Here is a 57671-nt window from a genome sequence, read left to right as displayed (position 1 = left end):
GATGGCGGTTTGGGCAAGTGCGGGAACAACTACGGCACTGGTGATGACGGCAGACAGCAGCACGGCGGTATGACGGTGCATCATCGGTAGGACCCCTAGCTTGGAACCCCCTGCACCCGTGTTTCTACCGCAGCGACGTTGCCGACGGGTGAAGAGCGGCATCAATCAGTGATCGCTGTCATGCCCTTGGTGGACGTGCGTCGCAACCGCGCAGCACGTTATGCGCGTGCAGTGCAGGTAGAAATCAAGCGGACGCAGATTGAACCGTGCGTCGGCGCTCGAACCACCACAACGCGGCGGCGACGATCACGAAACCCAACAACCACGGCCAGCGTGGGCCGGGGATGGGCAGCGGCGCGGTACGCGTCACACCACCGCTCAACGCCAGGGTGGCTTCGCGCATCTGCTGTGCGTGCATGGCCGCAGCCTTGGCCGGGTCCAGTAGCAGCAGGCTTTCCTGTTGCCCGGCCGCGTCGATGCGGTGCCAACCGGCATGCTGTGGCCAGGCGGCTACACAGCCACCGGCTGCGGGATCGGGCAGCAGCGCAGTGCGGCTTTCATCTTCGGCAATCACGCTCACCGGGGCCTTCAAGCCACACAGGCTGATGCGCTCGCCACGCCATGCCCAGGCCGGCAGCGCAGGTGGGGGCACGCTGGTGCTTGGCCTTGCCACGGCTGACAACACCGCGTTCCACAGCTCGGCATGCGCCCCTGCATGCCCGGCCAGTACCAAGGCATAGCTGTCGGTGATCGGCAGCAGGCCTACGCGGCCCAGGCCTAGGGCACGCCAGCCACCGATCGCGCTGCCATCTGCCGCGACCAGCAAGGGCACGACGTCGGGGCTGCTGATGTCGATGTTGAAGCGCTCGACGCTGAGCGTGGTGGCGTCCTGTCCTTCATTGGTGGAACCTTGCAGGGCTATCGGTCTGATCTGGTCGCCACCGCGTACCTGCAGGCCCCACTCGCGCAGGGCGCGGCGTGCATTGCCATCCAGCGCGCCGCTGGTGCGCACCAGTACGCCCAGACCAGCACGGACTGCCGCGCTGATTGCGTTGCGCTGCGTGGTAGACAGCGCCGCAAGCCGACGCTCGTCGAGCACCAGCAGATCAAGGCGTACCAGCGTGGCTGCATCCAGCGCCGCCGGTGCATCGCCCAGTTGAAGACCACCACCTACCAGCATGCTGGTTTGTACGTTGGCGCCAATATCGGTGGCCCAGCGCTGCAGGTACTTCAGCTCCGGCCCGGGCGCGCCGGCCAGCAGGCGCAGGGTGGGCGCGGTGATGGCGCGCACGCGCGCCGGCACCGGCAGTTGGTCCAGCACCTGGCCGCGCTCATCGAGCACACGCAGGGCAAACAGCACGTCGCCCGCATCGCGCGCACTGGCGCCGAGCGTGACGCGGCCAGCCTTGTCCGGCGCGGCGATGGCGACGCGATGGCCGGCCGGATCCAGCAGTTCCACGCGTGCGCTGGGCAGGCCTTGCACACGGGCATGCACGTTGAAGCTGGCACCCGGTGCGAGCAAGGGCGGCGCCTGCAGTTCCACCAGACCACGCGGCGCGGCGTTCGGCAGGAAGCGCACCGCCGGCAAGGCCGCATCGCGATCGCGTGCGGGCAAGCCCTGGCCGACGATCACCACGTCGCGTGTGCCCGGGTGCTGGCGCAACGCGGTTGCCAGGTCCGGCACCGGCGTTGCGTCGCGCAGTGCCGGTGCCTCAGGCAGACGCACAACGGCTGCGGCAGGCACGGATGCCAGCGCTGCGGCATCCGTGCCGGCGCTGGCTACCAGCAGGGTGCCGGCATGGCCGGGGCGCGCAGGTGGTTGCAGGGTGAAATACAGCAGCAAGGCGGCGAGCAGCTGCAGCACCAGCAGGGTAGCCAATCGGGGCGCGGACGGGCGTGGTGCCAGCGCAAAGCGCAGGCTGCCAAGCAGTACGGCAAGCACGATCAGCAGCAAGGGCAGCCAGGACATCATCGGGCGGGATCCGTTGGCGTGCCGAGTGCTTCAAGGTAGCGGCGTCCGCCGGCATCGGCGGCGTTGCGACGTGCTGGCGGACCTTCGGCGCGCCGCAATGCCGGCCACAGCTGGTCGCGCAGCTGCTGCCGGCAACGCTGGCAATCGGGCTGCTGGCGCAATGCATCGACGGCGGCTACGACATCCAGCGAATCGGGCACGGCATCGGGATGGGCATCCAGCCAACGCGTGAGTGCATCCAGATCCACGGCCTGGGTGGGCGCGGCCAGTGCCTGCCAGGCGCTGGCAACCACGCCGTCGGCGGTGGGCCTTGCCGCCAGTTGCACGCCTCGATTGCCCAAGCCATCGCGTTTGCCGGTCATGCGCCGGGCCATGTCGATGGGCGGCAGCTCGCTGCCCACGCGCGCCAGGTAGATGCGTTCGGCCTGCTGCACCTGCTTGATGAAGCCCAGCGCCTTGTAGGCGTAGGGCAGCGCCTGGTCTGGATGGCCCTGACGCAGATGGCCCTCGGACTGCCACATCTGGTCGAGCGCGGACTTCAGGATGGCGCGGGTCTGCGGGTCCAGCAGGGTGGCGGCTTCGGCGTGGTCGTGGGTGTGGCCGTACTCGGACAGCACGTCGGTGGCGCTGCCAAATACCGGCGCGCTGCCGTTGCTGCCGCCATGGTCGTGGCCGTCATCGTCGGCGTGATCGGCATGGCTGTCGGCGGTGGGCGCATCACCGGTCGGCAGGTCGCCGGTCGGCGGTGGCTTGGCACCGCCTTCGGCTTCCTCGCCGAGGAACTGGCCGTAGCGCAGGCGCAGGATACGCTGGTCCACGCCGATTGCATCGGCGCGCTTGGTGTAGGTGTCGGCGTCCAGGCTGCCGCGTTGTTTCAGCAGGGCTTCGGCGTCGATGATGATCTGCCGCTGGCTGCGGAAGTAGGCCGGCATCACCTTCTTGATTGCGCCTTCCAGATCGCTGGCCTGCACCTGCTGCTCGCTGGGCAGGCGCAGGATCAGGCTGGCGCTGCGCGCCTCCTGTGGCTGCGGGCTGCGGTTGTCACGCACGGTGAGGCGTGCGACGACTTCGTCGCCCGGCTCCAGCCCAAGCGCGGCCAGATCGGCGCTATAGGCAAAGCGTCGCGCCGTGGCTGGTCCGCTGCCGCTCAGGTTGAGCTGGCGCTGCTGGAAGCTGATGTTCTCGCCCGTGCCTTTGGCGGTGGTGACATCCAGCGTTGCGGTGTTGTTGACGCCAAAGTCGTCGCTGGCCTCGAAGCGCAGCTGCCAGCTGCGTTGCCGCGGTGCGGCCTGGTTGAGTGTCTGCGCGGGCTCGATCACCTTCACCTGCGGTGGGCGGTCCACCACCACCTCCAGCCGATAGGCGCGGCCGGCCTCGGCCATGGCCGGGCTGGTATGGATGCGGTACAGGCCTGCGCGCTGCACTACGTCGCTGCCGCGCCAATCGTCACCATCGCGCTGCAGGGCCACGCGGCGGCCATCGTGGAACTGCAGCCATGCCTGTTGTGGGTGTGGCGAAAACTGCAGGCGCCATTGCAGCTGGCTGCCTTGCAGGGCACGCGCATCGAGTTTTTCGCCCGCGCTTGCGGCCTGGCCGCTATAGGCGGGCGGTGTGACCTGCAGCCAAGTGCCCCGCAGTACCGGTGCGGTGCCGCGTGCCGCGCGCTCGGTCGTTGCGGGGCCGGCATCGGTGCCGGTCACGCCCGCTGCGCGTGGCCATAGCAGCGCGGCGCTGACCAGCAGCATGGCAAGCAACCACCACAGCACCACCGCGCGCCACGGCCAGCGTGGGCGCAGGTCCGGTGGATCGCGCTGCAGTTGGTGCTCGACATGGCGACGCTGGCGTTGTTGCAGCGGATTGAGCTTATCGCTGGCGGCGAACAGCAGGTCGGCGCTGTCCTGCAGCTGCGGATGCTCGTTCAGGCGTTTGATCAGCCAGCGTGTATCCAGGCGGCGGGCGCGCCACATCGCAACTGCGGCTACCAGCAGCGCTGCGCCGGTGCCGACGATGTAGGCCGCGTCCAGCCCAAGCATGCGCGCCACCAGCGCGGCCACCGCAAGCGCCGCCGGCAGGCCGGCTACCAGGGTGATCAGCAGGCGGCGTCTTCGTGCCGCCTGCAGCAGCTCGCGCGCCTTCATGGCGGACCCCGGCGGCGCGGTGCGCTGGCGAGCCAACGCTCAAGCAGGAACAGCAGGGCGATGGCCAGCAGCAGCCAGTGGCTCAGTTCGGTTGCCGCCTGCGGGTAGGCGGCAGCGCCGGCCTGCGGCTGCATGCCCGCCGCCAGCGCACGTCGCGGGATGCTTGGTGGCTGCACGATGGCGCGCAGCTGTGCGGGAAAGTCGGCCTCCAGCAGCACCGGCAGGGTGGAGGCCTGCAGCGGTGCGGCCCAGCGCAGCCAATGTCCCTGCGCGCTGCTGATCTGTTCCAGTACCAGCGTGCCTGCAGCATCGCGCCACAGTGGCGTGCGTTGTGCATCTGCAGGCACCGGCGTGCGTGCGTCCACCAGCAGCGGACTGCCGGCCTGCAGCTCGGCGAGCACGCTTGCCGGCAATGGCTTGGCCGATAGCCAGAGGTGCAGTGCCTGTGTGTCGGTGAACGCGGTATCGTCGCCCGCCGTATCGGGCTTGGCACTGTTCCAGGCACTGGCCAGCGCGTTGAGGTAGCGCAGCCCTTGCGTGCCGATCGCGTCATGGCGGATCTGCAAGCGCGGTGCTGGCGGTACGGTCGCCGCGTTCGTTGCCGGGGCCTGTTCGATTACCTGCCAGTGCACCGCACGTGAGAGCTGCACGCGTTGTGCATCCAGTCCATCCAGCACCGTCGGCACCACCACGGTAAGCGTGGCGTCGGCTGGCAGGCTGGCATCCAGCTCACGCAACAGGCTGGCGATAGGCTGCTTCGGCGTTGGTGCGTTGTTCTGATCGATGCGCGGGAAGCCCGGCGCCAACCACAGCCACTGCGCATCGTTTGCAGCCACGGCCGCTTGCGCGGTGGCGACGTCCAGGCCGGGCAGCACCGCGACGCGGGCCTGCGTGTCGGCCACGCCGGTCAGTGCCGGCCGTGCCAGCAGCACGGCGAGCAGGGCCAGCAACAGCAGGCGCAGGAGCAGCAGCGGCCATTCGTCAAAGCGGATGCGGCGGCGCGGCCGTGGTTTGGCCGACAACCAGCGCAGTGCAGCGAAATCGATGATGCGCTGTTCGCTGCGCCGGGCAAGATGGATCAGCAATGGCAGCAGCAAGGCGGCCAAGGCGATGAAGCCTGCCGGGAACAGCCACAGCAGGCTCATGCGCCGTTCCCTGCGCGGCGGCCAAACAGGCGCTGCAGGGGCGCGTCGATGGCCTCATCCAGATAGCCGGTGTCATGGCGGATACCGGCCGCCTGCAGGCGCGCATCCAGTACGCGCTGTGCTTCCTTGAAGCGGGCAAGGTAGTCGGTGCGCACAGCGGCGCCATCGCTGAGCAGCTCATCGCCGGTTTCCGGATCGCGGAAACGGTGACCATCGCGGAACGGGAAATCCCGTTCCTCCACGGTCAGCAACTGCAGGTGCACCACATCGCGACCGGCCTTGGCCAGGCGCTCGGCCAGTTCGACCTCCGCCGCATCGAAGCCATCGCCGATCATCACCACCAGATCATTGCTGGCGATGCGTTCCCACAAGGGCGACAGCTTCTGCTGTGGCGGCCATTGCCCTGCAGCACGCAGTGCATGCAACTGCAGATGCAGGCGGTCGCGCTGGCGCAGGCCGTCGCCGGCCGGCAGCAACTGCACACTGTCACCGCCCAGGGCGATCAGGCCGAAGGCATCGCCTTGCTGCAGGGCCAGCTCGGCCACGCAGGCCAGCACTGCCTTGGCCGCATCCAGCCGCTGCCACTCCGGCCGTGTGCGGTCGGCCTGGCCCATCGAGGCGCTGCAGTCGAGCAGCAGCCAGACGGTGACCGGGCTTTCGCGCTCGGATTCGCGCACGAAGAAACGGTCCGAGCGCGCATAGAGTTTCCAGTCGATCTGGCGCAGTTCGTCGCCGGGCTCGTAGGCGCGGTACTGCGCGAACTCCAGCCCGGCGCCACGGCTGCGGCTGGCATGCGTACCGATGCCGCGGCTGCCACTGGCCCGCTGCGGCCACAGCCGCAGGCTGCGCAGGCGACTGCGCACATCGGCGGGGATCAGCGGTGGCGTGGCGGCAGCCATGCGTCAGCGTTCGTATCAGGCGGGGATTGGCACCGCGCGCAGCAGCGCGGCAATCACGTCATCGGCGCTCTTGTGCTCGGCCTCGGCGGCGAAGGACAGCAGCAGGCGATGGCGCATCACCGGTGCAGCCAAGGCCTGCACATCTTCGCGGGTGGCGGCAAAGCGGCCCTGCAGCAGGGCGCGCGCCTTGGCGGCCAGCACCAGCGATTGGCCGGCGCGCGGGCCGGCGCCCCATTTGATCCAGTTGTTCACTTCGGCCGGTGCGCCATCGCCGGGGCGGCTGGCGCGCACCAGACGGGTGATCCAGCTGAGCAGGTCGGGGCTGATGTGCACATCGCGCACGGCGGTCTGCAAGGCCTTCACCGCCTCGGCGTCCATCACCTTGGGTACGGCGCCGCTGTGGCTGCCGGTGGTCTGGGCGAGGATGTCGCGTTCTTCTGCTTCCGTCGGGTAGTCGACGCGGACGTGCAGCAGGAAGCGATCGAGCTGGGCTTCGGGCAGCGGATAGGTGCCGGCCTGTTCGATCGGGTTCTGCGTGGCCAGCACGAAGAACGGCGAGGGCAGGGCGTAGGTGGTGCCGGCGTAGCTGACGGTGCGTTCCTGCATCGCCTCCAGCAGCGCGGCCTGGGTCTTGGGCGGGGTGCGGTTGAGTTCGTCGGCCAGCAGCAGGTTGGTGAAGATCGGGCCCTGCTGGAAGCGGAACGCGCGCTTGCCGGTGCCATGGTCTTCTTCCAGCAGTTCGGTACCGAGGATGTCGCTGGGCATCAGGTCGGGGGTGAACTGCACGCGCCGGAACTGCAGCTCAAGCGCCTGGCCAAGCGAGCGCACCAGCAGGGTCTTGCCCAGCCCGGGTGCGCCTTCCAGCAGGCAGTGGCCGCCGGCCAGCAGGCCGATCAGCAGTTGTTCGACAACGGCGTGCTGGCCGACCACGGCCTGTGCGAGCGCGCTGCGCAGCTCGCTCAGGCGCGGCAGCAGGGAGTCGACATCGTGGCTGGGATCGGGGGCAGTCATGCGGTCACCTATGGGGTCAATGCGTCAGTGCGTACATCACGATGTTCACGCCGAACTTGGTGTTGTCTTCGGCCAGGAAGCGTTTGTTGCGCCAGTCGTAATCCCATTCGCAACCGTAGTCCTTGTTGCTGTAGAGCACGCCCAGCCGGCCATCGATCTCGATGCCCTTGAGGTAGTCGTGGACCAGGTCATCACCCCAGCCATTGAGTTCGAAACCGGTGGCCGGTGGGCCTTCGGGGAACTTGAAGAAGCTGTTGTAGATGGCGTGGGTATTGGGCAGCTTCTTCATTGCGTTGGCGCCGAAGATGCTGCGCATCTGTGCTTCGAAGGAGGTGGCGAACAGACCGTCGATGTCGTGGTTGCAGTCATCGACGAAGACGAAGCCGCCGTTGCGCACATAGCGCTCGAAGTTGCGCCGCTCTTCCGGGTTGAACTCGACCAGCTTGTGGCCGGCCAGGTAGCAGAACGGTGCGGCCAGCATCTTCGGGTCGGACAGTGCGATGACGTGTTCCTTGGGGTCCACGCGCAGGGTGGTGTAATCGACCAGCGAGGTGATCAGGTTGGACGGCATGCGCGCGTCCACGTCCCAGTCACCGGAGTCGTAGCGCAGGCGGGTAAACCAGAAGTCGTAGCGGCTGGCCTGCGCGCGCACGATGCCCGGCAACGCAGCGCTCACCGCGCCGCCCAGCAGCAGGTGAAGGAATTGCGCTCGCGTCAGACAGGGTGGGGACAAGGGCCACAATCTCAAAGTGCTGAAAGCCCCTCTCCCGCTTGCGGGAGAGGGGTTGGGGTGAGGGCGCTTTTGAAGCCCTTGAAGCAAGAGCTTTAAAAGCTTCCCCTCATCCGCCCCTTCGGGGCACCTTCTCCCGCAGGCGGGAGAAGGGATGAAGCAACTGCAACTGCAACTGCAACTTCAAATGCAAAAGGCAAAAGCCGAAGCTAGAAGCCAAAGCTAGAAGCCAAAGCTAGAAGCCAAAGCTAAAAGCAGAAGCTAAATGCCGAATTTAATAGCCGAAGTTAAAAGCCAAGGCCAAAGCGAAAACCAAAGCGAAAACCAAAGCGAAAACCAAAGCCAAGAGCAGAGCCCTTACACCGCATCCGACAACGACGTGAAGGTAAAGTCACGCAGCTTCATCGGCGGGATCATCATCACGAAGCTGGACTCATCACCGGCCACACGCACCGGCTTGCCCAGTTCATCGATGTTGTTGAGCATGATCACCGGCGATTCGTTGAAGCGGAAATTCTTCACCGGGTGCTTGATCTGGCCGTTCTCGATGTAGAACGTGCCGTCGCGGGTCAGGCCGGTCAGCAGCACGGTCTGCGGGTCGACCATGCGGATGTACCAGGTGCGGGTGACCAGGATGCCCTTCTCGGTGCCACGCACCAGCTCGGCAATCGACTTGGTGCCGCCGCTCATCAGCAGGTTGCCGGCGTTGGCGCTGGCGGTCTTGCCCTGCTTCTGCGCCCAGTAGCGCGAGTAGTCCAGGTTGGCGACCTTGCCGTTCTCGATGATGGCCATGCGCTCGCGTGCCATGCCCTCGCCATCCCACGGCAGTACCGGGGCTTCCGGGTGCCACGGGTCGGCGTACAGGTTCACCTTGGGGTCGTAGACCTGTTCGCCCAGCTTGTTGCCACCGCCCTTCTTGGACAGGAAGCTGCGGCCTTCATCGGCCGAGCGGGCGTCGAAGAAATTCATCATGAAGCTGATCAGGCCTGCAGCAGCAGCCGGCTCCAGGATGACCGTGTACTTGCCCGGCTCCAGGGCCTTGGCCTCGGCCGATTCGGTGGCCTTGCGCTTGGCGATCTCGATGTCCTGGTCGGCCTTGAAGTCGGACGCGTCCTTCAGGTTGCGACCCACCCAGCCCGAACCACGGCCGTCTTCGGTGCGCACCGTGCAGGTGTAATCGAAGCTGGTCGACTTCTGGTAGCCGAAGTTGCCGTTGCTGTTGGCGATGGCGACAAAGCCATTGCCGTCTTCCAGGAAGCCGGCGGCGATCAGGCCGTGTCCGCGGCAGGGAGCGATCGAATCGGCCGCGACCTTGGCGCGGAAATCCGGGTCGATCGCGGCGGTGGAGGCGCTGAAGGTGGGGCTGGGCTTATAGTCCTGCTTGCCGATGGCCGGCATGAACTCCGGGTTCTCCGGTGCCAGCTTGGCCAGGTCCTCGGCGCGCCGGACCACGCGCTCCAGTGAGGCGTCGTCGAACTCGTTGATCGAGGCCGTGCCCACGCGCTTGCCAAAGGCCACCTGCACGGCCAGTTCGGCGTTGCTGACGATGCCGCTGGTGGAGACGTTGTTCAGCGCGAAACGGATGTTGCCGCTGACCGAGCCGGCCAGCGTGGCGGTGCATTCATCGGCCTTGGACAGCGCGATGACCTTGTCCAGGATGGCCTTGGCTTCCTGTTCGGTGAAGATGCTCATGGTTCAGAAGCTCCTTGACGATCAGCCGAGGCTGCGCGCGGTATTGATGACGTTGATGCCGTCGAAACGGGCGGTGGACGAGCCGTGCGACACGGCCGAGACCTGGCCAGGCTGGCCCTTGCCGTCGAAGAACGAGCCGCCCAGGCGGTAGTCGCGTTCGTCGGCCACGGCACTGCAGGCGTTCCAGAACTCCGGGGTGCGGATCTGGTAGGCCACGTCTTCCAGCATGCGGGTGATCTGGCCGTTCTTGATCTCGTAGAACAGCTGGCCACCGAACTGCGCGTTGTAGCGCTGCTGGTCGATGGAGAACGAACCGTCACCGATGATGTAGATGCCGTTCTCGACGTTCTTGATCATGTCGGCCACCGACAACGGGGTCTTGCCCGGCGCCAGCGACACATTGGCCATGCGCTGGAACTGCACGCTGGACCAGGAGTCGGCATAGCAGCAGCCGTCCGACTCGGTCTTGCCCAGGATATGTGCCTGGTCACGGATGGTCTGGTAGTCGACCAGCTTGCCGTCGGTGATCAGCGGCCAGCGCTTGGTCTTGACGCCTTCGTCGTCGTAGGCCACCGCGCCCAGCGAGCCGGGCTGGGTCTTGTCGGCGAAGATGTTGACCTTGTCGCTGCCGTACTGGAAGTGCTGCTCGCGCTTGTCCAGGGTGGCGAAGCTGGTACCGGCGTAGTTGGCTTCGTAGCCGAGCACGCGGTCCAGTTCCAGCGGATGGCCAACAGCCTCGTGGATGGTCAGCCAGGTGTGCGAGGGGTCCAGCACCAGGTCGTACTTGCCCGGCTTGACCGACGGCGCCTTGAGCTTTTCCTGCGCCTGCTTGGCGGCGGCAATGGCGTCTTCGCGCATGTCGTAGGACTGGCCGTAGACGATGACGCCGTTCGGCAGCACGGTCTTGCCCGAGGCCTCGCCATCCAGGTATTCGAAGCCCAGGCCCATCGGCGAGGACAGGCCGTCGCGGGTGCGGAACTTGCCGCTGGCCTTGTCGATGGCGGTGACCGTCATCGGCGCCCAGATGCGGTGCACGTCCTGGTCGATGTAGGAACCATCGGTGGAGGCGAAGTACTTCTGCTCGTTGACCAGGAACAGCATGGAGTTGACGAAGCTGGCGCCGGCGCCGATGGCTGCGGCGTTCACGCCCAGCAGCAGGTCGGCCTTGTCCTTGATCGGCACTTCCATCGCGTTCTTCCTGATCGGCGTGCGCCAGCTGACCTCACCGTAGCCGGGCGCCTTGGCGAACTGCACCGGCGCGGTCTGCACCTTGGCATTGGCCTTGGCGATGGCAGCCGCCTGCTGCGTGGCCTTGACCACGCCGGCTGGGCTCAGGTCGTTGGTGGCGGCAAAGCCCCAGGCGCCGTTGACGATGACGCGGATGCCGGTGCCGGTGGACTCGGTGTTCACCACGTTCTGGACCTTGTCCTCGCGGGTGATCACGAACTGACGCAGGTAGCGGCCGATGCGCACGTCGCAATAGGTGGCGCCGGCGGCCTTGGCCGCATTCAGCGCGTCGTCGGCCAGGCGCTTCTTCAGGGCCGGGTCTAGCGCGGTCAGCAGTTGTTCGGCGGCGATGGCCTTGCCGAAGAAGGACGGCACCATCAGGCCGCCAGCGGTAAGCCCGGTCAGGGCAAGGAAGTCACGTCTCTGCAAGGCTGCTCTCCACGGGGCAAGGCCCGCAAGGCGGGCGCTACGGCAACAAACGACGATGGCTTCGCGGTGGTCTGCGAACCATTCGATTCTTGCGGGCCGGTGTTTGCAGCGGTAGTGACTTTAGGCATGGAAGCGCAGGGTTATTTGTACTTCTGCGAACGCCTCATCCCTCCCCAAGCTCCCCTTTCACCTGTTGCCAGAAGGACGCGGGCTTACTCCCTCCCTTTCGCATAGCGAAGGGGAGGGTGGGGGAGGGGTAGGCTTCTGCTCTGCTTGCTGGCAGGCAAGCAGGCAAAGCATCCAGTCACCCAACCACCTGCCCCAACACCTGCTGCAGCCACTCCACGAACACCCGCAACCGCTGCGACGGATGGCGGCGATGCGGGAACAGCAGATGCATCGGCATGGGGTCGGCGCGGTAGCCGGGCAGCACCTCCAGCAGCTTGCCGGCCGCCAATTCGGTGCCCACGTCGTAGGCGGGAATCTGGATCAGGCCCAGGCCGGCAAGGCAGCAGGCGATATAGGCCTCGGCACTGTTGACGGTGACGCGCCCGGCCAGGGGCTGGCTGCGAAGAATGCCGTTCTCGCGCCATTCCCAGGCCTCGACCCGGCCATTGCCGGGCGAGGCGTAGAGCACACCCCAATGCATGCCGAGCTGCGAGGGATGCATGGGCATGCCGTGCCGCTCCACATAGGCGGGGCTGGCCACATTGATCAGCGGCAATTGGCCAATGCCGCGTGCGACCAGGCGCGAGTCCTGCAGCGGCCCAACCCGCAGCGCGCAATCCACGCCGTCTTCGACCAGATCGATGCTGCGGTCGGTCATGCCCAACTCGACATCGATCTGCGGGTGCGCCTGCAGGAAGCCGGGCAAAGCAGGGGCGATGATCAGGCGGCCGATGCGGCCGGGCACATCCACCTTGAGCCGCCCGCTCAAACGCTGTGGCGATTGCCGGAACAACTGCTCGGCCTCGTCCGCATCGGCGATCAGCTGCTGGCAGCGCGCGTGGAACAGCAGCCCATCCTGGGTTGGCGTGACCTGGCGGGTGGTGCGATGGAGCAGGCGGGTGCCCAAGCGTTGTTCCAGCGTGCGCACCGCCTCCGACACGGTGGAGCGCGGCAGCTTGAGCTGATCGGCCGCGCGGGTGAAGCCAGCGCAGTCCACTACCCGCACAAAAACGCGATACAGCTCGATACGATCCATGGCGATTGTACGGATAGGCCGACAAGTGAAGTCAGAATGACCGTCTTTATCCGCAAATCCAAGTCGATAGGCTCTGTTGGCATTCCCCAAGCCACAGGAGTTCGCAATGACCGACCATCGCATCCACGGCAAGACCGTCCTCATTGCCGGCGGCGGCAAGAACCTGGGCGGCTTGTTGGCCCGCGACTTCGCCAAGCAGGGGGCCAGCAGCGTGGCCATCCACTACAACAGCGAGGCTGCGCGCGCCGAAGCCGAGGCCACGGCCGAGGCGGTGCGTGCGGCCGGCGCCAATGCGCATCTGTTCCAGGCCGACCTGACCTCGGCTGCGGCGATGGAGCAGTTGTTCGATGACGCCAAGCAGGCCATGGGCCGCATCGATATCGCCATCAACACGGTCGGCAAGGTGCTGAAGAAGCAGATGACACAGATCAGCGAGGCCGAGTTCGACGCCATGGATGCGGTGAACAACAAGACCGCGTTCTTCTTCCTCAAGGAAGCCGGCCGCAACCTCGCCGACAACGGCAAGGCATGCACGCTGGTGACGTCCTTGCTGGGTGCATTCACCCCGTTCTATTCCAGCTATGCCGGCACCAAGGCGCCGGTGGAGCATTACACCCGTGCGGCGGCGAAGGAATTTGGCGAACGTGGGATATCGGTGACGGCGATTGGCCCGGGACCGATGGATACCCCGTTCTTCTATCCTGCCGAAGGTGCCGATGCGGTCGCGTACCACAAGACTGCAGCGGCGCTGTCGCCGTTCTCCAAAACCGGATTGACCGACATTGAGGACATCGTGCCGTGGGTGCGCTTCCTGGTATCCGAGGGCTGGTGGATGACCGGGCAGACGATTCTGGTCAATGGTGGGTATACGACGCGCTGAAGCTGCTGATCTTCTCCCTTCGGGAGAAGGTGCCCCGAAGGGGCGGATGAGGGTAGGGACGAAGTCCGGTGGTGGGGATCAAAGACGACAACCGGGTCAAGTCGTGCTTGAGCATTCGCCGGTGCCCCCATCGCTATTGCTAGCAACCCCCTGCAGCGCGGCTTCGCCCGTACCCTCACCCCAACCCCTCTCCCGATGGGAGAGGGGCTTTGTATGCCACCCAAGTTTGCGATCTGATGGCCCCTCTCCCGCCTGCGGGAGAGGGGTTGGGGTGAGGGCAGCTTTACGCCTTACCCCAACGACCGCGCCGTATTGATGATGTTCACCCCATCAAAGCGCGTCGTCGCCGAACCATGCGACACCGCCGACACCTGCCCAGGCTGGCCCTTGCCGTCAAAGAACGAGCCGCCCATGCGGAAGTCACGCTCATCGCAGATCGCGCTGCAGGCATTCCAGAACTCCGGCGTGCGGATCTGGTAGGCCGCATCCTCGACCATGCCGGCAATCTCGCCATTCTTGATCTGGTAGCAGAGCTGACCACCAAACTGCGCGTTGTAGCGCTGCTGGTCGATGGAGTACGAACCACGGCCGTGGATATAGATGCCGTTCTCCACGTCCTTGACCATCTGCGCCGGGGTCAGCGACGTCTTGCCCGGCGCCAGTGACACGTTGGCCATGCGCTGGAACTGCACGCTCTTCCACGAATCGGCATAGCTGCAGCCGTGCGAGGCGTTCTCGCCGAGGATATGCACCTCGTCGCGGGTGGCCTGGTAATTGACCAGGATGCCGTCCTTGACCAGGTCCCACTTGCGCGTCTTCACGCCTTCATCGTCGTAGCCCACCGCACCCAGGCTATAGGGCGCGGTCTTGTCGGCGGTGAAGTTGACGATGTCGCTGCCCCAGCGGAAACCGGCATCGCGCTTGTCCAGCGTGGCGAAGCTGGTGCCGGCGTAGTTGGCTTCGTAGCCAAGCACGCGGTCCAGCTCCAGCGGGTGGCCGACGTTTTCGTGGATGGTCAGGAACAGGTTGGACGGGTCCAGCACCAGGTCGTATTTGCCCGGCTTCACCGACGGGGCGGTGAGCTTGGCGCGTGCCTGCCTGGCCGCGGCGATGGCGTCTTCAACCGGGTCGTAGGTATGGCCGTAGCCGATCACGCCACCAGGCAGCTGATGCTTGTCGGCGGCGTTGCCGTCCAGGAATTCCCAACCCATGCCGGCAGGCGCCGACAGTCCGGCGCGGGTGCGGAACTTGCCGCTGGCCTTGTCGATGGCGGTGGCGGTGAACGGCAGCCAGATGCGGTGCACGTCCTGGTCGATCCAGGAGCCGTCGCTGGAGGCGAAGTACTTCTGCTCGTTGACCAGGAACAGCTGCGAATTGATGAAGTTGGCACCGGCATTGATCGCCGCCGCATTGATCGACAGCAGCAGCTCGACCTTGTCCTTGACCGGTACCGCCATCGCGTTCTGGCGGATGGGCGTCTTCCATTGCACCTCGCCCACGCCCGGCGTGGGTGCCAGCTGCACCGGCTTGGTCTGGATCTTCGCGTTGGCCCTGGCAATGGCAATCGCCTGCGCCACGGCGGCGGCCACGCCCTGCGGGGTGGACTGGTTGCTGGCGGCAAAGCCCCAGGCGCCGTTGACGATCACGCGGATGCCGACCCCGGCCGACTCGCTGTTGGTGACGTTCTGCACCTTGTCTTCGCGGGTGACGATGGCCTGGTTGAGGTAGCGGCCGATGCGCACGTCGCAGTAACTGGCACCGCCCTGCTTGGCCAGCGCCAGCACGGTGTCGGCCAGCAGTTTCTTCTTGGCCACATCGGCCGGTGCCAGCAACTCCTCGGCCGCGATCAGCTGGGCATTGGGCAGCATGAACCCGGCGAGGCCGAGGCCGGAAAGCGAAAGAAACTGACGGCGTTGCATGAGCGGTAGAACTCCAGGGCCAGCGATGCCTTGCACCGCACAGGACCTTGGAATCTCGGCGCGGCAGGGGTTCACACACAAGTGACCATGGTCATGCATGGCGGTAAACAGCCACTGCGGCACAATCTGCCACGCATCCCCAAGGCCCCAAAACGATGACCAGCAAGCCCTACTCCGAATCCTGCGAGCGCAACAGCGCGCCCATCCTGCAGGTGCTGCAACAGCACCTGGGCCAGGCCCGCGCTGTATTGGAGATCGGCAGCGGCACCGGCCAGCATGCCGTGCACTTCGCCGGCGCGATGCCCTGGCTGCGCTGGCAGGCCAGTGATCACCGCGACTACCTGCCCGGGATACACCAGTGGCTGGACGAGGCGGTGCTGCCCAACACGCCCGCGCCGCTGGAACTTCAGGCCGTGATTGGCGAAGGCCTGCAGCCCTTGCCGCCGCTGCCGGTGCATGACGGCGTTGCCGGCTTCGATGCGGTGTTCAGTGCCAACACCCTGCACATCATGGGCTGGGAAGAAGTACAGGCGCTGTTCGCCGGGCTGCCGTCGCTGATGGCGCCAGATGGGTTGTTCATCGCCTACGGGCCGTTCAACTACAACGGTGCCTTCACCAGCGACAGCAACCGCAACTTCGATGGCTGGCTGAAGGCGCGTGATCCGCGCTCTGGTATTCGCGACTTCGAGTCGGTTGATGCCTTGGCTCGCGCGCAACAGCTGGAGCTGCGCGACGACGTGGCGATGCCGGCCAACAACCGCTGCCTGGTATGGCGACGGGTGCGTGTTTGAAGCCGGGCGGGCTAGGATGCAGTGACTTCAGGCAAGGGGCGGGGCGTGATGCAGGGACGTAAGTGGTTGGTGGCGATGGTGCTGGGCCTTGCCCCGCTGGCATGTGCGCAGGCGCAGCCGCTGGATGCACGGGCGGCGGCGATGCAGGTACAGGCAAGCTATCCGGGCGTCATCGAGCTGGAGGTGGATGCCAGCGATATCCAGCGCCGCATCCAGCGGGTGCATCAACGTATCCCGGTATCGGCCGGCGCGCTGACGCTTTGGTACCCGCAGTGGATTCCAGGCAATCACGCGCCAACCGGCCCGATCAACCAGATGGCCGGGCTGGTCATCCGCGGCAACGGCCAGGTGCTGCAATGGACGCGTGACTCCGGCGACATGTATGCCTTCAAGCTGCAGGTGCCCGAAGGTGTCAGCGTGCTGGATATCGAATTCCAGTACCTCTCGCCAACCGCCAGCGACCAGGGCCGGGTGGCGATGACACCGAACATGCTCGACCTGCAATGGCATCGCGTGCTGTTGTACCCGGCCGGCTATGACGCACGCGGGATCCAGGTAAAGCCCAGCCTGCGCCTGCCCGACGGTTGGCAGAGTGGCACCGCGCTGGACGTTGCACAGCGCAGCGGCGGCAACGAGCAGTACGCACCGGTGTCGCTGATGACCTTGATCGACTCACCGGTATTCGCCGGCCAGTACTTCAAGCGCTTCGCACTGGATGATGCGTCGAAGCAACCGGTGTGGCTGGACGTGGTGGGCGAGAACCCGCAGGGCCTGCAGGCCGATGCCAAGGTGCTTGATGCGCACCGCGCGCTGGTGCGCGAGGCCGACGCGGTATTCGGTTCGCGCCCGTACACACGCTACAACTTCCTGCTGGCGGTATCGAACGTGTTCAGCGGCATCGGCCTTGAGCATGCGCAGAGCAGCGAGAACGGCATGCACGACGGCTACCTGCGTGGTGAGCGGCCGTTCCTCGACAACGACCTGCTGCCGCACGAGTATGCGCATGCATGGGTAGGCAAGGCCTGGCGTCCACGCCCGACCTGGGTGCCGCATTACAACGCACCGATGCACAACGACGAGTTGTGGATGTACGAGGGCCAGACCCAGTACTGGGCGGTGGTATTGGCCGCCCGCTCCGGGCTGTGGAAGCCGGACTACGCGATGGCGATGCTGGCCCAGCTGCAGGCCAACTACGCAACCCAGCCGGGCCGGCAATGGCGCGACCTGCACGACACCGTGCACCAGGGCATCCTCGATTTCAATTCCAAGCCGCAGGCATGGGCCGACTGGCAGCGTGCATTCGAGTTCTACAACGAGAGCACCCTGCTATGGCTGGGCGTGGATGCACGCCTGCGCAGTCTTTCCAAAGGCAAGGTGACGCTGGATGATTTCGCCAAGCGCTTCCATCAGGGCGGCAAGCAGGGCGATATCCGCCTGTATGACCGCGCCGATGTGATGCAGGGCTTGGAATCAGTACAGCCCGGCAACTGGGATGCCTTCATCGGCAGCCGATTGGACGCACGCGATGGCAAGGCGCCGGATGGCTTGGCAGCAGCCGGTTGGGAACTGTACTTCGACGACCAGCCCAACCTGGTGGTGGCCGACGGCGAGACCGATGGCGTGACCGATCTGCAGTACTCGCTGGGCCTGAAGATTGGCAGCGATGGCGTGCTGCAGGCCGTGGGCTGGGACAGCCCAGCGTTCAAGGCGGGCTTGGCCAAGGACGTGACGATTGTTGCGGTGAATGGCCTGGCGTACAGCGGCGGCCGGATCAAGCAGGCGCTGATTGACGGCAAGCAGAACGGCACGCCGATCGAATTGATCGTGCGCCAGGCGGACAGCTTCCGCACCGTGCATATCGATTACCGCGACGGGCTGCGATATCCGCATCTGCGGCGGATTGCGGGGACGGCGGATTTGTTGACGCGGATTTTGGCGGCGAAGCGGTAACGAACCACCAGCGCCGCTAGCTATCCCTTCTCCCGCTTGCGGGGTTAAGAACAGGCGCTTACGAGCCAACGGCTCGTGACTGTTCGTACGCCTCGCGTGCTACGCGGGGCCGGGGCGCGGAGCGAGGTGCCCCGAAGGGGCGGATGAGGGGAAGCTTTTAAAGCGTTGGGTCTGCTCGCTAGAAGCTTCCCCTCACCCCAACCCCTCTCCCGTAAACGGGAGAGGGGCTACCAGCGTCCCTGGTGCTCGTAGGCGTCAGTACTCGATCCGATACCCAACCCCAAACGTACGCCCCTGAGCCGGCACGCTCGACAACTTGCCGTAGGTCGCTTCCGCCTGCTGGCCATAGACCGTCTTGTAGTCGCGATCAGCCAGGTTGTAGACGCCCACGCTGAAACGCCCACCGGCCAGCGGCAGCTCACCAATCAGATCAAACACCGCATAACCGCGGATCTTCGCCGCCGGTGTCGCGCGGATGGTCGGGCTGACCGAGGCCAGCTGCGCATCACGCCACGCATCATCGGTGCCACCGACGGCCTGCCCCTGCAAACGCAGCAGACTGTCATTGGCAAACCGCCACTCCCCATGCACGCCTGCTTTCAACGGCGATACACGGAATGCATTGAGTTCGCGCCACTGGCCGGCCGCATCACGGTACTGGCCGCGGGTGCTGGCGACGCTGGCACCCAGCTCCAGCTGCGCGGTCGGCGTATAGCGCAGGTTGGCTTCCACGCCGTACACGCGCTCGTCGGTATCGGCCACTGACACGCTGTAGTTGCGGTTGAACTGCACGGTCTTGTCCGAGCGGTTGTAGAACGCGGTCACCGCACTCTGCAGCTGCGCATTGTTCAAGCGCCAGCCCAGTTCGTAGTTGTCGACCTTGATCGGGCCGATGTTGCGGCTGTCGATGACGAAGTTGGCTGGCACGTCGCGCAGCATGCGCTGCGTATCGGGCAGGCTGAAACCCTGCGAGAAGTTGGCGAACAACTGCTGCGCATCGCTGAACTTGTAGACCACGCCGGCATTGAACAGCGTCTGCGAATGGCGCACGCGGCCACCGGCCAGCAACTGCGGCTGATAGCCAGCCACTGCGTCGGCGGTGATCGCCTCGGTGTAGGGCAGCGAATCGTCCACGTTGTTGCGCAGGATCTGGTGGCGCACGCCGGCCTGCACACTGAAGCGCTCGCTCAGCGCGTGATCGGCCTGCAGGAACAGGCCGGTGGTATCAACCCGTACATCCGGGCCCATCGCGTACTGCGCGGTCGGCACGTAGTTCAGGCCATTGCTGGCGATGAAGGTGTTGATGTCGTACATCTGCCCGCGCTGGCTGTCCTCTTCGCGCTCATGGTCAACGCCGTAGGACAGCTGCAGGCTGCGTCCGCCGATATCAAAACCCTTGTGCAGGGCGCTGCGCAGGCCCCAGACGTCGATGTCGGTATTGGACTGCATGGCCACATAGGCATAGCCACCGGGCAACGCCGGATGCACCAGTGTCGACACCGACGGGAACCAGCGGCCCTGCTCATTGCGGTAATAAGCTTCCACGCTCAGCTCCTGGCCGCCGAGCACATCGCGGTTGCGGTACTGCGCATTGATGCCCTGGTGGCGGGTACGCGGCTGGGCGTTCAACTGCAGGCCACCGACGGCATTGTGGCTGGGCTGGAAAGCGGGGTTGAACAGCACTGCCAGGCGCGGGCCGTAGTCAGGGCCGTAGTCGCTGTCCTGCTGGTCGTCATACCAACGCAGGCCCACGCTGAGCTGCTGGGCGGAGGTAAGCGCCCATTCAAGGCGCGCGTTGAGTTCCTTGGTCTCGGTGTCCTGGCGGTCGGTCTGGGCGATCTCCGGGCCGATGCGGCGGCCATGCGCATCCAGCGATGCGCCCTGGCGGCCATAGGCGATACCGAAGGCGCCGCTGAAGCTGTCACCGCGCACGGTCATGGTCTGCGCGGCGTTCCAGGCCAGGTTGTCGCTGGATACATCCGAGGGCGTGCGCAGGCCGAGCTGGCTGGCCAGCTGCACCGGCGCATCGCCCGGCTGCAGGGTGATGATGTTGATGATGCCGCCGCTGGCGCCGGCGCCGTACAACGCGGTGGCACCGGAGATCACCTCGATGCGCTCGATCATCGTCGGCGAGATGCTGTTGAGCTGGCGTGAGCCATCGCGTGCGCCAGTCAGCGGCACGCCATCGATCATCACCTGCACGCTGCGGCCACGCATGGTCATGCCGTAGTTGCTGGTGGTGCCACTGGCCGGTGCCAGTGACGGCACCAGCTGGCCAAGTATGTCGGCAGTGCTGCGGCCGGCAGCGGTCTGCTGGGCGATCTGCTCGCGCTCGATGGCGTACACGGTGCCGGCGATCTCGGCCACGCTGCGTGCGCCGCGCACGGCGGTGACGCTGACGGCATCCAGCTGGCGGGTGCCGCTGGTGGTGTTGGCCTGTGCTGCCAGCTGGCCGCTGATGGCCAGGCTCAGCAGGGCGAGCGGAAGCGTTGCTGCGGTATGCCGCATGGTGTCCTCGGAACGTATCAGGGAGAAGAAGGGGAGGGCGCGAAGCGGCGCAGCAGCGGCCGGCACAACAGCAACCCAAGCGCGGAGACGATCGCCAGCGCCACGTAATAAGCGGGGTAACCCAGGCCCTTGGCGAGGAAGCCGGACAAGGCACCACCGATGAAGAAGATCAGCAGTTCGAAGCACACCAGCAGGGTGAAGTCGGTGCCGGCCTGCTCGCGCGAGCTGATCTGCATGAACAGGGCATACAGGCTGGTCATGGCGACATAGCGCAGGGCCAGCAGGGCGATCACCAGTGCGCCCAGCCCAAACTGCGAGGAGGCAAGCACACCGCTGTACAGCAGGCCCGCCAGCAGCACATACAGCAGCGTGCGCCACCAGCCGGCGTGCATCAGCAGCTGTTCGGCGCTGCGCTGCTTGAGCAGCCAGGCCGCGCCCACCGCAGCCAACATGCCAACGCCGGCACCGCCCACCGAGATCAGCAGGCCGATCTCGGTCAGGCTCCACTTCTGGTCGACCAGCAGCGGATTGACCATCGCCATCGCCGGTGCTTCCACCATGCGATACAGCACGATCAGCAGCAGCGCCCAGCGCAGCTCGGGCCGGCGCAGCGCACGCAGCACGCTCGGCCGCTGGCTGGCGGCCGGTCGCGGCACTTCGTTGATCTGCTGCACGGCGAACAGGGTCAGGGCACTCATCGCCGCCAGACTCAGCAGGGCCACGTTCCAGCCGCGCGTTTCATACAGCCACAGCACGCCGGCACCGCCGACCATGCTGCCCAGCGCCACGCCTACGCTCTGCGCCATGCTGCCGAGGCGGTGCTCGGCCGGTGCCAATGCTTCCACCGTATAGCCATCGATGGCGATGTCCTGGGTGGCGGCAATGGTGGAGATCCACATGCCGACCAGCACGAACACGGTCAGGCCATGGTCCAGCCCGGTGAAGGCCAATACCAGAATGCCGACCAGCAACAACAACTGGGTCAGCCACAACCAACTGCGCCGACGTCCAAGGGCTGGCAGATGCCAGCGGTCCACCAGCGGCGCCCACAGGAACTTGAACGCCCACGGCAGGTAGAGCAGCGACAACATGCCGATCCAGCGCAGGTCCACGCCCTGGCTGCGCAGGATGGCCGGCACTGCCACGTTGTAGAAATACAGCGGCAGCGCGTGGGCCATGTACAGCACCACGATCACGCCCAGACCGAAACCGGAGGCGGCAGCGCGCTCAGTGCGCATCGGCCTGCTCCAGCTGCTGGCCGACCCAGCGCATGCCATCGGCATCATCGGTGGTGACGTAATAGGGCACGCCCCAGGCCGCATGCAGGGCCGGCGTATCCAGCCGCTGCTGCTCGGCCGCGCTGCTGGCAATGCGCACCAACCCCTTGCAGTAAACGCGGAAGGCGGGTTTGTGCTGCTTGTACCAGACCGCCTGGATGGCGCGGTAATCGTCACTGAAGCTGGCGCCGGGCACGGTGCTGGCGATGAAGTAGAACGGCGTGGCGGCCGCGATCAAATCCTCCACACGCTGCAGCCAATGGCGGATCTCGTCCGCGCTGACTTCATCGTGGAAGACGGCGCGGACCACGGCCGCCTGCTTGATCGTCAAACCCATTGCCACTTGCCTTCACTGAATACGGGGCAGGGCCGTCCATACGCGGCCCCTCAAATAAGAATAGTTATCAATACCATTGAAAGTTTAGGCGCAGCGAAGGAAAATTTAGGCAGGACCACATTCCGGGATGCCCTGCATGCAGGTTTTCACCTGCGCCGAACTGATGACCGCAGCCCACGCGCTGGGCGGGCAGGTTGATTTCAATGCCGGCATGGCCGACGCCACGCCGGTGCTGGCCGGCTGGCAGCAGGTGCACGCGCTGGACGATGGCGTGTCGCTCTACCTGAGCCGCAGCCGCGACATGGTGGGCGGCTGCAGCCACAACCGCCTGGCAGCGGGCATCACTGCCGGTTTTCTGGTGGATGGCGAGGCCGACCTTGCCATCGGCAAGCATCGCTTGCGGCTGGAAGGCAGCCATCGGCGCATGCCGACCATGTTGGTCCACCTGCGTGAGGAAGACAGCTTCCAGCGGCATTGGCAGGCTGGGCGACAGGAAGGCAAGGTCAGCCTGCACCTCAGCGATGACTGGTTGCAGCGGCAGCTACAGGCCGACTCCCGTGGCAGTGCCCGATTGGCGCGCGTTTGTAATGGCCACGCCGACAACCATGCATGGCGGCCACCGGCGCCGTTGCTGCGGCGTGCAGCGCAACTGCTGGAGAACAAGACCGGTTCGCTGCCATTGCTGCGCCGCCTGCAGCAGGAAAGCTTTGCCCTGGAGCTGGCGGCGGATGTGCTGCAGACACTGGCAAGCGAAGGCAACGAAAAACCCTTGGGCTCACACCTGCAGCGCTGCGTCACCCGCCTGCACCAGTGGTTGCAAAGTGGAGAGGCCGACACACTGAGCATCACGCAGATGGCTCGCCAGCTCGGCACCAATGCAGTTGACCTGCAGCGTGGATTCCAGCGTTGCCATGGCCAAAGCATCGCCAACTACCAGCGCGAGCTGCGGCTGGAACGCGCCCGACAGGCGCTGTTGCGCCAGCGCGTTCCCGTGGATGTGGCCGCCACCATCGCCGGCTACGCGCACACCAGCAGCTTCAGCGCCGCGTTCAAGCGCCAGTACGGCACATCACCCTCACAGCTGAAGTAGCCAACACAGTGCTGTAGACGCTGCAGCGGTTGTGGGAATTGTGGGGATTGTGGGAGCGGCGTAAGCCGCGAAGCCACCAAACCCAAACGCCTGCACGGTGCGTGCATCCAATGATGCCTGCTGGCAGCGAACGAACTGATCAACAAACGCGCAGAACGTGATCATCGCGCCGAACGTTCCGATAGACAGCTCGTGGCATAAAGCCACCCCACCGCGCGACGCAGCAGCTGCATGTTGCATACAGAGCTCACACCGACTTCGTGCACTTCTTGTAGCCGACCACGATGCCAATTCATACCGATGAATTGGCAATTCGAAGACCCCATTGCATGACCATCACCGCAGAAGCGAACGCCTGTTCACCCGCATATTTTCACCTCGCATCTGCATAGATGACTGCGCACGTCACGCGTTGGTCCATCAAATTCAACGGCGTTCATTGAGCTTGCTGAATTCAAGTCACTGCGGTGCTCATTCAAGCACCTTCACAGTTCATTTATCTGTGCAAACGTCAGCTGAAAGCGCATAACGCTGCTCTGCAGAAACGTAGCTATATTCGAGATCCCCCAAGCGAAGGAGGAAGTGGAATGTTCATGACCAAACAAAAAATGGTGATGGCGCGTACGCTCGGCGTGGCAGTCGTCGTCATGAGCCTGGCATCCTGTGCAACCTATAAAGAAGAGTTTGCAGGGATCAACTCACGCCTCGACCAACTCGACACGAGGGTACAGGGCGCGGCACAAAGCGCCGAGTCCGCCAATCAGTCCGCACAGCAGGCCAACCAACGACTGGATCAAATTGAAGGTCGCGTCCAGCAACTCGAAAGGGCACCACGCCGCACACCGCGCGGCTGATCGCTCCGTTCGACTCACGATGAATACCTGAATTCAGGATCCGGTGGCCTTTACCGGCCACTGGTTTCCTCCCCTCGATCAGTCTTCATTGCAAGGAACCGTCCCATCCGCACGTACACATACCCTGCAATCCTCGCCGCCTTTGGCGTGCTGGCGTTCGCGAGCATCGACGCGGCCAGCGCCAAGGATGCGACCGTGCAGCAAACGGCAACTGCCGTCGATCAGCTTCCGCCGGACCAGAAGGTGTCCGACACGGTGATTGAACTCGCCGGCTGGGTTGTCGCAAGCAAGGACAACCAGGGCTATCCCTTCGCGATCATGGACAAGGCCGCTGCACAGATCCTGGTGTTCAGTGGTGACGGCCGACTGCGCGGTGCCACGCCCGGACTGTTTGGCTCGGCAACCGGCGATCACGTAGCCCCAGGCGTTGCCGGCCTCGCGCTGCGCGAGATTCCGGGCCGCGACCGCACCACACCTGCGGGTCGTTTCATCGGCGGCTTCGGCCCCTCGCTCGATGCGGGCCGCGTGCTGTGGGTGGACTACGATTCCGCAGTCTCCATCCATCCCACCGCTACCGGCGTACCTGCCGAGCGCCGCGCAGAGCGCCTCGCATCGCCAACGCCGGACGATAACCGCGTCACCCACGGCTGCATCAACATCGCGCCGGACTTCTACGAGCAGATCGTCAGCCCGACATTCGAGCGCGGCGGCCTGTTCTACATCCTGCCGGACAAGGACAGCCTGGAAGCGACCTTCCCGGAATTCGCAAAGAGTCGCGCAGCCGGGAAAGACAGCGAAGGAAAACATGCAGGGCGCTGAAGAAGGTGCCCTGCGTGCACATCCGCATCAGCAGCGAGAGGCTCCTTCTTTTGTAGGAGCGGCGTAAGCCGCGAAGCAAGCACCGCCTACCGACCTACCAATGCAACAGAATCAATCCACAGTCCTATCAACGAAACCGCGCGTATAAGGCAACACTTCAAGACTACGACGATCCACCTGCGCCAAAACCTCGTTGAAACCAAACGCAGGCTCCCAACCCAAGGCCCGCCGCATAGCGGCATTGTCGTATACCCGATCAATGACCGAAGGCAGCGGCCAACCACGCCGCTCATGCTCGGCAACCAACCCCGGGCAACGCAGACGCAGCACTTCAACGGCATCACGCCCCAACTGCTCAAGGTCCTCCCGCCGAAACGGCGTCGAGCCGCTGACGATTAATTTACTGAATGATCCAGCCGGCAACGCCAACGCCGCCACATGCGCATCAGCAACATCGCGGACATCAATACCGCGATGCAGGCGCAGCACCGACATCTGATCCGCAGGCTGCGGGAAGCAGCGCGACATGCGGATGACGCTGCGTGTGAGCTCACCACCAGACCAATCGGCCAGGATCTGCTCGGCAGCCAGCTTGGTGCGGTGATACACCGTCTTGGGCTGCGGCGTCACGGATTCGTCGATCCATGTGCAACCCTGCTCGGCGACAGCATCGCCATACAGTGCGGTGGTGCTGGTATAGATCACCCGCTTCACCCCCGCCTGCTGTGCAGCCTCCAGTAACTGCTGCACACCCGCCACATTGACCCGCTCGAACTCGCGATCAGATACAAGGCCGACGTGCGGCGCGTGGTACGAGGCGGTGTGGAAAACCACATCCACGCCCTGCAATGCTTGTTGCAGCAGCCGGGCATCGGTGAAGTCACCAATAAGCGACGAGCAGGAGAATGGGGAGCGGTCGAGGCCAACGACCTGATGGTTTGCGGCAACCGCGTTGTAAATTGCGCGGCCAATCCGGCCGGAGCTACCGGTGATAAGAGCTTTCACGGAAAAGTACATCTGGCGCCCGGGATCTGCCGGGATGGGGGCATGGTAAATCCATTGCTACATCTAAGCTATGCGAGGGGCGTGCACGCTGTTGTTGCCACCGAACCTAGCGCTAGGTCCGGCTATACGTCGGCTTGTTGGCCGGACCCGGCGGCCCTAATATCGAGCTGTATCAAGGCGAAAGCCCACCATGCGGTGCGCAGTGGATAGGTCGTATAACAGGGCAGGAGGGTCCGTCTACCAGGTGGTTAGGCACTCATGAGAGTATTTTCGCAAGCTCTGCTCCTTCTATTCACGCTTGCCCTGTATCCGACAGTATTGTTGGCCTCCGGAGACCCGCAAGATGAAGGCCCTGTTGGTATTACAAAATCATCCAACGGACGTGGCGTACCTTATGGATCGAGCGGCGACAAAGATTTTCTTCCGTGGCTTAAGCCGACAGAAGATACAGACTACGGTTATTCCAAGGAAAAGCCTGTTGAAATTGGCGGGTTCCTTGAGGGGAGAGGCAATGATTGGCCTGCCCAGTACTTCAGCTCACTTCTGGGTCCCAATGGTGAACCCACGGCTTTTGAGCGAGTGAAGAGTTGTTGTGCTTTCACAGCAACTAATCCAAAGATCATTGAGGCAGGTATCAAGGTGGGGTTCCTCGACGAGTTTGTGATCACTATTGAGGGACAAGCACCCGTCCATGTGTACGTGACGCTGTACAGCGAGGGCAAGATTTGGGCTCCCAAGGGGTTCACCGTTCGGGCCAATGGCACCTAATCGTTCATTCAACCAGAAGCCGCTCTACGGCTCGGCTCAATCCCGGCGTTGAACGTCCGCTGCTAGCCGATAGCGGACATCAAACCTGATGAGGCGCTCTCGCTAGACTCCTGCGATCTGATCCGAGCAGAAATGGGCTGCGAGTTCAAGAAACACTAGCGTTGGAACTGAGCCGTGAGCGGAGGCTCACGAGAGCCAGTAAGTGCTCTCACTTGAAACCCGAGGGAGCATAAGCTCAAGTCCGTACTCGAGGGAGGATGAAAGGCTGACTTCGGCCAACTCAGCATCTGGAAACGAGCCGCGAGTGCACTTTGAGCGGAACAACTCAAGCAAGCCAGCTTGGGGCCCATCTGGAGCTCCGTGACTGATTTGAAGGAGCAGGAAGTCCTCCTGCCCCCCAACAAGGCGTGGTTGCCCATTCCCTATTTCTGGCGAAGCAGTAGAGCCAGTCGTGATTATCCGCGACGGCTCTTGAAGCACCGCAAGCCCCTCCGCCTCGACAAGCTCGCGGAACTGGTCGACTGCATCTTCAACGGTCACTAGCTTCACGAATTCCCTCGCATCGCAAATGGGGTCAGGTACGGTTAAATAAGCATTTAACTACACCCGTCCCCATTCTTCCCGCAATACGGGATTTGACCGATGCTATGCCGAGCGATCGAGCCGCATCTCCATCACCAAGCGACAGGAGCAAACATTGCTCCAGCTCGATTGAGCAGGCTAAAGTAACAGCTGCGACTAAACAGGGGACGTTATTCGTGCACATTTCAAGGTTACAACTCGTCAACTACCGCAATTTTGAATGCGCGAATGTAGTATTCAATAAGGGCGTTAACACGATCATCGGCGAGAATGGATCAGGCAAGACCAACCTTTTCCGGGCGATGCGTCTTTTGCTAGACGACACGCTGCTGCGCGCGGCATATAGACTCGACGAGAAGGACTTCCACCGGGGCCTTGGTGACTGGCGCGGTCACTGGATAGTCATTAGCCTCGAATTCGATGAGGTATCCCAAGACGAAGCGATTCAATCCCTCTTTCTCCATGGGACCGGTAACATCGCCCACGGCGCGATTGGCAAGGCGACCTACAACCTTATTTTTCGCCCTAACGTGGCAGTTCGACGGACCCTGGCCGACCTTTCCGCTGGTGATACTGCAGGGCTCGCCGAGGCACGTTCGAAGATCACGATTTCGGATTATGAAACGATCTTCACCGGAAAGAGCACTGCAAACTTCCTGGATCCCGAAACTTATAGGAACGTTGTTGGCGACTTCAATGCGGTAATATTTCCCCAAGAACTGACACAACCCGCTATCGGGGGCATCATCCCGGGCATGCTCTCGATCTCGCGCGAAGTATGCTTCACCTTCGTGCAAGCACTGCGGGATGTGGTCGCCGACTTCCAGAACAACCGCACAAATCCCCTCCTAACTCTGCTCAAGCGTCGAAGCGGCGAGATCGATCCGCAGAGCTTCGAGCCGATCACCACGCTTGTCAAAGGCCTCAACGATGCAATCGAGGGCCTGCCAGATGTAGTAACTATCCGCACCGATATCCGCGACACCATTACCGATGCGGCCGGCGAGACCTACTCCCCACGTTCACTTTCGATCCGCTCGGATCTGTCCGACGAGGCCGACCGCCTATTCCAGTCGCTTAAGCTGTTTGTAGGCGAGAGTGAGGAATCATATGAGGGTGCGATTCATGAGTTGAGCTTGGGCGGTGCAAACCTCATCTACCTGACGCTGAAGCTGCTTGAGTTCAAGTATCAGAGGCAAAAAGAGTCCTTCGCCAACTTCCTGGTGATCGAAGAGCCAGAGGCGCATATCCACACGCATATTCAGAAAACGCTGTTCGACCGGCTCAACTTTGATGACACCCAGATCATCTATTCGACCCACTCGACCCACATATCCGAAGTGAACAATGTCCTGAACATCAACATCCTCGGCCGGCGGGACGGACGATGCGAGGTGTTTCAGCCATCTGCTGGACTTGAGCCCGTCCAGATCGGAAATATTCAGCGTTACCTTGACGCGGTCCGCAGCAATCTCCTCTTCGCCAAGAGCGTGGTTCTGGTAGAGGGAGATGCCGAGGAGATCCTCATCCCAATCCTGGTTAAAAAAGTGTTCGGGCTCAGCCTGGACGAGCTTGGGATCAGCTTGATCAACATCCGCAGCACCGGCTTCGAGAACGTTGCGGTGCTTTTCCATCACGAGCGCATCCGCAAGCGCTGCGCGATCATCACTGATCTTGACCGCGCGTTTATCGATACGACCGAGGACGTACTAGACAGTGCCGACGACGCGGCCGCGAAGAAGAAAGCACTAGGGTCACAGATCGCTGGACTCCAGCGCGAGGCAGCGCTCGAGGAGCTGTGTAACGGGAATCCTTGGCTAACGGCACACTTCGCCGACCACACCTTCGAGGTTGATTTCGTCTCCGCTGGCAACGTCAGTACTGTGGTTTCGGTGCTGGGCGACGTCTATAAGGATAGTGGCACCATCGCGACGTCTAAGATGGATCTGGAATCGGGCGATATCACGCGTTTCGGAGCGCGCGTGCTGACAATGGCACGTTACGCCGGAAAGGGGTGGTTCGCCATCATCTTAGGGCGAATGATCACGCCAGAGACTTCCATTCCGGATTACATCCTCGACGCCATCTTCCAAGCGCATATCCCGGTATCCATCCAGACATGGGCGCGTGTGCTGGACTATCGGGTGTCGATCCTTGCCGCTTCGCAACTACACTCAACAGAAGATATCGACGCGATGCGCGCGCAGATCAGACGCTACTATCGCGGCGAGATCGACTTTGCAGGTGTACGCGCCGAAATGCTTCAGACATTTCCGGCAGACGGCATTAACACCATCCTGGCGAGCTTCTAAAATGTTTGTCTGGGACAGGAACGATCTGAACGACGCCCAAGTCGCAGCCATCGAACATCCAGGCAGCGTGTTCCTTGTGGCCTGCCCAGGGAGCGGCAAAACAAGGACACTTACCTACAAGATTGCGCGGCTGTTGTCGGAGCTTAAGTCGGAAAAAAAACGCGTCGTAGCAATCACCTACACGCACCGGGCTGCGGATGAGATTCACGAACGGATCGAACAGCTTGGCGTCGATACGAGACAGCTTTGGATTGGCACGATCCACTCCTTCTGTCTCGAATGGATATTAAAGCCCTACGGAATATATCACTCGGAGCTCAAGCACGGTTTCCGGGTGATCAATGCCCATGATACCGAGCGAATGCACGATGAGCTCTGCAGTGCGGTGCAGCACACTAAGCTCACTAGCTTCGACTGCGCATATTATTTCACGCCGAGTAGCTATGTCCTGACATGCAATAAGAGTAACAAGCATGAAGCAATCGAGGGGGTCTTACAGCAATATTGGAACGCGCTTCGCGCCGAGCGACAGGTCGATTTTGAACTTATCCTTCTCTATGCCTATCAACTTATCGATAATAATCCTTCGATTAGCGTGCTGCTGGGTTCTATCTTCGAATGCGTGCTCCTCGATGAATTTCAGGACACCCGAGAAATTCAATATGCGATTCTCGCATCCATCCTGAAAGCGTCAAAAGGTGACACGTCCGCCTTCGTAGTGGGCGATCCTAATCAGGCAATCTACGGCTCGCTTGGCGGCTATGCGATCACAGCGTCTGCCTTTGGGAAGCAGTGCGGCATCACCTTCAAGGAAATGGAGCTATCGGACAACTACCGGTCGTCATCGCGCATTGTGAGCTACTTCGGCAACTACAGCGTGTTTCCTTCGAGAATTGAGGCGGTTGGAAAGGACAAGGGCTACGCGAGCGTGGTGTCGTTTGATAACCAGACGCACCGCGATGCGCTAGAGGAAGAGCTTGTAAGACTCATCAAATTCAACGTCGAAACGCTCGGGATCGCTCAGCATGAGATCTGCATCGTTGCGCCTTGGTGGGTTCATCTCGCAAGCATGACACGTCGGCTGGTGGCGGCGCTTCCGGCCTATTCATTCGATGGCCCTGGCATGGTGCCCTTCGCGCGCGACGTCGACAATTTCTGGTACAAGCTTTCGCGGATTGTTCTAACTGAGGCATCCCCACAGCTCTATGTACGCCGGATGCGATGGGCGGGAGAGGTAATCGCCGACCTCAGCGATGCGGGCGTCGAGGTTCCAGGTCTGGACCGCAAGAAATTGCTGCGCGCCTGCAACGCCATCACCATCGCTGAGACCGATGGCTTGCTCTTCCTCCGGGCGTTCTTCGACCAGCTATGTTCGACTTTCGGGATCGATCGCCATACCTACGCGATGCTTCAAGAGCATCACAACGCCTTCTTTGAATGCTCGCAGAGGCGGATCGACAAGCTCGTCAAGGAAGGCTCTGAGGCGATTGCTGAATTGGTGATGTTCAGAAAAGTCTTTGCGGACCGGACTGGTGTCACCGTATCGACGATCCACGGGGTCAAAGGCGCCGAATATGACGCGGTGATCGCCTATGGCCTGCTGGAAGGGATGGTCCCCCATTTCAGCGATCCGAACCAGGTCGAAACAGCGAACAAGCTCATGTATGTGGTGTCGTCGCGGGCCAGAAAGAACCTACATCTAATCTCTGAACGCGGCCGCAGCCGAGGTTGGAGCGGAGATTATCAACCAACCGACGTACTTGCTGGATGTGCATTTCAGTACGACCAGTTTTCTTGACCGGAAAGAACCTTCGCAAATGACCGCTCCTGGCCGCTAGCCGACGGCGATACGGACAAACGTCGGTTCCGAGCGTTGTCGTAGCTAGCGCAAATCGTGCTTCTCCTGCTGCCAGCGTTCGACTTGGGCCTGGACGTCATCCCATGGGAGGCGGCTGCCATCGCGTCGCATTGCCTCATAAGCGGCAGCCACTCGTTCCACGGAGACGTGTTCCCTCAACAGCGCCTCAATGAGCCAAAGCGTGCCGTGGAGTTCGATCCCTTCGGCGTCGGCGGCGGCACGCAGAGGGCCGTCGCCAGACAATAAAGCGCAGCCCAAGGTTCTCGCCAAGGCCAGCGCAAACAGGTCATTGACGCTGGGTCTCTGGTAACGCAAGCGCAGCTGCGTTACGTACTCCACAGCTTCTGCTGGTTGGGGCAGGATCTTAAGCCCCAGTCCCGGCAACACACCGTGATGATCGGCCAGCTCTTCTACGTACAGGGTGTCCGGAACACAGAAGTCCCAACCAGGAAGGCGGAACATATCCTCCAGCAAGCCGCCGGCCGCCAGATCGATGATGATGTTGGCATCAGTGACAACCAGCTGCATCGGTCGCATCCATGCGGCGGCGTGCGCGCAGGCTCACCAAGGTTAGTCCCAATAGCTCAGCGGCCTTGGATTCACCGATCAGATCCTCGGCCAAGGCCCGGTACACTAGTTGTGCGAACCTTAGCGGGCATTCCTTGGTATAGGCATTCCCGGGTTCGTGCTGGCGCCAAGTTACGCCTTCCTCGCTTTGCTGAGAGAAGAACTCCCAATGCCGCCGTGCAGCTGCTTTGTTGAGGATTCCCAAATCCTGTGCGCGGTAGAGCCATCCATTCATGCTCAAGCCCCACTCGTGTTTGAGCAAATACAACTCGCGTGGCTCGATCCACGACCTCGAGGTCCCCAACAACCTGAGGGCTTCCTGTTTGGGAACAAGGAAGGCGCTGGCAAAGCGGTTGCAGGCCCGCTCCTCGTTGAGGTCTGCTGATAGGCGGCCATGCAACATCAGATGCCCTAGCTCGTGCCCCAGCGTGAAACGCTGGCGATCGCCGGGCCAATCTTGACCCACGACTATCACGGTATGGCCATTGGCCCGGGCCACAAGGCCGTCGAACTTTTTCCCCCCATCGTGGGGGGTGAGGATGACCTTGATGCCTTCCTCTTCCATCTTGTCGATGAGGTTGCCGATCGGCCCGGTTCCCAGTTGCCAAGCAACGCGAATCCGATCGGCCAACGCATCGATTTCCTCATAGGTATGGATCTGAGAGGGGAGCCCCTTAGGCAGGGCAAAAGCCTTGGGCCAAGAGGCCGGGATAACCGCCTCCAGCTCTAGCCAGCGTTCCAGCTTCTCCCGCACGTCTTCCAGTGCCTTGGCCTCTTCCTGCACTGAGAGCTTGGCGTGCTTACGGAAGTCCACTTCAGTCAGCTCGATGCTCGGCTGCCGGAAGAAGTATTCGGTGCGTACGCCCAGTGCCTTGGTCAGGCGCAACAAGGTCTCCGAGGACGGCTTGATTTGATCCCGCTCGTACTTCGAGATGGCCATAGCGCTTAGCCCCACGCTCTGTGCCAACTCACGCAGGGAGATGCCGGCCGCTAAGCGGCCTTGTTTGATACGTGATCCCAGCATTGCGCACCCTCGGTTTACGGCATCCCAACCCTGTTGACACAGTGTAAACCACGGGAGTAGGGTTTACATTAATTAAATTTACAATGAGAAATGTAAACCATGGCAACCAACCCTCCCAAAGGGGACGGACACCGCAATGGCGCCGTCCGTGATCGCAGTCAGATCTACAACCCCCAGAACGAGCGCTGGACCAAGCGTGATACCAACACTGGGAAGTTCATTGACCAGAAGGCCGACCCCAAGCCGTTCAAGGGTGTCCGCAAGGAACGCTAGACCGCCATCAAACAGCCCTGCATGCCAGCCGGAGCCCGGGAACTCCGTTTCCCGGGTTTTCCCGAATTCCTCAGGACATCGTCACATGCAACGCTTAATTGAGTTCATTGAAACGGAATTGCAGATTGTCGAAGCGGTGTTGAGCCGTCGCATCCGTAGTTTTGTTCTGCTTCTTGCGGCAATTGTCGTCCCGCCGGTGGTGATATTGGTGGCCATGCGCATGCTCGCGGTATCGCCTGTGCAGGGGCTGGCACAGGGCTTTGGCGCTGTCTTGCCCGTTCTGGGCCTGGTGCTGACGCTCAAGCTGCTCTTCCTGGCGACCCAGACGTACCTCAAGGATCGGGCTGCATTGCTCAGGTTCTGACCGCCGCCCGTTGCCCGTACCTACTCACCGAACCTAGGAGTGAAACTTGGCACGCTTTAATGTGAATGAGCTCAACCGAAAGCTGCGGGAAGCCCAGCGCCGGGCCGAGCAACAAATTCGGCAGCAGGTCGACCAGATCAATCGTGCCAACAAGCGCGCTGTCGACCAACACAACCGTAAGGCCGAGGCCCACAATCGACAGGTCGTGGCGAACATCAACGCGCGACTGCGCGAGGAGGAACGGCGCGTCGATGCCCACAACCGGCAAGCGATCGCTAGTCTCAATGACCACAATCGCCGCGTGCAGGCTCGTGACCGGCAACGCATCGCCATGCTGAACCAGCAGTTGCGATCGACATCCTCCGTGGTGCGGTACACGGAGCCCGAGCTTCGCTTGGCCGATCGGGTCCATGAGGCCGTCTCGACGATCGACCCACGCGAATACGACACCTTCCTCAGCTATGCCCGCATCGATGGGCATGCCGCGGCCAGTGCATTGCGAGACCACCTGGAAGCACTTGGTGTGGCGGTCTGGTTCGACGAGGTGGCCATCGTCCCAGGTCGCAGTCAGTCGTTGCAGATGGACGCCGGGTTGCGCAAGGCGCGTTCGGGAATCGCGCTGCTAACGCCAGCCTATCTGGCCGGGCGTTTCTGGACGGAGCGCGAATTGGGTGCATTGTTGAGTAAGAGCACGCTGATCCCGGTTCTGGACAACGTTACGTTCGACGATGTCAGACAGTACAGCGGCATTCTGCCCGACCTAGCAGGATTCTCAACTGCATCGGACAGCATTGAAGATATCGCGCACAAGATCGCTGCGGCGGTACTTCCGGAGTAGAGATCAAGTGAGGACGTGTCATGGCAAAGATGGAGTTCTACGGCCCCAGTGGCAATTGCTACTACGGGAAGTTGAAAGACGGCGGAAGAATCGACATTTACGACCCGCAAGGTAATTACTGGCACGGCAAGTTGAAGAGTGTCGGCAGGATTGACTTGTATGACCACACTGGTCGGTACTACCACGGCAACCTTAAGGCCGGCGGCAAGATCGAGATCTACGATGACAGGGCGGGCTACTATTACGGCAAGCTCAAATCCTGATGTCTGCGACAGCATCGAGCTTGGCACTGCGAACAGGGCTTGATTCGAGTCGATTTTCGCTGCTCAATTTGGGCCGTGCGTGTGGCGCTCCATGTTGGAGATTGCGCGGGGTCCCTGCTTGCCTCGTTCCCCGCTGACGGCGAGTGGTCTGCCAAGTTGGTTAGCTATCAGTTGCTGGCTTTTCCAGTTGTTAGGTTCCCGGTTTGGGTTGTTCTTCTGGGCGCATACTTCGGCTTTCGGGGCTGTTGGCAGGGGAAGGCTCATGCTCAATGCGGGCACGGGCATGTCTAGCAGTTCATTCAAGCCGAACTGACTTCGCCACTCGGCTTAACTCAAGCTTTAGTTGATGTCCGCTTCTGGCCGTTCGCGGACATTGAACAGAATCCGCGCGTATCCAAACTCAGCTCCTAACGAGTTCAGAGGATTCCAAACAATCGGAAGGTTGGAACACATGCTCAAGATCATGGTCTTCGCAGTGGCGCTTCTAGCTGCAAACAGCGCTCTAGCCCGCGACCGCCCCATCCGCTCCTGCGAAAAAGCCCCGCTCCTGGCCGAAATCCAGAAGCTGCTTCCCGATCATGTGATTGGAAAAACCGCGGATGTGGAACCGAAGCCGGTAGAGAAGCTGCCCCAGTTCCCGCGCGGCATCTGGATGCGCTCCGGCAGCAGCCTGACCTGCGTCGTGGTTGTGCTGGACGAAACCGGCAAGCCGCAGGACGCCATGGTTTCCTATCCGTCGCGAATGGGGCTGACCGAACAGGAGAAGCAGGTGATTCTTTCCGTTCAATGGACGCCGGCACAGGTTGGCGGGCAAGTGCGGCCCTCCCTGGTGTCCATGGATTTCGAGACTCGCTGACGCAAGTTCAGTGGGTAACGACCTGCAGCTTCAGCGCCGACGTTGAAGCTAAGGCGCGCCATGCAACCCCCTAGGTTGCATGGCGCAGAGGCAACGTATCCGTTGCCTGCTCAGACCGCCTGCACGATATGCAGCGCCTTCGGATTACGCCACGTCGCCAGCAAGGTCGCCTCGCGCGCCTTGGCTTCGTGCAGGTGGGTTTCCTTGACGTGGCCGTAGCCGCGGATGTGCTCGGGGATGCTGGCGATGTCTACCGCCAGCGGCAGACGCCGTGCATCGAGTGAGCCGATCAGTTCCTGCAGGGTCTTTTCGTAGTCACTGATCAACTGGCGCTCGCCACGACGTTCCTCGGTGTAACCGAACACGTCGAAGCGGCCGCCGCGCAGGCCCTTGAGCTTGGCCAGCAGGCCGAAGGCCTTGAACATCCACGGGCCGTATTCCTTCTTCTGCAGCTGGCCGTGCTCGTCGCGCTTGGCGAACAGCGGCGGGGCCAGATGGAAACGCACCTGGTAGTCGCCTTCGAACTTCTCTGCCACACGCTTGGCGAAGTCGCCGCTGGTGTACAGGCGTGCCACTTCGTATTCGTCCTTGTAGGCCATCAGCTTGAAGAAGTAGCGCGCGGCGGCTTCGCTCAACGCGGTGCTGCCCGGGATCGCTTGCTGCTCGGCCTTGCGCACGGCATCGATCAGCGTGCGATAGCGATTGGCGTAGGCGGCGTCCTGGTAATCGGTGAGGAAGCTGCTGCGGCGGGCGATCAGTTCGTCCAGCGAACGCGACAGGTGCGCATCGTCCAGTGATGCGAACGCGGCTTCGCCGCTGGTCCGGCTGGCGGCGGGCAGGCCACGCACGTCCGGCTCGTTGTCCGGGTTGCGCGGTGCCGACGGTGCGCCGGCCTCGTTGCCTTCCCATTCGCCTGGCGGCAGTTCACGCAGGGCGGCCGGCTTGCGCTCGGCATCGGTCGGGGCGTTGTGGATCAGGCCGGCGGCCTGCTGCACGGCCTGCGGATCGATGGCGGCCAGGCGGCCCCAGGCGAACGCGGTCTGGTTCATGGCCACGGCGGCGCCGTTGAGCTCCACCGCGCGCATCAGCGATTCCAGCGACAGCGGCACCAGGCCCTGCTGCCAAGCAAAGCCGAGGATGAACAGGTTGGAGGCAATGGCGTCGCCGAGCAGGGCGGTGGCCAGCTGGGTGGCGTCGAGCAGGATCGGGTCGCGCCCGCCCAGCGCCAGCTTCACCCCGGCAATGATGTCGGCGGCCGGGAACTGCATGTCCGGGTGGGTGGTGAAGGTGCCGGGCATCGCTTCGTAGGTGTTCAACACCACCTGCGAGCGCTCGCCGCGCACCTTGGACAACGCCCAGTAGTCGTTGACCACCACCATGTCGCAGCCCAGCACCAGGTCGGCCTCACCGGCGGCGATGCGCACGGCGTGGATGTCGGCCGGGCTGTTGGCCAGGCGGATATGGGTGGTGACCGCGCCGCCCTTCTGCGCCAGGCCGGTCTGGTCGAGCACGCTGGCACCCTTGCCTTCGAGGTGGCCGGCCATGCCGAGCAGCGCGCCGATGGTGACCACGCCGGTGCCGCCAACGCCGGTGATCAGGATGTTCCAGGGCTGTGAGAAATCGGTGCGGAAGGTGGGCGCCGGCAGGTTGTCGAGCAGGCTGGCGGCGCTGCTCTTGCTGCCCTTGCGCAGCTGGCCGCCGTGCACGGTGACGAAGCTCGGGCAGAAGCCCGTCGTGCAGGTGAAATCTTTGTTGCAGTTGGACTGGTCGATGTCGCGCTTGCGCCCGAATTCGGTTTCCTTCGGCAGCACCGACACGCAGAAGCTCTTCTCGCCGCAGTCACCGCAGCCTTCGCAGACCAGCGAGTTGATCATGGTGCGCTTGGCCGGGTCGACGATCTTGCCGCGCTTGCGGCGGCGGCGCTTCTCGGTGGCGCAGGTCTGTTCGTAGATCAGGATGCTGGTGCCCTTCACCGTGCGCAGCTGCTGCTGCACGGCGTCGAGCTCGGCGCGGTCGTGGAATTCCACATCACTTGGGAACTCGTGGCGACGCGACTTCCACTTCTGGATGTCGTCGGACAGCAGCACGATGGTGTGCACGCCTTCCGAACGCATCTGGTGGGCGATCTGCGGCACGGTCAGGGTGCCGTCCACCGGCTGGCCGCCGGTCATCGCCACTGCATCGTTGTAGAGGATCTTGTAGGTGATGTTGACGCCAGCGGCGATGGCCTGGCGGATCGCCAGCGAGCCGCTGTGGAAATAGGTGCCGTCGCCGAGGTTCTGGAACACGTGCTCAGTGTCGGTGAACGCGGCTTGGCCGGCCCAGGTGACGCCTTCGCCGCCCATGTGGGTGAAGGTGTCGGTGTCGCGGTCCATCCACGTCACCATGTAGTGGCAGCCGATGCCGGCCAGCGCACGCGAGCCTTCCGGCACCTTGGTGGAAGTGTTGTGCGGGCAGCCGGAGCAGTAATGCGGCACGCGCGGGAACTGCGCGCGCGGCAGCGCCATCTCGGCTTCCTTGACGTCCATCCAGCGCAGGCGCTCTTCAATGGATTCGGTATTGAAGAACCGTTGGATGCGTCGCCCGATCACGCCAGCAATCGTCGCCGGGGTCAGCTCGCCGGTGGACGGCAGGATCCACTCGCCCTGTTCGTCGTACTTGCCGACGATGGACGGGCGCGCGCCCCAGCTGGCCGGCCAGTTGTAGAAGTACTCCTTCATCTGCCGCTCGATGAAGGCCTTCTTCTCCTCCACCACCACGATGTCTTGCAGGCCGCGGGAGAACTCACCGATGCCCTGCGGCTCCAGCGGCCAGGTCATGCCGACCTTGTAGACGCGGATGCCGATGTCGGCGCAGGCCTTTTCGTCCAGGCCCAGGTACTCCAGCGCCTGCAGCACGTCCAGATAGCTCTTGCCGGTGGTGACGATGCCCAGCCGCGCCTGCGGCGAATCCATCACCACCTTGTCGATGCCGTTGGCGCGGGCAAAGGCCTGCGCCGCCTTCACCGCATAACGGTGCAGGCGCATTTCCTGCTCCATCGGCGGGTCCGGCCAGCGGATGTTGAGGCCGGCGGCCGGCATGTCGAAATCTTCCGGCAGGATGATCTGGCGGGCGAACGGGTTGACGTCCACCGAGGCCGAGGATTCCACCGTCTCGGCAATCGTCTTGAAGCCGATCCAGCGGCCGGTGTAGCGGCTCATCGCCCAGCCGACCAGGCCCATGTCGAGGATGTCCTGCACGCCGGCCGGGTTCAGCACCGGCATCATCGCGCTGACGAACTCCTCCTCGCTGCCGTGGGGCAGGGTGGAGCTGCGGCAGGCATGGTCGTCGGCGGCCAGCGCCAGTACGCCACCATGTTTTGACGCGCCAGCGGCATTGGCGTGCTTGAACACGTCACCGCAGCGGTCCACGCCAGGGCCCTTGCCGTACCACATGCCGAACACGCCATCGACCTTGGCACCGGGGAACAGGTTGGTCTGCTGCGTGCCCCAGACCATGGTCGCGCCCAGGTCCTCGTTGAGGCCGGGCACGAACTTCACCTTGGCCGCTTCCAGGTGCTTGCGCGCGCGCCACAGCTCCAGGTCGAAGCCGCCCAGCGGCGAGCCGCGGTAGCCGCTGACGAAGCCGCCGGTGTTCAGCCCGGCCGCGGCGTCGCGCTGCTGCTGCATCAAGGGCAGGCGTACCAAGGCCTGCACGCCGCTCAGGTAGATGCGGCCATCGGTGCGCGTGTATTTGTGTTCCAGGGTGTAATCGGAATCACGCACGCCGATCAGCGGATCGTTGGCGGAAGCAGGCGAGGTAAGTTCGGCGGTACTGGTCATGGCTGGCCCATTGCGGAAACGGCTGGCAGGTGCCAGCCGGCGGGGCCGGTGGCAGCCGCGGATTGTAGCAGTGGGGCTTTCATCACCCTGTAACCCTGTCGCGCGTAGCGCCCGGAGCGGTTAGGATCGGGGCCGGGTGGGGGATAACTGTTCGATGGGGATTGCAGTCATGGGGGTTACAAGGCGCGTGGTCGCTGGCGTAGTGGTGCTGGCGGCGTTGCTGTTTTCAAATGTGCAGGCGCAGAGCCTGCCGAAGATCAACGAGTTCTATTTCGACGATGACGTGGCCGCCAAGCCGATTCAGGTCGTGCCACCTGAACAGGCAGATGCGGTGGATCAGCTGATGAAGCTGCGTGAGCGTGGCCGCAAGGGCGTGGAAGCCACCGCCCAGCTGGCCAGCATCGCCTACCGTGATGGTCGCGAGGAACTGGGTGCCAAGCTGTACCAGGAGGCCTTGGCCGCCGTCGCAGACAACTCCGTGCAGGCGCGCAGTCTGCGCTGGAACCAAGGCTGGGATCTGTACCGCAAAGGCAACCCCGAGGAAGCGCTGGCTCACTGGACCAAGGTCGCCGAGGGCACGCGCGGCAATCCGTCATGGCTGCCGCCGACGCTGGCATTGGCATTGTGGAGCTTGAACCGCAAGGACGAGGCCGTGGCCTGGTATGCGGCCGCCGTGCGCACGGAACCGGGACAATGGAGTGAAGCGGCGGCTTACCCGCAGCTGCTGCCTTCCTGGAGTGATGCCGAGCGCACACAGCTGGCCCAGGTACAGCAGGCGTGGGCGGCCAATCCGCCGGCCTGGCCGTAAGGGAGCAGCTGCGATGCAGTGCCCGTACCGTGTGCCGGCACTGCAGCAGGAGGTTTTGAGCCAGCGCTGATTCCCGTCGGGGGGCGGCGCGAGGCATGCTCGCATCATGGCAATCGACGCTTTCGCACTGATCCTGGCCATGCTCGCCCTGGGCATGTTGTTCGCCCGCCTGCGGGTGTTCCCGGACAACGCCGCCGACGTGCTCAACAAGGTGGTGCTGTACATCTGCCTGCCTGCCGCGGTGCTGACCTATGTGCCGCGCCTGCAGCTGGATGCCTCGTTGATCGGCATCATGCTGACGCCCTGGTTGCTGATGCTGCTGACGTTGGCGCTGGTAAGCCTGGCTACGCGCCTGCTTGGCTTCGATCGGCAGGTGCATGCGGTGCTGCTGCTGTGCGTGGCGTTGTGCAATTCCAGCTTCATCGGCTACCCGATGGTACGCGCGCTGTTGGGTGACCATGCTTTGCCGTATGCGGTGGTCTACGACCAGTTTGGCACCTTCGTGATGCTGTCCACCTTTGGCCTGTATGTGCTGGCCCGCTACAGCGGCGACACCCCGCCCAGCACCCGCCAGATCCTGCTGCGCATCGCGCGCTTCCCACCGCTGTGGGCGCTGATCTTTGCCTTGCTGGTGATGCCGGCGTCTCCGCCGACGTGGATTGCCGGTGCGTTGAAGAATGTATCCGACGCCATGCTACCGCTGGTGATGCTGGCCGTGGGCCTGACCATCCAGTTACGGCTTTCGCGCGCTGAACTCGCACCGCTGGGCATAGGCCTGCTGCTGAAATTGATCGTGCTGCCGGCAGCGGCGCTGCCCCTGTCATGGGCGTTCGGTCTGCAAGGCGAGATGCTGCGGGTCAACGTGCTGGAAACGGCGATGCCGACCATGATCACCGCCGCCGCCCTGGCCATTTCGCATCGATTGGCGCCGCGATTGGCAGCGGCGATGGTGGGTTATGGCATTGTGTTGTCGCTGGTCACGCTACCGGCCTGGGTCTGGGTATTGGATCGGGTGGTTTAAGTCAATATGTAAGCTTGGACGACCCACAACGAGGAAAGCAGGATGCGTAAACCTTGGTTGATGTTCACTCACTTGGCCTTGATGGCGGCAACGGCTGGCGCGGTTGCGCAACCGGCAAAAGCTGAAGCCACTCCGGAGCATATGCTCGCGCAGATCGAAGCGAGCAATGCCCTACGGTTGCAGTTTGGGAGGGAGCTCGCTGCAAGCGGCCAGCCGCGCAAGCTGTATGCAGCATGGCTGCTGGCACCGATGAGTCTGGATCTGGCACGTGGGAAAACCAGCTACTCGCCGGAGGCTGACACTTGGTTGATGCGCGCGATACGCACCGGCAGCGAGGATCCAGTGATCGCCGCTGCTGCGGTTACCCGCTGCATCCGGGTTGATGAGTGCGATGTGGAGCAGGCACGCGTCACGCTCGCGACCGCGGATGCGGAAGATGCTGGAAGCCAGCTGCTGTTGATGCACTTGGCCGAGCAGCGCAAGGATCCGATCGAGGCGGAGCGCGCCTGGCAGCGTGTGGCAAAAGCATCGCGATACCGTGACCCCGCGGCAACTTTGATCGGCGTCATGGATGTGGCCACGCGTGACTACCCCTGGCCGCTGACCGATCCGGCGCAGGCCGCTGAGTGGGAGCGCCACAACAGCGGCAGCTATCTTGAGCAGGAGCGCACCGTCACCTTGTTCAGTATCGCTGCGATGCATTTTCCGGCGGATTTGAAGCAGGTGATGGAAACTTGCCCCAAGTCCGTGCCTGACGCGGTCAAGCGAGAGCAATGCCGACACCTGTTCAATGTGATGGCCAACAGCAGCTCGCTGTTGGTCGCCGGCTATGGGGCTTCGCGTATGGCAGAGCTGGAGCAAGGGCCGGCGAAGGCATCATGGTCGGCGCGCAAGCGCGAGCTGCAGTGGATCGCGACGGGAGCGACCGAGATAATTGGTGATGAAACCAGAAAGAGCATCAAGGTAAGTCCAGCCGAGTACACCCGTTGGCTTGCAGAACAGGGCGAGCTGCCGGCGATGCGTCGCTTGCTTGCCACCTATGGCGTACCAGCAACCCCGCCAGTTGATTGGCAGCCTTAGTTTGCGACGCCCTGATCAGCAGCCTCAAGCTCTGTTCAATCTCGGAGTACACGCATGAAAAAGCTTCTCTCACGGATGATGAATGCACTTCAGGGCGAAGGGCGGGCTCCGAGGTATGGCACGGAAGTGCCGTGCGCTGTGGCGGATTTCGGTGAAGAAAGGGCTCTCAGCGAGTTGCAGGTCGCGTCTCTTCGAAAGCTCATTGAATTGCTCGCGGCGAGACTGGATACAGAGCGTGCCAGCGCCATCGCTGAGCGGGCGATACAAGCCTTCGAGCCGTGGGATGAAGCAGACATGGCGTTCCTAAGCGGTACGAGCTTGGGCGTTGGCCACACCCTCTCTATCTACCTGGACTGGAACGACAGCAGCGAAGTCGATTGGATAGTCAATCGGATTCTCGAAACACTTGAAATTCCGGACCGTTGGCATTGGGGCGCCGACGGTGGAGATAGATCGATCCCTGCGGCGTTTCGGGCGCTGGAGGAGTGGCTTTCTCTCCGCGGCTACCAGATGTGGCACGTCAATACAGGCGGAGACAATGCGCTGGCATTTCCGGTAGAGCTGAAGGACGCGATTTTGGCTGAGCGTCTCGCTAGAGATGCAGGAATGGACTTGTTTACCCTCAAGGATTCTGAGCCCTACTACGGTGCTGGGCCGGCGTGAAGTTTCGTTTTCATCGGTCATACGCAAGGTTTGCTTGTCAGCAGTGACGCAAAACTCCTCGACGAGTCAACGCGATGAGAAATTTTGACGATCTAGCCGTGTGATTGCTTCTGGCCGCGAGTAGCTGGACTCCGTTGATTCAACGCAATGCGTTTGCGGGTATCAACAGGTCTCGGGTCTCGCGTTGTCGAATACAGCACTGTGCTCCTGGGTGCGCTGGCGCTTACCTGGGCTACGACAGCGTTTGAGTCTTTGGTCGGCTTCAATCCGCCGGCACGGTGCGTTCGCGTGCCCAGTCGCGCAGCGACTGCACCTGCTCGGCCATCAGTACCGTAGCCCGGGTAAACGCAGCGCACCCGGGAAACCGGGTGGCACGCAGCGCGGCACGTGTATGGATACCAGTGACTTTGGCGCCTTGCACGTTTCGCCATCTACGCACGTGTTAGCTTCCCCGGGTGCGCTGGCGCTTACCCGGGCTACGACAGCGTTTGAGTCTTTGGTTGGCTTCAATCCGCCGGCACGGTGCGTTCGCGTGCCCAGTCGCGCAGCGACTGCACCTGCTCGGCCATCAGTACCGACAGCGGTCGGGTGTTGCGGATCTCGGTCATCAGCAGGTCGGTGTCCAGCGGCTTGTTCTCCGCATGGGCGGCATACAGGCCGGCGACCACCGCCTGCTCGATCTCGGCACCGGAGAAGCCATCGCTGGCCGCTGCCAGCGCCGGCAGCGCAAACAGATCCGGCTGCAGTTGGCGGCGGGCCAGGTGCAGGTGCAGCAGTTCGACGCGGGTGTCAGGCGAGGGCAGGTCGACGAAGAAGATTTCGTCGAAGCGGCCCTTGCGCAGCAGTTCGGCCGGCAGCTCCTGCACCTGGTTGGCGGTAGCGACGATGAATACCGGGGCCTTGCGCTCGGCCATCCAGGTCAGCAGGTAGCCGAGCACGCGCCGCGACACGCCGCCGTCCTCGCCACCACTGGCCAGGCCCTTCTCGACTTCGTCTATCCACAATACGCAGGGCGCCAGCTGCTCGGCCGAGGCCAGCGCGTCGCGCAGGTTCTTCTCGGTCTCGCCGTGGTACTTGTTGTACAGGGTGCCGAAATCCAGCCGCAGCAGCGGCACGCCGAAGCCGGCGGCGGTGGCCTTGGCCAACATCGACTTGCCGCAGCCCTGCACGCCGAGCAGCAGCATGCCCTTGGGCGGATCCAGCCCGGGCGGGACGTTGCCGGAGACGAAGACCGCGCGGCGTTGCTCGATCCAGCGCTTGAGCCGGCGCGCGCCGGCCACGTCGCTGAAACGGGCCGAATCGTATTCGTAATGCAGGTGGCCGCTGCGGTTGAGCAGCTCGAACTTGAGCTTGGCCAGTTGCGGCAGGTCATCGGCCTGCAGCGCGCCGTCGGCATAGATCAGCTGGCGGGCGATGCGGCGGGCGTCGGTCATGCTCAACCCGCGCAGGTTGCGCAGGATCTGCTGCACCGCCTCCTGGTCCACCTCGACCCGTCGCCCGCCGTTCTCCTGGGCATAGCTGGTCGCCTCCTCGCGCAGCATCTTCAGCAGCGCGTTGGCGTCGGGCAGGCGGGGATTGAAGCGGGTCGCCAGTGCTTCCAGTTCGGCCGGCAGCTCCACCTTGGCGCCGACCAGCACCACCACGTGGGGCTGGCTGTGGCGGCGCTGGATGATGTCGCGCAGCAGCCGCTGGTGGCTGGCGTAGCCCAGGTAGGGGTGGAAATCGAGCAGCAGGTAGATGCCGCGCTGGTCGGCCTCCTGGATCATGCGCAGGGCGGCGCTGGCGTCGGGTGGGCCGACCGCCTCGTCCTCGCGGTCCATGTCGATGCGGCGCAGGCCCTCGGTGATGGACCAGCGGTACAACGAGCGCCACACGTGCATCAAGGCCTCGCGGAACAGGCCCACGATACGGGTCTCGTCCTGCGTTTCAATGACGATCAGCGCGGTGTTGGCACGGATCAGTGCGGTCAGGTCCTGCAGCTCGCTCATGGTGGTTCCAATGCCGGGGGCGACACGATAGCAAGCCGCAGGCCATGCCGGGGCTGCTTCCTCACCGGATGACTACCTTTGGTAACGCGGGCCGGTGTACGCTGCGGGCAAGTCCCGCGAAAACGAGGCGTGCATGAAGACGATTCTGGTAGCCGGCTCCAAAGGCGGCGTCGGCAAGACCACCATCGCTACCCATCTGGCCGCACACTCGGCCCTGTCCGGCCAGGCAACGGTGATCGCCGATGCCGACCCGCAGGGCTCCAGCACCCGCTGGGCGCAACGCCGCTCCAGCCTGGAGAGCGCGGTGCTGCCGGTGGACGTGCACCGCAAGAAGAACTGGGAAAAGCTCATTCCCGATGGCGCCGAGCAGGTCATCATCGATGCCCCGGCCGGGGCCTACGGCGAGGATCTGGAGCGTTTCATCGACACCGCCGATGCGGTGGTGGTGCCGGTGCTGCCCTCGGCGCTGGATATCGAGGCCATCGTCGGCTTCCTCAACAGCCTGTCAAAGATCAAGCGCATCCATTCGCGGGCGGTGCCGGTGGGCCTGGTGCTCAACCGCACCAAGCCGTGGACGCAGACCTCGCAGCAGGCCCGGCAGATGCTGGCGCAATGGCCGTATGAAGTGGTCGCGCAGCTGCGCGACAGCCAGAGTTATGTGGTGATGGTCGGGCTTGGGCGCAGCCTGTTCGACTATCACTCTGCACAGGTACGCGAGCACCAGCAGGACTGGGAGCCGCTACTCAAGTGGTTGAACAAGGTCTGACAGGAGTATTACCCGACCATGCGTGAATTGATCCTGCTGCGACATGCCCATGCCGAACCGGCGGCCAATGGCCAGGCCGATATCGACCGGCCCCTCTCACCGCATGGCCTGGCCGAGGCCGAGGCGGCCGGCCGTTGGTTACAGGAACACAAGTTGGTGCCGGACCGGGTGCTGTGCTCGCCGGCGCGGCGCACCCGCGAGACCCTGGAGGCGGTGCTGGAGCGCACCGGCTACGTCGAGCAGCGGCTGGAAGAACGTATCTACGAGGCCGCGCCAGGCACCCTGGCGGCGCTGCTGGACGAACACAAGGAAGTAGAGCGCCTGCTGGTGGTCGGCCACAACCCGGGGCTGGAGCAGCTGGTGGCGTTGATGCACAGCGGCCAGTCCGGCGACTACCGTGGCATGCCGCCGGCATCGGTGGCGGTGCTGTCCCTGCCGATGGAGGCGGCGATAGAACCGGGCATTGCCCGGCTGACCGAATTCTGGTGGCCCTGAGCCCATGGCGGCGGCGCGGTATGGGCTGCTGCTGATTCTGTTGATGCTGAGCGGCTCGGTCCTTGCGGCCGAGCCACTGCATTTCGACACGGCGCACTCCCGCTTTGGTTTTGAGATACGTACCCGCTTCGGGCAGAAGGTGGAGGGGGTGTTCCCGCGTTTCGAAGGCTGGATCACCGTGTTGCCCGATGGCCGCCACCAGGTGCGGCTGCGCATGTATACCGAATACGTGGAAATCCCCGACCGGCCGCGCTACACCGGCTGGATCCGCGGCGAGGACTTCTTTGATGCGGCGCGTTACCCGGTGGTGGAGTTCGATTCGGACCCCTATGCACCGCAATTGAGTGAAACCGGTGGCGACGTGCCAGGGCGGCTGTCGATCCGCGGTATCAGCCGGCCCGAGGTGATGCATCTGGCAAAACCTGAATGCGCACGGCCCGGCTATGATTGCGATCTGGTCAGCCGCGGTACCATCCTGCGTGGCCGATATGGCATGGACAGCTGGCAGATGGCCCTGAGTGATCGAGTGATATTCGTACTGCGTACACGCCTGGTTGGCGCCCCCAAAAAGTGAAAGCTGTCCTCCGTATCCTGCCGGTGCTGGCGCTGCTGCTGGCCAGCGGTTGTGCTTCGCTGTCCAATCAGCAGCGTGAGCGTGCCGAAGGCATTGCCGTGGCTGCCCGTTCCACCGAAGTGGCCTGTGACCAGCCCGACCGCTGTGCGCTGGACTCGCCGTTGCGGGCACTCGGTGGCAAGGCCATCGCCGAGTCCACCGCACAGGCCCCGCGCCACTACGCCACCATCCTCGATGAAGGCGAACTGTCGCTGATCGCGCGCTTGAACCTGATCCGCAGCGCTACCCGCAGCGTGGACCTGCAGACCTATATCTTCGACACCGACGACAGTGCACGGATGGTGATCGACGAACTGCTGGCCGCCGCCCGGCGCGGGGTCAAGGTACGTGTGCTGATCGACCAGCTCTCGGCGATCTCCGACCTGCAGATGCTGGGCGCGCTGTCCGGCGCGCATGCCAATTTCGAGCTGCGCGTCTACAACCCGGCGTTCGGCAAGGCCAAGCTCAATTACTTCGACTATGCCGGCAGCGTGCTGTGCTGCTTCCGCCGCTTCAACCAGCGCATGCACAACAAGCTGCTGGTGATCGACGATGTGATCGGCGTGGTCGGTGGCCGCAACTACCAGGACGACTATTACGACTGGGACAGCGAGTACAACTTCCGCGACCGCGACGTGGTGGTGGCCGGGCCGGAGGCGCGCGAGATGGCGGCCAACTTCCAGGCCTTCTGGGTGGCGCGTCGCAGCGTCCCGGCCGAGCGCCTGAACGATGTCGGCAAGACCCTGTTGAACGAGGGCGTGCCGGCCATGCCGGAGGCTGCGTTCCGCCGCCCCGAGCGGATCGCACGGGTGGATGCCGAGGCATCGGACCCCGATTTCATCGAGCAGGCATTTGTCGATACCGCGCTGCCGGTAAGCACCGTCAGTTATGTCGCCGACATGCCGCGCAAGCATCGCCGTGAACGCGAGGCGCAGCCACTCAACGGCCAGCATGTGACCGAGCCGAAGCTGGATGCGCTGATCGCGCAGGCGCGGACCGAGGTGCTGCTGCAGACGCCGTACCTGGTGCTGTCCAAGCCCGCGCAGGAGTTGTTCAGGAACCTGCGCAAGCGCGAAGTGCCGCCGCGCGTGGTGGTATCGACCAACAGCCTGGCTGCGACCGACAACCCCATCGTCTATGCGCTGTCGTACAAGTACAAACGCCGCAACCTGCGCGAGCTGGGTTTCAACATCTACGAGTACAAGCCGTTCCCGCTGGATGCACCGATCGACTATGCGCAGCTGCTGCCAGCGCCGCTGGACGGTGAGCCGGTAGCGCCGGCGCCAGCACGCAGCCGGGTGATCGGTGGCAGCGCGGCGGGCAGCAATGTGCGCGGCAGCGGTTCCGGCCGCCGGCTCAGTGCCGACGGCAGCGAGGTCGAGCGCGAGGTGCTGCGCACCGAAACCCGCCCCTCCTTCCTGGGCACGCGCGCGGTCAACCGACCGCTGCCGGTGACCCGCCGCGGCGCGCGCATGGGCCTGCACGCCAAGTCGCTGGTGGTGGACCGCCGGATCGGCGTGATCGGTACCCACAACTTCGATCCGCGCAGCGAGAACTACAACACCGAGGGCGCGGTGATCATCGACGATCCCGCCTTCGCCGAGCAGTTGGCGCAGAGCATCCTGCGTGACACGCATCCGGACAATTCCTGGGTGGTGGCGCCGCGCGAAAAGCCGCCGGTGCTGTCGGGCCTGAACTACAGCCTCGGCAAGGCCTCCGAGGCACTGCCTATCCTGGATTTCTGGCCCTGGCGCTATGCCACCGATTACGCCTTCAAGCCGGGCCCGGAATGCCCGCAGCCGTTGCCCCGGCAGGACCCGCGTTTCCACAGCTGTTACACCGCAGTCGGCGACTTCCCGGAAGTGAATGTCGGCCCCAAGTGGGTGCTGGTGCGCATGCTGACCGCCTTTGGTGCCGGGCTGGTCCCCATCCTCTGAGCCTTCCATTCCCCAACAGGTAGCTGCAATGAGCCAAGTATTCCGCGCGCCGGTTGACCTGAAGCTGGTCAATGAGTTGAGCCGCAACACGCTGATCGATCATCTGGGCATTGTTTTCACCGCCGCTGGTGATGATTGGCTGCAGGCCACCATGCCGGTGGACGCGCGCACCAAGCAGCCGTATGGGTTGCTGCATGGCGGTGCTTCGGTGGTACTGGCGGAGACGCTGGGCAGCAGTGCCGGCAACCTGTGCGTGGACCCGACCCAGCAGGTGTGTGTCGGCCTGGAAATCAACGCCAACCATCTGCGCGCGGCGCGCAGCGGCGTGGTTACCGGTACCGCACGCGCGCTGCATGTGGGGCGCACCACCCAGGTGTGGGAGATCCGCATCGAGGACGAGGCCGGCAAGCCGGTGTGCATTTCGCGGCTGACCTTGGCGGTTGTCGCGGTTGGGTGAGTGGTTGGCGTTCAGGGTCAAGAGCCAAGAGCCAAGAGCCAAGAGCCAAGAGCTGAAAAGCACCCCTCCCCAACCCTCCCCTTGCCTGCGGCAAAGGGAGGTGGCGCAGCTTTACCCCCTCCCTTTCGCGCAGCGAAGGGGAGGGCTGGGGAGGGGTAGCTTTTGTCGTTGTCGCCGTTCCCGCCCCGGCAAGCACCCGCTAAACCACCATCGCCACCGGCAGGTGCGCGCGCACCCAATCGGCCAAGGCCGGTGCCGGCAGGGCAGGGGTGAAGTGAAATCCCTGTGCGATCTCGTAACCCTGCGCGCCCAGCAGGCGCAGCTGCTCCAGACTTTCAACGCCTTCGGCGACCACCTTCAGCTGCAGGCTCTGGCCGATGTGGGCGATGGCCTGGGTCAGCGCGCTGGCCACCTTGTCGCCCTCGATGCCATGGACGAAGCTGCGGTCCAGCTTGAGTTCGCTGATCGGTAGCTGGCGCAGATAGCTCAGGCTGGAATAGCCGGTGCCGAAGTCGTCCATCGACAGCCGCACGCCCAGTGCATGCACCTGGCGTAGCGTCTGCAGGGTGATCGGGTCGCCGTCCAGCAATACGTCTTCGGTGATCTCCAGGGTCAGGTCACCCGCGCTCAGTGACTCCTGCTGCAGGATCTGGCTGATGCAGTCCGGCAGCGCCGCGCTGTGGAAGTTGGTCGGTGACAGGTTCACCGACACCGACGGTACGTCCAGGCCTTCCTGGCGCCAGCGGCGCAGTTGTCGGCAGGCCTCGCGCAATGCCCATTGGCCGAGATCGCCGATCAGCCCGGCTTCCTCGGCGAGGGGGATGAAACGGATCGGCGGCACGCTGCCCAGGCGCGGATGCTGCCAGCGCGCCAGCGCTTCCACGCTGTGCAGTTGGCCGCTGTGGATGTCGATCTGTGGCTGGTAATGCAGTTGCAGCTGGCCCTGCTCCAGGGCCTCGCGCAGCGCTGCCTCCAGCGCCATGCGTTCCTGCGCGCATTCGTCCATCTCACTGCTGTAGAAACGCACGCGGTTGCGGCCGTTGTGCTTGGCCTGGTACATGGCGACATCGGCATGGTGCAGCAGCGAATCCATGTCGCCACCGTCATGCGGAAAGATGCTGATGCCGATGCTGGCCGACGGGCGGATCTCCATGTCGCCCAGTGGCAAGGGCAGCCCGAGGGTACGCAGGATGCGTTCGCTGCGCTCGCTGGCCGTGGCCACGTCGCAGCGGTTGAGGACCACCACGAACTCGTCGCCGGAGAGCCGGCCGACGATGTCCATCGGCCCGGTCTCTTCCTGCAGGCGCCGCGCCACCGTGCGCAGCAGCTCGTCGCCGCCAGGGTGGCCGAAGGAATCGTTGATCTGCTTGAAGCGGTCCAGGTCGATGAACATCACCGCCAATGACTGCCCTTGATGGCTGGCCGCGGTGATGGCCTGGTCGGCCTGTGCGTGCAGCAGACTGCGGTTGGGCAGGCCGGTGAGGTCGTCGTAGAACGCGAGCCGGCGGATCCGGTTGCGGGCTTCCTCGCGTTCGAGCGCCAGCGCGCACAGGTGCACGATGACCTCGACCAGACGGTGATGGAAGCTGTCCGGATCGTAGGGCTGGCGGTAGTAGAAGGCGAAGGTGCCGAGCACGCGGCCATCGTTGGCCTTGATCGGGGTGGACCAGCAGGCGGCCAGGCCATGCTGCAGGGCCAGGTGGCTGATGCCCTCCCAGTTGGGGTCGGTGGCGATGTCGCGGCTGATCACGGTCTGGCCGGTATGCGCGGCGGTGCCACAGCTGCCGGTCTTCGGTGCCACCGGTACGCCGTCCACCAGCCGGGTATAGGCATCGGGCAGGCTGGGTGCCGCCAGGTGGCGCAGCCGTCCGTCCTCCACCCGCAGCACCGAGCACAGCACCTGCGGGGCGATCTTCTCCACCTCCAGGCACATCATCTGCATCACTTCGGCGGTGGGTACCTCGCGCACCATCGCGTCGAGCATCTTGTGCTGCAGGACTTCGTGCACCTTGGTGCGGGTGATGTCCATCAGCACGATGACCAGGTTCACCAGCGTGCCGTAGTCATCGAAGATGGGATTGGTGCTGACCGAGCACCACAATGGCTGCCCGTTCTTGCGGTAAAGCCGCTCGTCGGCGCGGATAGGCTGCCCGGCCAGCAGGCGTGCGAGGTAAGCGCCTATCTGCTCGGGCGAATAACTGTCCGGTGCCAGCAGCGCCGGCACGTACTGGCCCATCGCCTCGCTGTCGAGGAAGCCGAACAGACGCCGGAAGCCCTTGTTCAAATGCACGATGCGGCCTTCGGCATCGGTGATCAGCACCGCGCTCTGGGTTTCATCAAAACCCAGCGACAGCAAGCGCTCGCGCGCCTGCGCCAGCCGCCGGGCGGTGACATCGTGCACCAGTGCCAGATGGATGCTGCGGCCATTGTCGGCGATCTGCGACAAGGTGACGCTGATCCAGCAGGGAACGTCGTCCTTGCGGATCATCTGGATGTCGTGCGGATTGGCAGCCAGCTCCTGCACGCGGTTGCTGCTGCCGGGATACAGGCGGGTGTTGTAACGCTCGCGCATGCTGGCGGGCGCCAGCGTGCCCAGGTTCTTGCCTTGCAGCTCGGTGCGGGACCAGCCGGAGATGTCCTCCATGGCATGGTTGACGTACAGAATGGTGTTGGTGTCGTCGAACAGAATCACGCCGTTGCCGATCTGCTCCAATGCCGCCGAGAACAAATGCAGCATGTCTTCTGTCGATGACAGCAGCTGCCGGTCCATCATGCGCTCCCCTGAACGATAGTGTTGTTGTACACACTTCATGCCGGGAAAGGTGCCGGCGTACCCCGATTCGGTGGGCTGGCCGGTACTTCCTGTCGATAGTGTGGCACGGCGCACCTTTTGGATGCGCCTCCGGCAAAGCCTGTCGGGGCGGCTGCCGTGCTGGCGGAAGCCGGACCGCATCCGGTATCGTGCGGGGATGACTTCCCCCCGTCCCGCCCGCCAGGGCGGTGTGGCCCGCGTGTTCCGTTACCTGTACCGCGTCCCGCTGCTCCTGGTTCACATTGTCCTGTTCCTGCCGCTGATCCTGCTGCTGATGACGCAGCCGTTGGGGCGCATCGGCCCCGCCAGCAACCCGCTGGAAGAGCGGGTGGTGCGCTGGTGGTCGGGCGGTTTGATGTGGATCTTCGGCTTCCGCCTGCAGCGTTACGGCCAGCCCTTGCCGGGCGCGGTGCTGTTTGTGGCCAACCACGTGGGGTGGGTCGACATCTGCGTGATCCACAGCCAGAAGATGGTCGGCTTCGTCGCCAAGCGCGAGATCGCCGGCTGGCCGGTGGTCGGCTGGGTCGCCAGCCGTGGCCACACCATCTTCCACCAGCGCGGCAACACCGAGTCGCTGGGCGGGGTGATGGAAGAGATGGTCAAGCGCCTGCAGGAACAGCGGCCGGTGGCGGTGTTCCCGGAAGGGCGCACCCGTGGCGGCACCGAGGTGGGTCCGTTCCATGCGCGCATCTTCCAGGCGGCGGTGGAAGCCGGCGTGCCGGTGCAGCCGATCGCGCTGCGTTATGGCGTGCGCGGTGATGCGCAGACCACGGTGGCGTTCGCGCCGGGCGAGAGCTTCGCCGGCAACTTCCTGCGTCTGCTGGGTGAGCCGGCACGGCGTGGTGAGGTGCATTTCCTGGAGCCGATCGGCAGCCAGGATCTGGAAGGTCGCCGGCGCATTGCCGAAACCTCGCGCGCGCGCATCGTGGCGGTGATGGAAGGGCCATAAGGTGCGTACCGCGGCCACCACAGCGTTGGGCAGTCCTCGCCAACCGGGTCGGCCATGCTGAGCGCCTGCAATTACCAGCCACCGCGCTGGCTGCGGAACCCGCACCTGCAGTCGATGCTGGCATCCAGCCGGGTGCGGCTGCGGCGCGGCAAACAACTGCTGGCCGGCACCGGTGCGCTGACCCAGGAACTGATGCTCGATGGCGGCGACGGTGTGCGCCTGCAGGCCTGGCACAGCCGGCTGCCGGGCATGCCACCCAAGGCGCTGGCGTTGCTGCTGCATGGCTGGGAGGGCAGCGCCGAATCCAGCTACATGCGGATGACCGCCGTACGTCTGCTGGAGCAGGGCTTTGACGTGGTGCGGCTGAACTTCCGCGATCACGGCAACACCCACCACCTCAATCCGGGCATCTTCCATTCGTGTCGTATCGACGAAGTGGTCAATGCCGCCGGTGATGTGGCGCAGCGCTTTGCCGACCTGCCGATGGTGGCGGCGGGCTATTCGCTGGGTGGCAATTTCGTATTGCGGCTGGCCTTGCATGCGCCAGCGGCCGGGGTGCCGCTGCGGCACGTGGCCTCGGTATGCCCGGTGCTGGATCCGGGCATCACCATGGACAGCATCGAGCGCGGTCCGGTGATGTACGACTGGTATTTCCGCCGCAAATGGACCGGCTCGCTGCGGCGCAAGCGCGCGTTGTTCCCGGAGCTGGCCGACTGCGATGACAGCGTGCTGAAGCTCGATATCCGCGCGCTGACCGGTTGGCTGGTGGACCGGCATACCGACTTCGGCTCGTTGCAGGAGTACTTCGACGGTTACTCGATCGCCGGCAGCAAGTTGGCCGGGCTGCAGGTGCCGGCCGACATACTGATGGCCGCCGACGACCCGGTGATTCCGTTCACCACCTTCGACCACTGGCAGTTGCCGGCCGACGCGCATCTGGAGATCGCGCGCTGGGGCGGCCACTGCGGTTTCATCGAGAACCTGCGTGGTGATGGCTTCTCCGAGCGCTGGGTGGCGCAGCATCTGGCTGCCGCCGTCGGCTGAACCCGGCGGGCGCGGCCGGGGCCGCTACAATGCAGGTTTGCGCTCACGCTGGACCGCCATGCAAGACAAGATCATTGAAGCCCTGCGCCGTAATGCCACCGACGAGGCCGTGACCCTGGCCCAGGCATGGGTTGGCGCGGAACCGCAGCAGGCCCAGGCCCACCGCTGGCTGGCGCTGGCCCTGCAGCAGGATGAGCAGCTGGAGCCGGCCCAGGCCAGCCTGGAGCAGGCACTGAGCCTGGCCCCGGACGATGCCGCCCTGCATCTGCAACATGCCGGCCTGCTGCTGGCACAGCGTCAGATCGACGCTGCCGGTCAGGCACTGGACCGCAGCACCGCGCTGAACCCCAACGAGTTCTCCGCCTACCTGATGCAGGCGCACCTGGCCTTGGGCCGTGACGATATCGACGAGGCCGACCGGCTCGGGCGCTTGGCTGCCCGTGTCGATCCGGACAGCCCCGAACTGGGCGCGATTGAAGGCATGGTTGCGTTGCGGCGCGGCGACGCCGACCGCGCGCTGGCCATCCTGTCGGCCGCCAGCAGCCGTCTGCCGGGTGATGTCCGCGTGTTGTACGCATTGGGCTTCGCCTATCTGGGCAAGGACATGCTGGCCTTTGCCGAGCAGGCGTTCCGTCGCGTGATCGAACTGAACCCGAGCAACCACGCGCTGCGTGGCCTGGTGGTGCAGTTGGCCTTGCGCCAGGGGCACCTGGACCGCGCGGCCGAGATGATGCGCGAGGTACTGGCCACGCCGCAGGGCAATACCCCGGGCATGCGCCGCCTGGCCGGTGAGCTGGAGCTGGCCTCGGGCCAGCCGCTGCAGGCGCTGGAGCATCTGCTGCCGTTGCTGCAGCAGGTGCCAGGTGATCGCCCGACGCTGCAGATGTTGCTGATGGCCTGGCAGCGCCTGGGCCGCGAGGAAGAAGCGCGCAACGAGCTGGAAGCCGCCGTGCAGGCGCAGCCGCAGCTGCATGACCTGTGGATGGCACGGCTGGCCGTGGCCCAGGTCGGCAGCGAGGAGGCGGTCGACGTGGTCGAACGCTGGCTGGCGGCGATGCCGGAGCACCTGCCAGCGCTGGAAGCGCGGATGAGCCTGCATGACATGAACGACCAGGCCGAGGAGGCCGAGGCCGTGGCCCATCACATCGTCGCCCTGGAGCCGGGTCGGGTCAGTGGCGAACGGCGCATTGTCGAAGCCCTGCTGCAGCGTGAGCCGAGTGCGGCGATCGCGCATGTGCAGCAGCTGGTGGACAACGCCCCGGAACAGGCGCGTGCGAGTGTGCGCAGCTGGCTGGGTGCCATCCAGGACCGCGCGGGTGATCATGCCGGCGCAGTGGCTACCTGGTTGCGCCTGCATGAAGAGATGGCACCCAACCGTGTGCCGCTGCCGCAGCAGGCGCGGGCACCGGCCGAATGGCCGGCGATGGGTGAGGTGGCGGGTGACAACCCGATCAGGCCGATGTTCCTGTGGGGCGCACCGGGTTCGGGCGTGGAGCGGGTGGCAACGGTGATGGCGGCAGGCAGCCGTGTATTGCGCGCTGACCGCTTCGGACCGACCCCGCCCAATGATGCGTTCCAGAACTTCCTGACCCTGCAGCGGCTGGCAACCGACGCACTGACGCCGGAACAGCTGGTGCAGCAGTGGCGTGAGGCGCTGCCGGCACGCGGCATCGAAGACGGCAACGTGATCGACTGGCTGCTGTGGTGGGACAACGCGCTGCTGTGGGCGCTGCGCCCGCAATTGCCGGAAGGCCGCCTGGTCATCGCCCTGCGTGACCCGCGCGACATGCTGGTGGAGTGGCTGGCGCTGGGTGCACCGGCACCGCTGGCGGTGACCTCGTCCAACGAGGCAGCGCAGTGGCTGGCGCGCGCGCTGGCGCAGGTGGCACTGCTGCACGAGCAGGAGCTGTATACCCACATGATCATCCGTACCGACGACGCGGTGAACGATCCGGAGGCGATGGGTGCGCTGTTGGAGCAGGCCTTTGGCCTGCGTTTCCCGCCGGTGCGCAGCCTCGGCCAAGGCACCATTTCGGCCGGCCATTGGCGTCATTACGCGCAGGTGCTGGCGGCGGAGTTTGCGCTGCTGACCCCGGTCGCGGTGCGTCTGGGTTATCCCGAAGTCTGAGCAAGGAGAAAGCATGAAACTGGACAGCCAGAGTTTTCAGAATGGGCAGCCGATTGCGGCCGAATTTGCCGCCGGTGATGCCCATGGCTTCGCCGGCAACCGTAATCCGCAGCTGGCATGGCGTGATGTGCCGGCAGGCACGCGCTCGTTCGCGCTGATCTGCGTGGACCCGGATGTGCCGACGGTGGCCGAGCTGGTGGGCCGCGACGACGTCAGCATCCCGCTGGACCAACCGCGTGGTGATTTCGTGCATTGGGTGATGGTGGATGTTCCTGCCGAGCTGCGCGAGATCGCTGCCGGCAGCTGCAGCGATGGCTTCACCGCGCATGGCAAGACGCAGCCGACCGGTCCGGCCGGTGCACGCCAGGGTATCAACGATTACACCGGCTGGTTTGCCGGCAATGCACAGATGAGCGGCACGTACTATGGCTATGACGGCCCGTACCCGCCATTCAACGACGAGCGCCTGCACCGCTATTTCTTCCGTCTGTTTGCGCTGGATGTGGAGCGTCTGCCGGTGGAAGGGGCATTCACCGCCGCCGACGTGTACCGCGCCATGCAGGGCCACGTAATGGCCGAGGCAGCCGTGCACGGCACCTATACGTTGAACAAAGCGCTGGCCTAGCCATGTAGTGCCGAGCCATGCTCGGCAGGGGGCCTTACCGGTAGAGCCCCTGCCGAGCACCGCTCGGCCCTACAACTAAGAGCGCAGGCGTATCGCCAAACCTATCGCCTGCACGAATCCATAGCTGATCAAGGCCGCCGCCAATGCCAGGGTCAAGGGACTGGCGTTGCCCATGCCCGCCCCCATGCCCTGGCTGAAAGCGCCGCCATACCAACGCCAGGCCAAACGCCCCATCAGCAATACCGCCAAGGCGCCACCAATCCAGGGATTCGGTGTGTAGCCGACGCGGCCATCGCGCGAGCTGATCAGCGTGTGCCTGAGTGCGAACAAGCCCAGTCCAACTCCGGCGATCGCGCCGACAATAATCCCCAGCGCAACATGCGGGATGTAGATCGCCGCCGCTACCAGCGCAGCACCCACCAACGACAGGATGCCGATACGGACGGCGTTGCGAACCGGCCGCCACGGCTGCCAGCCGAAGTGGCGACGGATGCGCCGGTAATACAACCAGCCGAAACCGGCCGTCATCAACCAAGGCATGTAGACAGGCACTGCAGCAGGCATGAAACGTCCCCGTACGTAGGAGCGGCGTAAGCCGCGAAGCTGACAACGAAACAGACATCCGTAGTGCCGAGCCATGCTCGGCAGGGCCTTACCGGTAAAGCCCCACCTGTAGTGCCGAGCCATGCTCGGCAGAGGCATTACCGGCAATGCATCAAAAGCCAACCCCTCCCCAACCCTCCCCTGCGCCTGCGACGCAAGGGAGGGAGCGTAGTGGGGGGCGCGGGGCCGGGGGGGCCCGGCCCGGCGGGGGCGGCGCCCACCCCCCGGGCGGGGCACGGGCGCCGCCGCCGACCAGGACGGGGACGCCTCGGTGTGAGG

49 protein-coding genes (1 of these 49 running past the window's edge) are annotated in these 57671 nt (G+C 63.9%); 27 read left to right on the top strand and 22 right to left on the bottom strand.

The annotated features are described in order from the left end of the window. The 10 genes from ACVOLQ_RS13305 to ACVOLQ_RS13260 form a co-directional block, all read right to left on the bottom strand. A protein-coding gene (locus tag ACVOLQ_RS13305) for an N-acetylmuramoyl-L-alanine amidase (RefSeq protein WP_481528335.1) crosses the window boundary here: on the bottom strand, positions 1-84 show its 5' end (the start). It extends 1863 nt beyond the left edge of the window; the window shows 84 of its 1947 coding nt (coding positions 1-84); it begins with the start codon at positions 82-84; its stop codon lies off the left edge, out of view. Positions 85-244: 160 nt separating this feature from the next. Then, positions 245-1972: a carboxypeptidase regulatory-like domain-containing protein gene (locus ACVOLQ_RS13300; protein ID WP_481528334.1), complete on the bottom strand. Its 1728-nt coding sequence runs from the start codon at positions 1970-1972 to the stop codon at positions 245-247. Continuing rightward, positions 1969-4110, bottom strand: a complete 2142-nt coding sequence (locus tag ACVOLQ_RS13295) for a hypothetical protein (RefSeq protein WP_481528333.1) — start codon at positions 4108-4110, stop codon at positions 1969-1971. The genes ACVOLQ_RS13300 and ACVOLQ_RS13295 overlap by 4 nt, the downstream gene beginning before the upstream one ends. Then, positions 4107-5255: a BatA domain-containing protein gene (locus ACVOLQ_RS13290; protein WP_481528332.1), complete on the bottom strand. Its 1149-nt coding sequence runs from the start codon at positions 5253-5255 to the stop codon at positions 4107-4109. The genes ACVOLQ_RS13295 and ACVOLQ_RS13290 overlap by 4 nt, the downstream gene beginning before the upstream one ends. Beyond that, positions 5252-6154, bottom strand: a complete 903-nt coding sequence (locus ACVOLQ_RS13285) for a DUF58 domain-containing protein (RefSeq protein WP_481528331.1) — start codon at positions 6152-6154, stop codon at positions 5252-5254. Before ACVOLQ_RS13285 ends, ACVOLQ_RS13290 begins: the two co-directional genes overlap by 4 nt. Before the next feature lie 15 nt (positions 6155-6169). After that, positions 6170-7165: an AAA family ATPase gene (locus ACVOLQ_RS13280; protein WP_481528330.1), complete on the bottom strand. Its 996-nt coding sequence runs from the start codon at positions 7163-7165 to the stop codon at positions 6170-6172. Between the two features lie 16 nt (positions 7166-7181). Then, the gene (locus ACVOLQ_RS13275) at positions 7182-7883 is read right to left on the bottom strand and encodes a DUF4159 domain-containing protein (protein WP_481528336.1); all 702 of its coding nucleotides are present in this window, start codon (positions 7881-7883) and stop codon (positions 7182-7184) included. A gap of 369 nt (positions 7884-8252) precedes the next feature. Beyond that, complete coding sequence (locus ACVOLQ_RS13270) at positions 8253-9587, bottom strand: TldD/PmbA family protein (RefSeq protein ID WP_313173879.1); 1335 nt, start codon at positions 9585-9587, stop codon at positions 8253-8255. 21 nt (positions 9588-9608) lie between these two features. Further along, a complete protein-coding gene (locus tag ACVOLQ_RS13265; protein WP_481528329.1) occupies positions 9609-11243 on the bottom strand; it encodes a TldD/PmbA family protein in 1635 nt (544 codons plus the stop codon). Between the two features lie 304 nt (positions 11244-11547). After that, the gene (locus ACVOLQ_RS13260) at positions 11548-12447 is read right to left on the bottom strand and encodes a LysR family transcriptional regulator (protein WP_313173881.1); all 900 of its coding nucleotides are present in this window, start codon (positions 12445-12447) and stop codon (positions 11548-11550) included. Positions 12448-12553: 106 nt separating this feature from the next. On the opposite strand from ACVOLQ_RS13260, the gene ACVOLQ_RS13255 reads away from it, so the two are divergent. Beyond that, positions 12554-13327, top strand: a complete 774-nt coding sequence (locus ACVOLQ_RS13255) for an SDR family oxidoreductase (protein WP_481528328.1) — start codon at positions 12554-12556, stop codon at positions 13325-13327. 290 nt (positions 13328-13617) lie between these two features. Here ACVOLQ_RS13255 and ACVOLQ_RS13250 read toward each other — a convergent pair whose 3' ends face one another. Further along, entirely contained in the window at positions 13618-15246 is a 1629-nt protein-coding gene (locus ACVOLQ_RS13250) for a TldD/PmbA family protein (RefSeq protein ID WP_481528327.1), read from the bottom strand. A 155-nt stretch (positions 15247-15401) separates the two neighbouring features. Here ACVOLQ_RS13250 and ACVOLQ_RS13245 point away from each other — a divergent pair, with 155 nt between their 5' ends. Beyond that, positions 15402-16037, top strand: coding sequence for a DUF938 domain-containing protein (locus ACVOLQ_RS13245; RefSeq protein ID WP_481528326.1), 636 nt, complete (start codon positions 15402-15404; stop codon positions 16035-16037). Between the two features lie 48 nt (positions 16038-16085). Further along, on the top strand, positions 16086-17987 hold the full coding sequence (locus ACVOLQ_RS13240; RefSeq protein WP_481528325.1) for a M61 family metallopeptidase: 1902 nt from the start codon (positions 16086-16088) through the stop codon (positions 17985-17987). Between the two features lie 255 nt (positions 17988-18242). Here ACVOLQ_RS13240 and ACVOLQ_RS13235 read toward each other — a convergent pair whose 3' ends face one another. Genes ACVOLQ_RS13235 through ACVOLQ_RS13225 form a run of 3 tightly spaced genes read right to left on the bottom strand, consistent with a single transcriptional unit; the run spans position 18243 to position 22109 of the window. Continuing rightward, positions 18243-20495, bottom strand: a complete 2253-nt coding sequence (locus tag ACVOLQ_RS13235) for a TonB-dependent receptor (RefSeq protein WP_481528324.1) — start codon at positions 20493-20495, stop codon at positions 18243-18245. A gap of 17 nt (positions 20496-20512) precedes the next feature. Continuing rightward, complete coding sequence (locus tag ACVOLQ_RS13230; RefSeq protein ID WP_481528323.1) at positions 20513-21733, bottom strand: MFS transporter; 1221 nt, start codon at positions 21731-21733, stop codon at positions 20513-20515. Continuing rightward, positions 21723-22109 carry a hypothetical protein gene (locus ACVOLQ_RS13225; protein WP_481528322.1) on the bottom strand — a complete coding sequence of 129 codons (387 nt, stop codon included), beginning with the start codon at positions 22107-22109 and terminating at the stop codon, positions 21723-21725. Before ACVOLQ_RS13225 ends, ACVOLQ_RS13230 begins: the two co-directional genes overlap by 11 nt. Positions 22110-22245: 136 nt before the next feature. On the opposite strand from ACVOLQ_RS13225, the gene ACVOLQ_RS13220 reads away from it, so the two are divergent. From ACVOLQ_RS13220 to ACVOLQ_RS13210, 3 genes are all read left to right on the top strand, one after another. Then, on the top strand, positions 22246-23199 hold the full coding sequence (locus ACVOLQ_RS13220; RefSeq protein WP_481528321.1) for a helix-turn-helix transcriptional regulator: 954 nt from the start codon (positions 22246-22248) through the stop codon (positions 23197-23199). Between the two features lie 587 nt (positions 23200-23786). Next, the gene (locus ACVOLQ_RS13215; protein WP_296249044.1) at positions 23787-24053 is read left to right on the top strand and encodes a hypothetical protein; all 267 of its coding nucleotides are present in this window, start codon (positions 23787-23789) and stop codon (positions 24051-24053) included. Between the two features lie 147 nt (positions 24054-24200). Next, the gene (locus ACVOLQ_RS13210; protein ID WP_343239660.1) at positions 24201-24872 is read left to right on the top strand and encodes a hypothetical protein; all 672 of its coding nucleotides are present in this window, start codon (positions 24201-24203) and stop codon (positions 24870-24872) included. A 111-nt stretch (positions 24873-24983) separates the two neighbouring features. Here the strand turns inward: ACVOLQ_RS13210 and ACVOLQ_RS13205 are convergent, their stop codons facing one another. Beyond that, a complete protein-coding gene (locus ACVOLQ_RS13205) occupies positions 24984-25877 on the bottom strand; it encodes an NAD-dependent epimerase/dehydratase family protein (RefSeq protein WP_481528320.1) in 894 nt (297 codons plus the stop codon). Positions 25878-26135: 258 nt separating this feature from the next. Here ACVOLQ_RS13205 and ACVOLQ_RS13200 point away from each other — a divergent pair, with 258 nt between their 5' ends. From ACVOLQ_RS13200 to ACVOLQ_RS13190, 3 genes are all read left to right on the top strand, one after another. Then, the gene (locus ACVOLQ_RS13200) at positions 26136-26645 is read left to right on the top strand and encodes a hypothetical protein (protein ID WP_481528319.1); all 510 of its coding nucleotides are present in this window, start codon (positions 26136-26138) and stop codon (positions 26643-26645) included. Positions 26646-27280: 635 nt separating this feature from the next. After that, positions 27281-29539 (top strand): ATP-dependent nuclease, encoded by a 2259-nt coding sequence (locus tag ACVOLQ_RS13195; protein ID WP_481528318.1) that lies wholly within the window; start codon positions 27281-27283, stop codon positions 29537-29539. 1 nt (position 29540) lies between these two features. After that, positions 29541-31337, top strand: coding sequence for a UvrD-helicase domain-containing protein (locus tag ACVOLQ_RS13190; protein WP_481528317.1), 1797 nt, complete (start codon positions 29541-29543; stop codon positions 31335-31337). An 84-nt stretch (positions 31338-31421) separates the two neighbouring features. Here ACVOLQ_RS13190 and ACVOLQ_RS13185 read toward each other — a convergent pair whose 3' ends face one another. Together ACVOLQ_RS13185 and ACVOLQ_RS13180 are read right to left on the bottom strand one after the other, a co-directional pair. Then, positions 31422-31925 (bottom strand): PIN domain-containing protein, encoded by a 504-nt coding sequence (locus ACVOLQ_RS13185; protein WP_481528316.1) that lies wholly within the window; start codon positions 31923-31925, stop codon positions 31422-31424. Continuing rightward, a complete protein-coding gene (locus tag ACVOLQ_RS13180) occupies positions 31906-32988 on the bottom strand; it encodes a helix-turn-helix domain-containing protein (protein ID WP_481528315.1) in 1083 nt (360 codons plus the stop codon). The genes ACVOLQ_RS13185 and ACVOLQ_RS13180 overlap by 20 nt, the downstream gene beginning before the upstream one ends. A 99-nt stretch (positions 32989-33087) precedes the next feature. Between ACVOLQ_RS13180 and ACVOLQ_RS13175 the strand changes: the two genes are divergently transcribed. From ACVOLQ_RS13175 to ACVOLQ_RS13155, 5 genes are all read left to right on the top strand, one after another. Next, positions 33088-33261 (top strand): hypothetical protein, encoded by a 174-nt coding sequence (locus ACVOLQ_RS13175; protein WP_481528314.1) that lies wholly within the window; start codon positions 33088-33090, stop codon positions 33259-33261. 85 nt (positions 33262-33346) lie between these two features. Continuing rightward, positions 33347-33625: a hypothetical protein gene (locus tag ACVOLQ_RS13170; protein ID WP_481528313.1), complete on the top strand. Its 279-nt coding sequence runs from the start codon at positions 33347-33349 to the stop codon at positions 33623-33625. A 46-nt stretch (positions 33626-33671) separates the two neighbouring features. Beyond that, positions 33672-34463, top strand: coding sequence for a toll/interleukin-1 receptor domain-containing protein (locus tag ACVOLQ_RS13165; RefSeq protein WP_481528312.1), 792 nt, complete (start codon positions 33672-33674; stop codon positions 34461-34463). A gap of 20 nt (positions 34464-34483) precedes the next feature. Further along, complete coding sequence (locus tag ACVOLQ_RS13160; protein ID WP_481528311.1) at positions 34484-34726, top strand: hypothetical protein; 243 nt, start codon at positions 34484-34486, stop codon at positions 34724-34726. Positions 34727-35177: 451 nt separating this feature from the next. Continuing rightward, entirely contained in the window at positions 35178-35582 is a 405-nt protein-coding gene (locus ACVOLQ_RS13155) for a hypothetical protein (protein WP_481528310.1), read from the top strand. 110 nt (positions 35583-35692) lie between these two features. Here the strand turns inward: ACVOLQ_RS13155 and ACVOLQ_RS13150 are convergent, their stop codons facing one another. Further along, positions 35693-39403, bottom strand: coding sequence for an indolepyruvate ferredoxin oxidoreductase family protein (locus tag ACVOLQ_RS13150; protein ID WP_481528309.1), 3711 nt, complete (start codon positions 39401-39403; stop codon positions 35693-35695). A gap of 169 nt (positions 39404-39572) precedes the next feature. Here ACVOLQ_RS13150 and ACVOLQ_RS13145 point away from each other — a divergent pair, with 169 nt between their 5' ends. The 4 genes from ACVOLQ_RS13145 to ACVOLQ_RS13130 all read left to right on the top strand — a co-directional run bounded on the left by ACVOLQ_RS13145 (position 39573) and on the right by ACVOLQ_RS13130 (position 42975). Continuing rightward, complete coding sequence (locus ACVOLQ_RS13145; protein WP_313173899.1) at positions 39573-40211, top strand: tetratricopeptide repeat protein; 639 nt, start codon at positions 39573-39575, stop codon at positions 40209-40211. A gap of 106 nt (positions 40212-40317) precedes the next feature. Then, the gene (locus ACVOLQ_RS13140; protein WP_481528308.1) at positions 40318-41232 is read left to right on the top strand and encodes an AEC family transporter; all 915 of its coding nucleotides are present in this window, start codon (positions 40318-40320) and stop codon (positions 41230-41232) included. Positions 41233-41574: 342 nt separating this feature from the next. Next, positions 41575-42312, top strand: a complete 738-nt coding sequence (locus ACVOLQ_RS13135; protein ID WP_481528307.1) for a hypothetical protein — start codon at positions 41575-41577, stop codon at positions 42310-42312. Between the two features lie 54 nt (positions 42313-42366). Beyond that, complete coding sequence (locus ACVOLQ_RS13130) at positions 42367-42975, top strand: DUF6630 family protein (protein WP_481528306.1); 609 nt, start codon at positions 42367-42369, stop codon at positions 42973-42975. A 262-nt stretch (positions 42976-43237) separates the two neighbouring features. On the opposite strand, the gene ACVOLQ_RS13125 is transcribed toward ACVOLQ_RS13130, so the two are convergent. Together ACVOLQ_RS13125 and ACVOLQ_RS13120 are read right to left on the bottom strand one after the other, a co-directional pair. Beyond that, the gene (locus ACVOLQ_RS13125; RefSeq protein WP_481528305.1) at positions 43238-43396 is read right to left on the bottom strand and encodes a hypothetical protein; all 159 of its coding nucleotides are present in this window, start codon (positions 43394-43396) and stop codon (positions 43238-43240) included. 85 nt (positions 43397-43481) lie between these two features. After that, the gene (locus ACVOLQ_RS13120) at positions 43482-44963 is read right to left on the bottom strand and encodes an AAA family ATPase (protein ID WP_313173904.1); all 1482 of its coding nucleotides are present in this window, start codon (positions 44961-44963) and stop codon (positions 43482-43484) included. A gap of 133 nt (positions 44964-45096) precedes the next feature. On the opposite strand from ACVOLQ_RS13120, the gene ACVOLQ_RS13115 reads away from it, so the two are divergent. Genes ACVOLQ_RS13115 through ACVOLQ_RS13095 form a run of 5 tightly spaced genes read left to right on the top strand, consistent with a single transcriptional unit; the run spans position 45097 to position 49231 of the window. Continuing rightward, positions 45097-45729: a ParA family protein gene (locus tag ACVOLQ_RS13115; protein ID WP_313173905.1), complete on the top strand. Its 633-nt coding sequence runs from the start codon at positions 45097-45099 to the stop codon at positions 45727-45729. 18 nt (positions 45730-45747) lie between these two features. After that, positions 45748-46224 carry a SixA phosphatase family protein gene (locus ACVOLQ_RS13110; RefSeq protein WP_313173906.1) on the top strand — a complete coding sequence of 159 codons (477 nt, stop codon included), beginning with the start codon at positions 45748-45750 and terminating at the stop codon, positions 46222-46224. 43 nt (positions 46225-46267) lie between these two features. Beyond that, positions 46268-46798: a YceI family protein gene (locus ACVOLQ_RS13105; protein WP_313173927.1), complete on the top strand. Its 531-nt coding sequence runs from the start codon at positions 46268-46270 to the stop codon at positions 46796-46798. Continuing rightward, entirely contained in the window at positions 46795-48774 is a 1980-nt protein-coding gene (locus ACVOLQ_RS13100) for a phospholipase D family protein (protein WP_481528304.1), read from the top strand. The genes ACVOLQ_RS13105 and ACVOLQ_RS13100 overlap by 4 nt, the downstream gene beginning before the upstream one ends. Positions 48775-48802: 28 nt before the next feature. Further along, positions 48803-49231: a hotdog fold thioesterase gene (locus ACVOLQ_RS13095; RefSeq protein ID WP_303748033.1), complete on the top strand. Its 429-nt coding sequence runs from the start codon at positions 48803-48805 to the stop codon at positions 49229-49231. A 199-nt stretch (positions 49232-49430) separates the two neighbouring features. Here ACVOLQ_RS13095 and ACVOLQ_RS13090 read toward each other — a convergent pair whose 3' ends face one another. Next, the gene (locus ACVOLQ_RS13090; protein ID WP_313173909.1) at positions 49431-52001 is read right to left on the bottom strand and encodes an EAL domain-containing protein; all 2571 of its coding nucleotides are present in this window, start codon (positions 51999-52001) and stop codon (positions 49431-49433) included. A gap of 199 nt (positions 52002-52200) precedes the next feature. On the opposite strand from ACVOLQ_RS13090, the gene ACVOLQ_RS13085 reads away from it, so the two are divergent. The 4 genes from ACVOLQ_RS13085 to ACVOLQ_RS13070 are packed head-to-tail and all read left to right on the top strand — an operon-like array spanning position 52201 to position 56789. Continuing rightward, a complete protein-coding gene (locus tag ACVOLQ_RS13085) occupies positions 52201-52992 on the top strand; it encodes a lysophospholipid acyltransferase family protein (RefSeq protein ID WP_313173910.1) in 792 nt (263 codons plus the stop codon). Positions 52993-53049: 57 nt separating this feature from the next. Then, the gene (locus ACVOLQ_RS13080; RefSeq protein ID WP_313493506.1) at positions 53050-54036 is read left to right on the top strand and encodes a YheT family hydrolase; all 987 of its coding nucleotides are present in this window, start codon (positions 53050-53052) and stop codon (positions 54034-54036) included. A gap of 58 nt (positions 54037-54094) precedes the next feature. Then, positions 54095-56164 carry a tetratricopeptide repeat protein gene (locus ACVOLQ_RS13075; protein WP_481528303.1) on the top strand — a complete coding sequence of 690 codons (2070 nt, stop codon included), beginning with the start codon at positions 54095-54097 and terminating at the stop codon, positions 56162-56164. Positions 56165-56177: 13 nt separating this feature from the next. Beyond that, complete coding sequence (locus ACVOLQ_RS13070) at positions 56178-56789, top strand: YbhB/YbcL family Raf kinase inhibitor-like protein (protein ID WP_481528302.1); 612 nt, start codon at positions 56178-56180, stop codon at positions 56787-56789. Between the two features lie 75 nt (positions 56790-56864). On the opposite strand, the gene ACVOLQ_RS13065 is transcribed toward ACVOLQ_RS13070, so the two are convergent. Continuing rightward, positions 56865-57353, bottom strand: a complete 489-nt coding sequence (locus ACVOLQ_RS13065; RefSeq protein ID WP_313171065.1) for a CcdC protein domain-containing protein — start codon at positions 57351-57353, stop codon at positions 56865-56867. Positions 57354-57671: the final 318 nt, after the last annotated feature.

The sequence above is a fragment of the Stenotrophomonas sp. STEN031 genome, assembly GCF_056759975.1.
The sequence above is the reverse complement of the archived record's forward strand: the minus strand, read 5'-3'. Positions and strand labels throughout refer to the sequence as shown.

Excerpts from the sequence above, each read along its gene's own strand:
- ACVOLQ_RS13300 (WP_481528334.1), bottom strand. The coding sequence starts at position 1,972 with ATGATGTCCTGGCTGCCCTTGCTGCTGATCGTGCTTGCCGTACTGCTT.
- ACVOLQ_RS13295 (WP_481528333.1), bottom strand. The coding sequence starts at position 4,110 with ATGAAGGCGCGCGAGCTGCTGCAGGCGGCACGAAGACGCCGCCTGCTG.
- ACVOLQ_RS13290 (WP_481528332.1), bottom strand. The coding sequence starts at position 5,255 with ATGAGCCTGCTGTGGCTGTTCCCGGCAGGCTTCATCGCCTTGGCCGCC.
- ACVOLQ_RS13285 (WP_481528331.1), bottom strand. The coding sequence starts at position 6,154 with ATGGCTGCCGCCACGCCACCGCTGATCCCCGCCGATGTGCGCAGTCGC.
- ACVOLQ_RS13280 (WP_481528330.1), bottom strand. The coding sequence starts at position 7,165 with ATGACTGCCCCCGATCCCAGCCACGATGTCGACTCCCTGCTGCCGCGC.
- ACVOLQ_RS13270 (WP_313173879.1), bottom strand. The coding sequence starts at position 9,587 with ATGAGCATCTTCACCGAACAGGAAGCCAAGGCCATCCTGGACAAGGTC.
- ACVOLQ_RS13260 (WP_313173881.1), bottom strand. The coding sequence starts at position 12,447 with ATGGATCGTATCGAGCTGTATCGCGTTTTTGTGCGGGTAGTGGACTGC.
- ACVOLQ_RS13255 (WP_481528328.1), top strand. The coding sequence starts at position 12,554 with ATGACCGACCATCGCATCCACGGCAAGACCGTCCTCATTGCCGGCGGC.
- ACVOLQ_RS13250 (WP_481528327.1), bottom strand. The coding sequence starts at position 15,246 with ATGCAACGCCGTCAGTTTCTTTCGCTTTCCGGCCTCGGCCTCGCCGGG.
- ACVOLQ_RS13245 (WP_481528326.1), top strand. The coding sequence starts at position 15,402 with ATGACCAGCAAGCCCTACTCCGAATCCTGCGAGCGCAACAGCGCGCCC.
- ACVOLQ_RS13240 (WP_481528325.1), top strand. The coding sequence starts at position 16,086 with ATGCAGGGACGTAAGTGGTTGGTGGCGATGGTGCTGGGCCTTGCCCCG.
- ACVOLQ_RS13235 (WP_481528324.1), bottom strand. The coding sequence starts at position 20,495 with ATGCGGCATACCGCAGCAACGCTTCCGCTCGCCCTGCTGAGCCTGGCC.
- ACVOLQ_RS13230 (WP_481528323.1), bottom strand. The coding sequence starts at position 21,733 with ATGCGCACTGAGCGCGCTGCCGCCTCCGGTTTCGGTCTGGGCGTGATC.
- ACVOLQ_RS13225 (WP_481528322.1), bottom strand. The coding sequence starts at position 22,109 with ATGGGTTTGACGATCAAGCAGGCGGCCGTGGTCCGCGCCGTCTTCCAC.
- ACVOLQ_RS13220 (WP_481528321.1), top strand. The coding sequence starts at position 22,246 with ATGCAGGTTTTCACCTGCGCCGAACTGATGACCGCAGCCCACGCGCTG.
- ACVOLQ_RS13215 (WP_296249044.1), top strand. The coding sequence starts at position 23,787 with ATGTTCATGACCAAACAAAAAATGGTGATGGCGCGTACGCTCGGCGTG.
- ACVOLQ_RS13200 (WP_481528319.1), top strand. The coding sequence starts at position 26,136 with ATGAGAGTATTTTCGCAAGCTCTGCTCCTTCTATTCACGCTTGCCCTG.
- ACVOLQ_RS13190 (WP_481528317.1), top strand. The coding sequence starts at position 29,541 with ATGTTTGTCTGGGACAGGAACGATCTGAACGACGCCCAAGTCGCAGCC.
- ACVOLQ_RS13185 (WP_481528316.1), bottom strand. The coding sequence starts at position 31,925 with ATGCAGCTGGTTGTCACTGATGCCAACATCATCATCGATCTGGCGGCC.
- ACVOLQ_RS13180 (WP_481528315.1), bottom strand. The coding sequence starts at position 32,988 with ATGCTGGGATCACGTATCAAACAAGGCCGCTTAGCGGCCGGCATCTCC.
- ACVOLQ_RS13175 (WP_481528314.1), top strand. The coding sequence starts at position 33,088 with ATGGCAACCAACCCTCCCAAAGGGGACGGACACCGCAATGGCGCCGTC.
- ACVOLQ_RS13170 (WP_481528313.1), top strand. The coding sequence starts at position 33,347 with ATGCAACGCTTAATTGAGTTCATTGAAACGGAATTGCAGATTGTCGAA.
- ACVOLQ_RS13160 (WP_481528311.1), top strand. The coding sequence starts at position 34,484 with ATGGCAAAGATGGAGTTCTACGGCCCCAGTGGCAATTGCTACTACGGG.
- ACVOLQ_RS13155 (WP_481528310.1), top strand. The coding sequence starts at position 35,178 with ATGCTCAAGATCATGGTCTTCGCAGTGGCGCTTCTAGCTGCAAACAGC.
- ACVOLQ_RS13150 (WP_481528309.1), bottom strand. The coding sequence starts at position 39,403 with ATGACCAGTACCGCCGAACTTACCTCGCCTGCTTCCGCCAACGATCCG.
- ACVOLQ_RS13145 (WP_313173899.1), top strand. The coding sequence starts at position 39,573 with ATGGGGGTTACAAGGCGCGTGGTCGCTGGCGTAGTGGTGCTGGCGGCG.
- ACVOLQ_RS13140 (WP_481528308.1), top strand. The coding sequence starts at position 40,318 with ATGGCAATCGACGCTTTCGCACTGATCCTGGCCATGCTCGCCCTGGGC.
- ACVOLQ_RS13130 (WP_481528306.1), top strand. The coding sequence starts at position 42,367 with ATGAAAAAGCTTCTCTCACGGATGATGAATGCACTTCAGGGCGAAGGG.
- ACVOLQ_RS13120 (WP_313173904.1), bottom strand. The coding sequence starts at position 44,963 with ATGAGCGAGCTGCAGGACCTGACCGCACTGATCCGTGCCAACACCGCG.
- ACVOLQ_RS13115 (WP_313173905.1), top strand. The coding sequence starts at position 45,097 with ATGAAGACGATTCTGGTAGCCGGCTCCAAAGGCGGCGTCGGCAAGACC.
- ACVOLQ_RS13110 (WP_313173906.1), top strand. The coding sequence starts at position 45,748 with ATGCGTGAATTGATCCTGCTGCGACATGCCCATGCCGAACCGGCGGCC.
- ACVOLQ_RS13105 (WP_313173927.1), top strand. The coding sequence starts at position 46,268 with ATGCTGAGCGGCTCGGTCCTTGCGGCCGAGCCACTGCATTTCGACACG.
- ACVOLQ_RS13095 (WP_303748033.1), top strand. The coding sequence starts at position 48,803 with ATGAGCCAAGTATTCCGCGCGCCGGTTGACCTGAAGCTGGTCAATGAG.
- ACVOLQ_RS13090 (WP_313173909.1), bottom strand. The coding sequence starts at position 52,001 with ATGGACCGGCAGCTGCTGTCATCGACAGAAGACATGCTGCATTTGTTC.
- ACVOLQ_RS13085 (WP_313173910.1), top strand. The coding sequence starts at position 52,201 with ATGACTTCCCCCCGTCCCGCCCGCCAGGGCGGTGTGGCCCGCGTGTTC.
- ACVOLQ_RS13075 (WP_481528303.1), top strand. The coding sequence starts at position 54,095 with ATGCAAGACAAGATCATTGAAGCCCTGCGCCGTAATGCCACCGACGAG.
- ACVOLQ_RS13070 (WP_481528302.1), top strand. The coding sequence starts at position 56,178 with ATGAAACTGGACAGCCAGAGTTTTCAGAATGGGCAGCCGATTGCGGCC.
- ACVOLQ_RS13065 (WP_313171065.1), bottom strand. The coding sequence starts at position 57,353 with ATGCCTGCTGCAGTGCCTGTCTACATGCCTTGGTTGATGACGGCCGGT.